This window comes from Halobacteriovorax sp. (assembly GCF_041587335.1).
Taxonomy (GTDB): domain Bacteria; phylum Bdellovibrionota; class Bacteriovoracia; order Bacteriovoracales; family Bacteriovoracaceae; genus Halobacteriovorax.
This window is the reverse complement of the sequence record NZ_JBFGYP010000011.1, coordinates 1-46,355: the sequence shown is the minus strand read 5'-3', so window position 1 is coordinate 46,355 and position 46,355 is coordinate 1. Positions and strand designations below refer to the sequence as shown.

At 35.1% G+C, this 46,355-nt stretch carries 42 protein-coding genes and 1 pseudogene; 37 read left to right on the top strand and 6 right to left on the bottom strand.

From position 1 onward, the window contains the following. From ABX784_RS03335 to ABX784_RS03320, 4 genes are all read left to right on the top strand, one after another. Window positions 1-1,374, top strand: a 1,374-nt coding sequence (locus ABX784_RS03335) for a hypothetical protein (protein WP_372652538.1), incomplete at its 5' end; no start/stop codon positions are given. Between the two features lie 31 nt (window positions 1,375-1,405). Beyond that, the gene (locus tag ABX784_RS03330) at window positions 1,406-1,969 is read left to right on the top strand and encodes a hypothetical protein (protein WP_372652536.1); all 564 of its coding nucleotides are present in this window, start codon (window positions 1,406-1,408) and stop codon (window positions 1,967-1,969) included. Between the two features lie 43 nt (window positions 1,970-2,012). Continuing rightward, window positions 2,013-3,581 (top strand): murein biosynthesis integral membrane protein MurJ, encoded by a 1,569-nt coding sequence (gene murJ / locus ABX784_RS03325; protein ID WP_372652534.1) that lies wholly within the window; start codon window positions 2,013-2,015, stop codon window positions 3,579-3,581. 84 nt (window positions 3,582-3,665) lie between these two features. Beyond that, window positions 3,666-4,109 carry a hypothetical protein gene (locus ABX784_RS03320; protein ID WP_372652532.1) on the top strand — a complete coding sequence of 148 codons (444 nt, stop codon included), beginning with the start codon at window positions 3,666-3,668 and terminating at the stop codon, window positions 4,107-4,109. 49 nt (window positions 4,110-4,158) lie between these two features. On the opposite strand, the gene ABX784_RS03315 is transcribed toward ABX784_RS03320, so the two are convergent. Then, window positions 4,159-4,758, bottom strand: coding sequence for a hypothetical protein (locus tag ABX784_RS03315; protein ID WP_372652529.1), 600 nt, complete (start codon window positions 4,756-4,758; stop codon window positions 4,159-4,161). 180 nt (window positions 4,759-4,938) lie between these two features. Between ABX784_RS03315 and ABX784_RS03310 the strand changes: the two genes are divergently transcribed. The 5 genes from ABX784_RS03310 (at window position 4,939) to ABX784_RS03290 (ending at window position 13,334) form a co-directional block, all read left to right on the top strand. Further along, entirely contained in the window at window positions 4,939-6,558 is a 1,620-nt protein-coding gene (locus ABX784_RS03310) for a hypothetical protein (protein ID WP_372652526.1), read from the top strand. A 90-nt stretch (window positions 6,559-6,648) separates the two neighbouring features. After that, window positions 6,649-7,392, top strand: coding sequence for a formyltransferase family protein (locus ABX784_RS03305; protein ID WP_372652524.1), 744 nt, complete (start codon window positions 6,649-6,651; stop codon window positions 7,390-7,392). Further along, on the top strand, window positions 7,389-9,734 hold the full coding sequence (locus ABX784_RS03300; RefSeq protein ID WP_372652522.1) for an AMP-binding protein: 2,346 nt from the start codon (window positions 7,389-7,391) through the stop codon (window positions 9,732-9,734). The genes ABX784_RS03305 and ABX784_RS03300 overlap by 4 nt, the downstream gene beginning before the upstream one ends. Further along, window positions 9,735-10,649, top strand: a complete 915-nt coding sequence (locus ABX784_RS03295; protein WP_372652520.1) for a hypothetical protein — start codon at window positions 9,735-9,737, stop codon at window positions 10,647-10,649. Between the two features lie 9 nt (window positions 10,650-10,658). After that, window positions 10,659-13,334, top strand: coding sequence for a phosphoenolpyruvate synthase (locus tag ABX784_RS03290; RefSeq protein ID WP_372652518.1), 2,676 nt, complete (start codon window positions 10,659-10,661; stop codon window positions 13,332-13,334). 27 nt (window positions 13,335-13,361) lie between these two features. Here ABX784_RS03290 and ABX784_RS03285 read toward each other — a convergent pair whose 3' ends face one another. Further along, window positions 13,362-13,781, bottom strand: a complete 420-nt coding sequence (locus tag ABX784_RS03285; protein WP_372652516.1) for a hypothetical protein — start codon at window positions 13,779-13,781, stop codon at window positions 13,362-13,364. A gap of 95 nt (window positions 13,782-13,876) precedes the next feature. Here ABX784_RS03285 and uvrC point away from each other — a divergent pair, with 95 nt between their 5' ends. Further along, window positions 13,877-15,739, top strand: a complete 1,863-nt coding sequence (gene uvrC / locus ABX784_RS03280; protein WP_372652514.1) for an excinuclease ABC subunit UvrC — start codon at window positions 13,877-13,879, stop codon at window positions 15,737-15,739. 6 nt (window positions 15,740-15,745) lie between these two features. On the opposite strand, the gene ABX784_RS03275 is transcribed toward uvrC, so the two are convergent. After that, a complete protein-coding gene (locus ABX784_RS03275) occupies window positions 15,746-15,958 on the bottom strand; it encodes a hypothetical protein (protein WP_014243245.1) in 213 nt (70 codons plus the stop codon). Between the two features lie 143 nt (window positions 15,959-16,101). Between ABX784_RS03275 and ABX784_RS03270 the strand changes: the two genes are divergently transcribed. After that, on the top strand, window positions 16,102-16,956 hold the full coding sequence (locus ABX784_RS03270) for a uracil-DNA glycosylase family protein (RefSeq protein ID WP_372652510.1): 855 nt from the start codon (window positions 16,102-16,104) through the stop codon (window positions 16,954-16,956). A gap of 66 nt (window positions 16,957-17,022) precedes the next feature. Beyond that, window positions 17,023-18,225, top strand: coding sequence for a SpoIID/LytB domain-containing protein (locus ABX784_RS03265; RefSeq protein WP_372652508.1), 1,203 nt, complete (start codon window positions 17,023-17,025; stop codon window positions 18,223-18,225). A 52-nt stretch (window positions 18,226-18,277) separates the two neighbouring features. On the opposite strand, the gene ABX784_RS03260 is transcribed toward ABX784_RS03265, so the two are convergent. Then, entirely contained in the window at window positions 18,278-18,898 is a 621-nt protein-coding gene (locus ABX784_RS03260; RefSeq protein ID WP_372652506.1) for a hypothetical protein, read from the bottom strand. A 164-nt stretch (window positions 18,899-19,062) separates the two neighbouring features. On the opposite strand from ABX784_RS03260, the gene ABX784_RS03255 reads away from it, so the two are divergent. The 18 genes and pseudogenes from ABX784_RS03255 (at window position 19,063) to ABX784_RS03170 (ending at window position 37,314) form a co-directional block, all read left to right on the top strand. Then, window positions 19,063-20,025 (top strand): hypothetical protein, encoded by a 963-nt coding sequence (locus ABX784_RS03255; protein WP_372652502.1) that lies wholly within the window; start codon window positions 19,063-19,065, stop codon window positions 20,023-20,025. 68 nt (window positions 20,026-20,093) lie between these two features. Then, window positions 20,094-20,885 (top strand): DsbA family protein, encoded by a 792-nt coding sequence (locus ABX784_RS03250; RefSeq protein WP_372652500.1) that lies wholly within the window; start codon window positions 20,094-20,096, stop codon window positions 20,883-20,885. Window positions 20,886-21,001: 116 nt separating this feature from the next. Further along, the gene (locus tag ABX784_RS03245; RefSeq protein ID WP_372652498.1) at window positions 21,002-21,442 is read left to right on the top strand and encodes a hypothetical protein; all 441 of its coding nucleotides are present in this window, start codon (window positions 21,002-21,004) and stop codon (window positions 21,440-21,442) included. A 251-nt stretch (window positions 21,443-21,693) separates the two neighbouring features. Then, the gene (fliL, locus tag ABX784_RS03240) at window positions 21,694-22,233 is read left to right on the top strand and encodes a flagellar basal body-associated protein FliL (RefSeq protein WP_372652495.1); all 540 of its coding nucleotides are present in this window, start codon (window positions 21,694-21,696) and stop codon (window positions 22,231-22,233) included. 63 nt (window positions 22,234-22,296) lie between these two features. After that, entirely contained in the window at window positions 22,297-23,328 is a 1,032-nt protein-coding gene (fliM, locus tag ABX784_RS03235; protein ID WP_372652493.1) for a flagellar motor switch protein FliM, read from the top strand. A 144-nt stretch (window positions 23,329-23,472) separates the two neighbouring features. Further along, window positions 23,473-23,727, top strand: a pseudogene (gene fliN / locus ABX784_RS03230) (flagellar motor switch protein FliN); the annotation flags it as partial. A 17-nt stretch (window positions 23,728-23,744) separates the two neighbouring features. Beyond that, on the top strand, window positions 23,745-24,854 hold the full coding sequence (locus tag ABX784_RS03225) for a flagellar biosynthetic protein FliO (protein ID WP_372652491.1): 1,110 nt from the start codon (window positions 23,745-23,747) through the stop codon (window positions 24,852-24,854). Between the two features lie 13 nt (window positions 24,855-24,867). Beyond that, complete coding sequence (gene fliP / locus ABX784_RS03220; protein WP_372652488.1) at window positions 24,868-25,626, top strand: flagellar type III secretion system pore protein FliP; 759 nt, start codon at window positions 24,868-24,870, stop codon at window positions 25,624-25,626. A gap of 13 nt (window positions 25,627-25,639) precedes the next feature. Further along, on the top strand, window positions 25,640-25,915 hold the full coding sequence (fliQ, locus tag ABX784_RS03215; RefSeq protein ID WP_372652486.1) for a flagellar biosynthesis protein FliQ: 276 nt from the start codon (window positions 25,640-25,642) through the stop codon (window positions 25,913-25,915). Next, complete coding sequence (locus tag ABX784_RS03210) at window positions 25,912-26,691, top strand: flagellar biosynthetic protein FliR (RefSeq protein ID WP_372652484.1); 780 nt, start codon at window positions 25,912-25,914, stop codon at window positions 26,689-26,691. Before fliQ ends, ABX784_RS03210 begins: the two co-directional genes overlap by 4 nt. A gap of 8 nt (window positions 26,692-26,699) precedes the next feature. After that, entirely contained in the window at window positions 26,700-27,782 is a 1,083-nt protein-coding gene (gene flhB, locus ABX784_RS03205) for a flagellar biosynthesis protein FlhB (protein ID WP_372652482.1), read from the top strand. Between the two features lie 12 nt (window positions 27,783-27,794). After that, entirely contained in the window at window positions 27,795-29,873 is a 2,079-nt protein-coding gene (gene flhA, locus ABX784_RS03200) for a flagellar biosynthesis protein FlhA (RefSeq protein WP_372652479.1), read from the top strand. Beyond that, window positions 29,874-31,373, top strand: a complete 1,500-nt coding sequence (locus ABX784_RS03195) for a hypothetical protein (protein ID WP_372652476.1) — start codon at window positions 29,874-29,876, stop codon at window positions 31,371-31,373. 53 nt (window positions 31,374-31,426) lie between these two features. Then, on the top strand, window positions 31,427-32,302 hold the full coding sequence (locus ABX784_RS03190) for an AAA family ATPase (protein WP_372652474.1): 876 nt from the start codon (window positions 31,427-31,429) through the stop codon (window positions 32,300-32,302). An 11-nt stretch (window positions 32,303-32,313) separates the two neighbouring features. After that, window positions 32,314-33,096, top strand: a complete 783-nt coding sequence (locus ABX784_RS03185) for a FliA/WhiG family RNA polymerase sigma factor (protein WP_372652472.1) — start codon at window positions 32,314-32,316, stop codon at window positions 33,094-33,096. Window positions 33,097-33,112: 16 nt separating this feature from the next. Continuing rightward, window positions 33,113-34,063, top strand: coding sequence for a hypothetical protein (locus tag ABX784_RS03180; RefSeq protein WP_372652470.1), 951 nt, complete (start codon window positions 33,113-33,115; stop codon window positions 34,061-34,063). A gap of 42 nt (window positions 34,064-34,105) precedes the next feature. Then, window positions 34,106-36,487, top strand: a complete 2,382-nt coding sequence (locus ABX784_RS03175) for a hypothetical protein (protein ID WP_372652468.1) — start codon at window positions 34,106-34,108, stop codon at window positions 36,485-36,487. Window positions 36,488-36,528: 41 nt separating this feature from the next. Then, on the top strand, window positions 36,529-37,314 hold the full coding sequence (locus ABX784_RS03170) for a hypothetical protein (RefSeq protein WP_372652464.1): 786 nt from the start codon (window positions 36,529-36,531) through the stop codon (window positions 37,312-37,314). Window positions 37,315-37,316: 2 nt separating this feature from the next. Here ABX784_RS03170 and coaE read toward each other — a convergent pair whose 3' ends face one another. Both coaE and mazG read right to left on the bottom strand, forming a co-directional pair. Continuing rightward, on the bottom strand, window positions 37,317-37,958 hold the full coding sequence (coaE, locus tag ABX784_RS03165) for a dephospho-CoA kinase (RefSeq protein ID WP_372652462.1): 642 nt from the start codon (window positions 37,956-37,958) through the stop codon (window positions 37,317-37,319). Next, on the bottom strand, window positions 37,955-38,755 hold the full coding sequence (mazG, locus tag ABX784_RS03160) for a nucleoside triphosphate pyrophosphohydrolase (RefSeq protein WP_372652460.1): 801 nt from the start codon (window positions 38,753-38,755) through the stop codon (window positions 37,955-37,957). The genes coaE and mazG overlap by 4 nt, the downstream gene beginning before the upstream one ends. Window positions 38,756-38,813: 58 nt before the next feature. Between mazG and ybeY the strand changes: the two genes are divergently transcribed. The 7 genes from ybeY to ABX784_RS03125 form a co-directional block, all read left to right on the top strand. After that, window positions 38,814-39,374 carry an rRNA maturation RNase YbeY gene (gene ybeY, locus ABX784_RS03155; RefSeq protein ID WP_372652457.1) on the top strand — a complete coding sequence of 187 codons (561 nt, stop codon included), beginning with the start codon at window positions 38,814-38,816 and terminating at the stop codon, window positions 39,372-39,374. Between the two features lie 53 nt (window positions 39,375-39,427). Further along, window positions 39,428-40,501 (top strand): peptide chain release factor 2, encoded by a 1,074-nt coding sequence (gene prfB / locus ABX784_RS03150; RefSeq protein ID WP_372652540.1) that lies wholly within the window; start codon window positions 39,428-39,430, stop codon window positions 40,499-40,501. Then, the gene (locus ABX784_RS03145; protein ID WP_372652455.1) at window positions 40,502-41,710 is read left to right on the top strand and encodes an ABC transporter permease; all 1,209 of its coding nucleotides are present in this window, start codon (window positions 40,502-40,504) and stop codon (window positions 41,708-41,710) included. After that, on the top strand, window positions 41,710-42,372 hold the full coding sequence (locus ABX784_RS03140; protein ID WP_372652453.1) for an ABC transporter ATP-binding protein: 663 nt from the start codon (window positions 41,710-41,712) through the stop codon (window positions 42,370-42,372). Before ABX784_RS03145 ends, ABX784_RS03140 begins: the two co-directional genes overlap by 1 nt. Window positions 42,373-42,491: 119 nt before the next feature. Further along, a complete protein-coding gene (bamA, locus tag ABX784_RS03135; protein WP_372652451.1) occupies window positions 42,492-44,816 on the top strand; it encodes an outer membrane protein assembly factor BamA in 2,325 nt (774 codons plus the stop codon). 27 nt (window positions 44,817-44,843) lie between these two features. After that, window positions 44,844-45,347 (top strand): OmpH family outer membrane protein, encoded by a 504-nt coding sequence (locus ABX784_RS03130; protein ID WP_372652448.1) that lies wholly within the window; start codon window positions 44,844-44,846, stop codon window positions 45,345-45,347. 81 nt (window positions 45,348-45,428) lie between these two features. Further along, window positions 45,429-46,355 (top strand): UDP-3-O-(3-hydroxymyristoyl)glucosamine N-acyltransferase (locus tag ABX784_RS03125; RefSeq protein WP_372652446.1); only part of this gene is annotated, 927 nt, incomplete at its 3' end.

The window sequence follows — 46,355 nt, the reverse complement described above, 5'->3', positions numbered from 1 at the left end:
GTCGCAGCTCTTTCTACTGCTATTCCTGCAGGGCAGCCTGCTTTAGGTTTAATTGGATCTAGTCTTGGGATTCTTTCTAGTCATATTGGAACTCATAGACCTCTAGGTGATATTATTAGCGATTCTTCAAGTATTTATAATAATTTTCAAAGCTTGAAGTTAGAGGAGTCAAGCCAGAACTGGAATGAGATTTGGTCTAAAGTTAAACTAAATAGAGTTGCTGAAATTAATAATAAAGATGAATTGAAAGAGTATTTAAATAATTTAACTGAGTTCTCTAAACCAATAATTGCAGCTGCTAAGGTTCAAGCTGATCATTGGAGGAAAAGAGAAATTTCTAGAACAGAGATTTCAGCAGAGATAGAAAAAATAAAAAATACACATAGTGTATTTAAAGACGTAACTAAAAGTTTAAAAAGATTTATGGATCAGAAGAATGTATTGGTTCGAGAAGTTAACACTATTCAGGCAGATATTCTTAAAACAATAAGCTCAATTTATAATAATTTCGATAAAGTCTCAGAGTTAAATTATCACAAAGGAGAGTTATTAAGTAATGGTGATACTAATATGGTCTCTCTTTTAGACTCTCTGGAAGCTGAAACGAAGAGTCGTATCTTGAAGTATAATTATGAAGTAGCAAGGGCGTATGAATATAGACTACTTAAACCCTATTTTAATAATATAAACATTAATAGCACGATAGAGAAAATGAAAGCTATTGTTGAAGTTGATACAGAGGCCTATTTATCCTCTAAAGACTTTGAAGCACTTGAGGGAATATATACAAGTGAATTGGCAGAGATTGTTGATCGAACTTTAACTGAGCTCAATAACGACGGACTTCCTCTTCAGAGAGAAAAAGTTCTACAGTTAAATAGAGCAGAGGTTAATGCTCTTAATAGTGGAAAAGATATTTACCTAGACTTAGTCACTGAAAAGATTTTTTCGGATGATATGCATGATGTTAGAATTAATAAAGTTCTCGTTGAAGACTTAGCGGTGGAGAATCTCGAGGAGTTAGGACGCAGTGCTGAGGTCTCTCTTGAAATTGCTTACTCTGGGGAGAGCTTTATCAAAAAAGGGGGGACTTTATATTTCTTTGAAAAAGATACCCATAAGCAAAAAACAAAGTGGGGTGCAAGTTTAGACTTAATCTCTGGAGTCCAGTCAGAAATTAAGAGTAGTCCTAGCTCTGACTCTCTCATTAACAGTTTAATTGGTAATCAAGCTAGTGATGATATCATGCTGCTCTCTAGACCTGGGGGATTAACCCAATTAAAGGTTAGATTTAGAAATAATTCAAATCCAAAGATCAAAATGAAGCTTCATAGATCAAGAATTAGAATAATTTATGATTATAATACATTTTAATTTGTGATATACAGGAGAGAAAGGAAGGTGTGTGAAACGACTTATTTTCTCTCTTATATTCATTTTTGCCTTAATATTAATAGTCTATTTTTATCGCAGTACAGGCTTTGAAGGTAAGGGCCTTACAAAGAGTGAGTCTCCTTCTTATTCAAATATAGATAGTCCCCAAAGTCCTGACAATGAACATACCAGTGCAAACTTACAACATAGTGCTGTAAGTGATGAGTGTCAGAATTATATAAAAAACTTATCTGATCCAAAGTTTGAAAATCTAGAAAATAGAAGATGGTCTAATTATCATATTAAGTATGTTGATGGAGAAATCTATAGAATTAGATACTTTTATGACGATGGACCAAATGGAGAATATAAGAAGACAGTACTCTATAAAGAAGATGAAACAGAGTTTCCTTTAATCGTTAAAACATTTCGTGGCTTTGAAAAAGAAGAACTTAAAGACTATTTCGATCGTGGTGAAGTGATATGGCAAGAGCAGGCCTATGAAACGATATTAAATGAAAAGTCGGTCTACTGGAGAAAAATCAATAATGAATTTGTCGATTTAAACGTTGATGAAGGACTCAGTTGTCTTTAGTATTAATGCTGTATCAAAAAATCTATGAATGTTATGGAGTGACATGGGGCAATCAAGTTCGACCAAGAGGGTTCTCTTATCATCAATAAAAATGGCGATAGCTACTTTTTCAAGTAGAATTCTAGGTCTTGTAAGAGAGCAGGCTATAGCTGCTGTGTTTGGAGCCTCTGGTGTAACGGATGCTTTTACTATTGCTTATAGAATTCCAAATATGCTTAGAGATTTATTTGCAGAAGGGGCCTTCTCGTCCGCATTTGTTCCTACCTTTACTGGTGTGAAGATTAAAAATGAAAAGCTTGCTAAGGGTCTACTTTGGTCAATGGCCGTATTGTTAACACTTATTACTGGCTCTCTTTCACTTGCAATCGTTATTTATGCTCAAGAAATAGTCATGGCCTTGACTAATGAAGTCTTTAATTCAGATGTTGAAAGATTAAATATGACTGTTGGCCTTGTTAGGATTATGGCACCATTTCTTGTCCTAATATCTTTAGCAGCTTTATTTATGGGGACTTTAAATACTTTAAAAGTATTCTTTGTTCCTTCATTTGCACCGGCCCTTTTCAATATTGCGATGATTGGATGTATTTTCATTCTACCTGATCATTTAAAGGTTTGGGGTCATCACCCTGTTTACTCTTTGGGAATAGGGGTTATGCTTGGTGGTTTCGTTCAAATGATTGTGCAGGTGCCACTACTTATTAAAAAAGGCTATGGGCCACAGGGACCTTTTAAACTCATTAGCACAGACTCAAAAACTGTTTTAAATAGAATTGGTATAGGAACTATTGGTATTGCGGCCACTCAAATCAATGTAATTGTGACTACCATTCTTGCGACAGGAACTGTTGTTGGTGCTGTGTCATGGTTAACATTTGCATTTAGACTCTTTCAATTTCCTGTGGGGATCTTGAGTGTGTCCATTGCTGGTTCAAACTTAGTACATTTTAGTGAAGCTTGGAAAAACACTGAAAAAGAAAAAGCAATTGGATACCTTAGCACTAGTTACTTTCTTTCATTCTTAACAATTGTACCGGCAATGGCCCTTTTATTTGCTCTAGCAAAAGAAAGTGTTCATCTCGTTTTCGAAAGAGGTGCATTTGATATGAATGATACTTCTATGACCTATACGGCGCTTAAGTATTATTTGATAGGACTACCATCTTATGGCCTTTATAAAATTTTTGCTCCGACTTTTTTCACTTTAGATAAACCAAAAATACCGGTGAAAATCTCTGTTTTTGCTATCCTTTGTAATATTGTCTTTTGTATGTATTTTACTCCTAAGTATGGTTTTTGGGTCCTTGCGTTAGGTACAAGTCTTTCAATGATTTTAAATTCTGGGATTCAGGCGGTGTGTCTAAAGAGACTATTGGAGATTCCTTGGAGTTTCTTTTTTAAGCTCAGAATTTTAAAGATTATAATTGCTGGCGTATTGACTTATGTTGCAACGCTGCAAGCCAGCGAGTATTTATTTAATTACTCAGACCCTTTTTATAGAAAAGCATTTATGTTTTGTCTCTCAGGAGCCCTTGGTGCTCTATGTTATAGCGTTGCTTTAATTATTTTAGGAGAGGGAAAAGAGCTAAAAAAAGTAATAAAAAGAAAATAAAGCTGTAAGAAATTCAATAAGTTTCTTGTTTTATGACTTTTAAATAGGTTAAACTTAGTAAGAATATTGACTCATGGAGTATTAATGAGAACTGATTTTGAAACACTCAAGACATTAGCGAGTTATTCAATTAATAACTTGAAAGAAAATAAAGTAATCGAATTCGAGATTGAAAATAGAGAAGCATTAATTGATGCAATGGCAACTGAATATGGGGTTAGCTTTGCAACTGATGAAGATGTTAGAGATCAAGCTATCGAAGAAGTTGAAGAAAAAATGGGAGACATGGTTCCAGAAGACATTACGGAATCTGAAATGTTTAACCATGCTAGAAAAGAAATCATCAAGTCTTTCAATGGAGAGAATATTGGTGGTCTTTACTTAGTTGAATCTCTTCACCAGATTGCGACAAGAATGGCCGCTTTCTTACTTAATTGTGATCTTATTGAAGATGTATTTGGTACAGATGAAGAAATTCACGCTTTCTTAGTTAAGAAAATCAGAACATTCTCACCAAAGAAAAACTAATAAAGATTAAAAATTTATTTTTATATGGCCACTAATAGAGTGGCCTTTTTTATTGGTGAAGAAACTCGAAAGTTCTAAGGACTTCTTCGAAGTAGGGCCCTTCAACAGCGCCATTTAAAATACTACTTCTACTTTTCGCAAATAGATAAGCATCATTGATATTATCTTTTATTAGATAGCAATCAAAGTAGACTCTTTCACTAACATCCTCTGTTGCCGTACCTTCTATATGGATAAGGTCTATTCTTCCCTCTAGGAAAGGGATGAAGTTTTGAAATGAACTTGGCACATCAATGACACTTTCTTCTGGATCAAAAATTAATTTTAAATTTTCGAGTTTATTTACGATAATTTCTTCTAATGACTTATCTTTTATTTCATCATTACTTTCAAACCACTCAAAGTCAGCTCTCCAGTCGTACCTCGTGTCAGTTCTTTCAAATACTGCTTGAGTAGATTGATCTCTATCATATGATTCTGTTGTATTAGTCCACCAACTAGGAAGAAAGAATAGGAAGTTCTTTAGCTCAAACTCTTTAGCATTATCCACATAGGCCTGCTTTTCCTCTTTAATCGCAATCATCGAATAGATTGCATAGAGAAGAATTGCACCAAAAATTAGCCACTCAATTAGTCTTGAAAAGTCCATAAGAGGAAAATACTTAAGCTTTTAGCCTCTGTAAATGTGATTTTAGTCTTATTTATTTCGTATTTTCAGTCATTTAAAGAGCTTATGACTAATCCGCTAAAGTTTTACTAATAATGTCCCGATATACTAGTGAGATATAATAAATGCAGGTGTAGTGACCTGTAATTTGGAGAAGTAGAGATGAATTACTCAAAATCAAAGACAACATGGAAGCACTATCTTATCGTAGCTGGCTTTTCTTTGACTCAATCCTTAGTAGCTTCTGCTGCTGATAGTGGTGTGTTCAATGATTGCCAATATGCTGGAGAGAGTAAGGAAATGTGTTACAAAATGGTCATGGCATCAGAGTATGGTGGCGAAATTGACTGTGTTGAGTGTCTCTTCTACGAACAACCAGAGCAAAATAAATTAGCCGAAACACTAGGTGTTGTTGCTGGGCCATTGGCCTTCTTAGGAGCATCATACTTCGGAGCAAAATATCAGTATAAAGGGCAACAAGCTTGGGCCGATGCTTACGAGTCAGGTCATACAGCTTGTACTACAAGGTTTAATTCATATTTAAATTACTCTACTGAGAGAGGAGCTACTCCTATCTCTGCTGGTGATGCCGAGTCTTTTGCCAGCTCTTGTGGAGCAGGTGGTTCGCTAGGTGTTGGTGGTGGATATGCTGGCTACGGTGGTTATTCTGGTAATGGTTACGGTGGTTTTGGAAATTCATTTCTTGGAGCAGGTTACACACCTGGTTTCATGGGTGGAATGATGGGGCCAAATTACAGTTCTGGTATATCTGGAGGCTTCGGCTATCCAGGAATGAGTGGTGGATCAATAGGATTTGGTGGAGGTCTAGGTTTAGGTCTCGGAATGGGTGCAATGAATGGACTATTTGGTGGAGGCTCAGGAATGGGCGGTGGACTAAGTGGTGGAATTAATATTGGCGTCGGTGGCGGTTTTGGAAATGGAATGGGTGGCGGAATGTACCCAGGTGGATTCGGTATGGGTGGTAATCCATACGGTGGTATCTACGGCGGAATGAATGGCGGATATGGTTACCCAGGAATGGGTGGTGGTACATACGGCACAGGATTAGGCGGTGGTATAAATATTGGTATCGGCGGAGGTCTAGGAAATGGCATGGGTTTAGGTTATCCAGGAATGGGTGGCGGACTCTACGGAGGCTCAGGTTTCCCAGGAATCGGTGGTGGAATTAGCATTGGCGGTGGTCTAGGAAATGGCATGGGTTTAGGTTATCCAGGAATGGGCGGCGGAATAAATAGCGGAGTAAATTTTGGTGCGAGGAACCCTTATACAAGTGGAATGTATAATGGAAGCCTAGGAGGCGGAGGAATCGCTGGATACCCAGGAATGATTGGAAATGGAATGTATAATAATGGTATGGGGGGAATTTATGGGTCAGGAACTATGCCTGGTTCCTTGGGACTTGGTTCTTGGGGGAATGGTGGAGCAAATGGTTCATACTGGAATAATTCTGGTGGATGGAACGGTGGTTTAAACACTAACGGTCAGTACCAACAACAGTACCAACAGCAGTATCAACAAGCAGCAGATGTTCAGGGACAAGTTCAAGCTGGATACGCAAGATCACAAGGAAATCAGATTACTGGTCAAGCTGCGCAGAGTGCTCTTCAACAGAATTACCAAAATGCAGCACAAGATCTCTACTCTAATTCATATTACGGTGGTGGTAATACAATTAACCCATATGCAAATGGGTCTATGTATGGCGCAGGAAACTTAGGATTTAACTTTGGTGTAAATGCTGGTGGATATGTTGGTTATTAAATAAAACTCAAATATAAAATCTATATAAATGTGCCTCCTCAGTGGAGGCATTTTCTTGTCTCTAGAGGAGATTAAGTTATTGGAGAAGAGTTGAAGGTAGTTCTTGTTACAAGTCAGCTTAACTACATGCCTAATAATTATTCAAAAACTATTGAAGACATTCTTGCATGCTCAAATGGAAGAATAACATCCCTTATAGAAATTGAAAACCTTGATTATAGCTATATTAAAAGTGGGCTTGGACTTATTTATTATGGCGCAAGAAACTTTGGATCACAGCTTATTAAAAATCTTATAACAGCAAAGCTCTCTTCAAAAGAAAGTCTTTGCCAAAAATATAATGTCGAACACCGTATGTATAAAAGTATTAATGATGCTGAAGCTATAGATTACTTAAACACTGAAGGGTTTGATTTATTAATCAATCTAAGAACAAGGTGTATCTATAAGAAGGCCGCCCTTAATGCGACTCGACTTGGTTGCTTGAATATTCATCACGGAATCCTTCCTAAGTATAGGGGAACGATGTGTGACCTCAATGCTCTTAGTGAGGGAAGGCCAGCAGGATTTTCTATACATGTAATGGATAAGAAAATTGATAATGGAGATATTATAAAGGTTGTGGAAGTTTCAGATAGTGAAAAAGATTACTTCAAATACCTTGAGCAGACTAGAGAATATGAAGTTAAAGCTATAGCAGAATTACTAGATTATGTATCAAGTCATAACTCTCTCCCTGTGGGGATTCTCAATAAGAGTGAAGAGAGTATCTATACGAAAACACCAGATATAAAAGCAGTTAAAGACTATATAAGAAAAGGAATTACTTTATGAGTTCATATGTCGTGTACCATGGTTCACCAGGGACTAGCGAAGACTTTAGTTTTCTTCGAGATCATTTTGAAGATGTCACTTCTGTTAAAAGAGGAGAGTCAAAAAATGCAGATATCTATATAGGATATTCATTTGGAAGCTACTTTGCTCTTAAGGACTTTGTAAATAATTCTAATGCCAAAAAGTTAATCTTAATTGCTCCATACTTTTTTGCAGAACCTCTAGGGTTTGTTAAAAAAGCATTAATTACTAATTCTTTCACTTCGAAGATTCTAATTTCGAAGATGAGTGAACAAATTATTGAAGAGCTTTTAATTAAATCAGCATCACCAAAAGTTGCTTCTGATGAATATCGTAGAATCGCTGAGAGGTATAAATCCGTTGACGTATTAAGAGAAGCGGCCCTAGAAAAAGAAATACCTGTCTCTGAAATATTGGAGCTATGTAAAAAAGCGTCAGAGAGAGAAGTTCATATAATCTGGGGAGATTGCGATGAGTCTCTAGATTTAGAACATATGACAAAAATTAAAAATAATTTATCCTCAAAAGAAGTCGTCATTAAAGATGCAGGTCATGCAATACCATGGACTCATCAAGAAGAATTAATTAAGCAGATTAGTATTGCCTCTGAGGAATCTCAAGAAGGAAAAACAGGATATTTTAAAGGTGAAGATAGTCGAAATAATGTGGCTACCTTTCTAAAAGAGCACGTTAAAACTCACCCTGAAAAGAGCGTTCTTACTTGGGTTGATCTACAGAAGATAGGCAGTTGGAGTGGTAATTTAAGTGATCCTCTGCCACACGAGTCTATTAGTGTAAAAGACTTAGATATACTTGTCTCAAGAATCTCTAGCGGTCTAATTAATTTAGGAATTAAAAAAGGAGATAGAGTTATTATCTTTATCCCTATGTCTCTTCAATTATATGCTGCAATGTTTGCTCTTCAAAAAATTGGTGGAGTTGCGGTCTTCTTAGACAGTTGGGCGAGAAGAGATCAGATGGGAGTGAGTGCTGAGACCGCTGATCCAAAAGCGATTATCTCATTAGAGAAAGCATTTATGTATCTAAAGGATGTTAAAGAGATTGGCGCCATTCCTTTAAAGGTCTCTGTAGGTCCTACTGAAGGTGAGTACGACGCCTCTTTAGAAGATCTCATGAAGTTTGAAGTAAATGAAGACGTTACAGCTGTAGAGCAAGAGCATACAGCCTTAATTACATTTACTACAGGGAGTTCTGGAAAGCCTAAAGGTGCAGATAGATCTCACAGATTTTTATCTGCTCAGCACTATGCTTTAAATCGACATATTCCATATGTTGAATCAGATGTGGATCTTCCAGTATTTCCTATTTTTTCTTTAAATAATTTAGCTGCAGGCGTAACGACTGTTATTCCTGCTATTGATGTTGGAGCACCTTCTGAGAAGGATCCACTCATTCTTATTGCTCAATTTTTAACAATGAAAGTAACCTGTACAACACTTTCTCCATCTTTATTAAATTCTGTAAGTTCATTCTGCTTAAAGAATAACTTGAAATTAAATGGACTAAAGAGAGTCGTAACAGGTGGAGCTCCCGTTTCAAGAGATGATGTTAAACGAATTAAGGAAGTTGCTCCAAATGCTGAGATCTTAGTTTTATACGGTTCTACGGAAGTTGAGCCTATGGCCCATATTGAAGCAAAAGATATGTTGGCAGAGAAAGAAAATGTTGACCCCGAAATTGTAGAGCCTGGTGTGAATGTTGGTAAGTTCGATTCTGGATTAGAAGTAAAGTACATAAAGATCTTTAATGAAGCACTAACAGTTTCAAAAGAAGATGATTGGAAGGAGCTAGAGGTTTCTAAAGGAAGTCCTGGTGAAATTATAGTGTCAGGTGAACATGTTTGCAGAAACTATTATAACAACAAAGATGCATTTCTAAAGACTAAGATTGTTGATGATAGAGGACGTGTTTGGCACAGAACTGGTGACCTCGGCTTTGAAGACAGTAGAGGAGACTTATGGCTTGTAGGTCGAGTTCATAATGCTATCAATAGAAATGGAGAGTATTGTTTTCCAGTAAGGGCCGAAATTATAATGAAGAGAATTCCTCTGGTTCTTCATGCTGCATACCTTGGAATTGAAGACTCTGAACTTGGAGAAAAGCCTATCGCTGTTTTCTCGGTTTCAGAGGATTCTAATATTGAAGATGCTAAAAAAGAGGTCGAGAGATTACTCACAAAAAATAAGATTATTTTTGATGACATCATTCATGTTGACAAGATTCCTATGGACCCGAGGCACCACTCAAAAGTGGAGTATCATGTCCTAAGAGCGACATTAAAGGATTTGAGGAAAGTTTAGGTGGAAAGATTTAACTCAAACCATTCAGATAAAAAGTATCTACAAGATAGGTATAAGTGGATTCAATTCTTTATTGAAAGGTTTGATCCTCTTAGTCACTTGATTATGATATCTCTCTTTATCGCTGGTCATATGTCACTAGTAGATAAGGGAGTTTCAAGTGATGCTCTTCTTTTATTTATTGGAACTACAGTATTTTTCTTTAAGTTAAGATGTTTTGATGAGGTTAAGGATTTAGATCTTGATATGAAGATTAATCCTTCTAGACCTCTACCAAGAGAGCTTCTTTCTGTCTTTGATATGAAAGATGCAATAATTCTTTGTTTTATTTTTGAAAATATAATCTTCTACACTATAGATCTTGATGCTGGTATTGCTATGAGTATTGCTTCTCTATATTCATTGATTATGTATAAAGAGTTTTTTTTAGGCTCTTGGTTTAGAGATAAACTCACAAGTTACGCTTCAGCACACACTCTCGTTACAATTCTTTTAAGTTTGAGTATCTTTTGCGCTATAGACGGTAGAGCATTGTATGCTCTAGATATATCTATGTATTTCTTTTCAGTTGTAAGTTGGCTTCTGTTTAATATATTTGAGCTAGGTCGAAAAACATTTCTTGAATCTGAGGAAAGAGATCAGGTTGAGTCATATTCTAAAGTGTGGGGTAAGGGAGGAGCAGTTGTTCTTGTTTTAGTACATGCTTGTATTGCTGAAGTCATACTAGCACTTGGGGTGGGTCTCTCTTCTTCTTTTGCTAAGATTTACTTTAATAGTTGCTTCGTTGTCTTTGTTCTTTCTGGAATCTATTTTCTGATTAAAAAGAGTGGGAGAAGTGGATCTTTTTTTAGAGGCTATTCTTCATTTTATATAATTTTAATATATTTAGGCGTCATCATTGAGAAATTACTCTAGGGAAAAAATATGCTTTTAATAAATAAGAAAACAACAAGAAACTTTGCTAAAAAGCAGGCCGGCGGAAAGGGATACAATCTTTACCTGCTAGCGACTAAAGGAATTAATGTTCCTGCTTTTTCAGTGATTCCTTCACATCTCTTTGAGGATTTTGTAGAACGAAATAAACTTGGTGAGGAAATAAAGAATGCCTTGAGTAATCTCTCCTTTAAAGATGCAGCTGCAAAAATTGAAAAAATAATACTAAGTGGAAACTTTATAGGACCTGAAGAAGAAGCTATATATAGCCTGATTAAGTCTTTTTCGGGGACTCATTTCTCCGTTCGATCGAGTGCTGGAGATGAAGATGGTGGAGAGCATTCTTATGCAGGACAGCTCTCATCATATTTATATGTCTCATCGCTTGAGAAATGTTTAGAGTCGATTAAAAAGTGTTGGGCATCAGCTTTTTCAGAAAGATGTCTTGTTTACAGAAAGGAGAACTCTATTGAATTAGAGAAAATTCTTGTATCTGTAGTTATCCAAGAAATGATTGACCCAGATGCTAGTGGTGTTGTTTTTACCTGTAACCCTGTTACAAATAATATTGATGAACTAATGGTTAATTCTGTTTATGGAGTTGGTGAAGGATTAGTCTCTGGTCTCCTTGAAGGTGATACCTATATTGTAAGTAAGCATGACCGCACTTTAGTCAGTAAGGAGATTGTAGAAAAGGAAAAGGCACTAAAAGGCGACTTTGAGAATGAAAAAATATATGAAGTAGAGATTAGTGAAGATAAAAGAAATATCGATTCACTAAGTGATGACCAGTTGGCCGAACTCTCTAGAATATCAATTCAAATTGAAGATCTTTATCAGTGTGCTCAAGACATTGAGTGGGCACTTAAAGATGGTGTGTTTTATATACTTCAGACAAGACCTGTGACGACACTGACTGCGACAACGAAAGGAATTTTAAACCTATGGGACAATTCAAATATTGTTGAAAGTTATGGAGGGATGACTAAGCCTCTGACTTATGGTTTTGCTAGATATGTCTATAATCAAGTCTATATACAGTTCTGTGAAGTTTTGATGGTTCCACAAAGCCATATTAAAGAAATGAATTTCTTTCTGAAAAATATGCTAGGTCTATTTTATGGGAGAGTATATTACAACCTCTTTAATTGGTATAAGTTAACAAGTATTCTTCCTGGCTATAAGTTCAATCGTCAATTTATGGAAACAATGATGGGAACTAGTGAGTCTTTAGGCGATGAGATCGCAGAGAGAATCAAGCCTCCAAAGTTTCATAATAGTTTTGGTTCAAGAGTGAGGAAGTTCTTTACTGGTTTTAAGTTCTTTTACTTTCATTTAAATATTCAAAATATAGTAGATAAATTTCTATCTGACTTTCATGCTATTTATGATGTTTACAGAAAGAAAGACTACTACGCGATGACTGCTGATCAAATTTACGATGAGTACATGGGATTAGAAAAAGATATTCTATGGAAGTGGCACGCTCCAATCATTAATGACTTTCTTTGCATGGTCCACTTTGGGGTCTATAAAAAGCTAACTGAGAAGTGGCTAGATCACTTAGGACAAAATTTTCATAATGATCTATTGGCCGGCAATGGAAATCTTGAATCTGCAGAACCAACAAAGCAGCTCATAAGTCTTTCTGGGGTCGTTGTTAAAACTGAAGGGCTAAAAGATTTTATTTTTTCAACTAAGAATGAATTCTTATTAGAGGCACTAAATCAATCAGAGTATCAAGAGTTCTATGCGCTAGTATCAACATACCTAGATAAGTATGGATTTAGATGCATGAGTGAGATGAAGCTTGAACAAAAAGATATGCACTTAGAGCCGAAGCTTTTCTTTGTTTTCTTGAAAAATATTATTAATTCGGGGCAGATAGATCTAGAAGAGTTTGAAAGGCGAGAACATGAGATTAGAGAGAATGCTGAAAAACTTCTAAAAGAGAATATCTCGGGTGTTAAAGGTTTGATTTATTCATGGTCATTGAAGCACGCTAGAAAAGCTGTCATGAATAGAGAGAATACTCGCTTCTGTAGAACTAGAATTTACGGTGTTGTTAGATCAATGTTCTATGCTATGGGTGAGAACTTTGCAAAGAATGGAATAATAGATAAAGATGAAGATATTTTCTTCTTAGATCTTGAAGAGTTGAAGGGGGCCTTTGAGGGGACAAACTCTGTTCAAGATTTCAAAATGATTATTGACGCAAGAAAGAAGGAATATGCTGGATATGAAGATAGTGAGCCTGAAAGTAGGTTTATGACTCGAGGACCAGTGTATTGGAAGAATAATCACTTCCCTGCGCCTGTAGTTATTGATTCAAATATAGAGCTAAAAGATAACGAAATGTTAGGTCTTGGATGTTGCCCAGGTATCGTCGAAGGTGTAGTTAAAGTGATTTTATCTCCGGATGATAATTTAGAGCTTAACGGAGAAATCCTTGTCACCCATAGGACTGATCCAGGCTGGATTCCTCTATATCCATCTGCTAGTGCCCTTCTTGTTGAAAGAGGTGGTTTATTATCTCACTCTGCTATTGTTGCTAGAGAAATGGGACTTCCTACTATTGTTTCAATCAAGGGTCTTACTAAGAGGCTTGAGACAGGTATGAAAATTAGAATTAATGGAGAATCTGGCTTAATTGAAATTTTAGATTAAAAAAAAGGCCCTTAAAGGGCCTATTTTTTATTTATTATGAATTAAAATTTTAATCTGGTGACGGAAGATAACTTCAATTTTATCACCATCTATTGTCTTATCAACAACACCTGGTCCAAATTTTGAGTGATCAATGATATCACCTTGAGCAAATTGTCCACGAATTGAGTATTCTTGAGACTTACTTGTCGCTGAATTGATTGCTTCCATCCAAAGATCAGCAACAGAAGTTGTTGTTTTAGACGTTTTTCTCGTTGTTTTCTTTCTTGTCGCTGCTTTCATTTTCACTGCAGATGGATCTTTATAAGCATGCGTATCTTTACACGTTCTACATTCTACTCTGTGAATTGTCTGTGCGTCTTTCATAGCAACGATCATATGTGCTAATGTTAGTTTACATTTTGAGCAATAGGAAAGAATCTCTTTTCCTACATTTAAATCAGACATTCTGATACCTTTGTTTTGGATTTGTTATAATGAATTGTTAGTAAGATAGAATATAAAGAACTTCGAACAAAGTAAAGACGGAACGCAACGCAAATATGCAGAATAAACTACTAATAAAGGCTAAAACTTTACCAAATAAAGCAGGCTGTTACCTAATGAAGAAGATTAGGTCAGGCGAAGAAACTGTATTATATGTAGGTAAAGCAAAAAACTTGAGAAATAGGGTCCTAAGCTATTTTAATAACTCTGCTAAGTCTCCAAAAACAGAAATTTTAGTCTCTCATATAAATGATTTTGATTTTATTATGACGGAATCTGATGCTGAGGCATTTGTTCTTGAAAATAACCTAATTAAGAAGTTCTCACCAAAATATAATATTCGATTAAAAGACGATAAATCTTACCCATATATCTGTGTAGATTTAAATGAAGACTTTCCAAGACTTATGTACGAAAGAAGGCCTAAAAAGAAAAAAGGTGTTGAGGTTTTTGGTCCATTTGTAGTTGGAAGTAATATTTCTGAAATTATACGAATTTTAACAAAATCTTTTACTTTAAGGGATTGTTCTTTGAAAGACTTCAATTCAAGAAAAGAGCCTTGCTTATTGTATCAAATGAAACAATGTACAGCTCCTTGTGTTGATCTAATATCTAAAGATGAATATAGAAGAGACCTTGATCTCGCATTGAGCTTTTTTCGTGGTAGTGGTGAAAAAGGTTTAAAAGAGCTAGAAAATAGAATGATGAACTTTGCAGAGGCCGAACTTTTTGAAAGTGCTGCTATGTTAAGGGACAATATTGAAACTCTTAATACATTCTTGAATTTCTCAAAACAAAAGAATGCAGAGATTTCCCATGGTGTTCGAAATGTCGATATATTAGCGTACCACGTTGGGGAAATTGAAGTCGACATCTCCCTTTATATGATGAGAGAAGGGCTCTTACTTGGACATAAGAACTTCCATTTCCCATCTGTGGATTGTAGTGACGATTTTGATGATGAGGTTGCTCAGTATATCTTTCAATATTATTCATCTACATTTGATAAATTGCCCGACAGGTTAATTACAAGTTTTCCTAAGGACTTAAATGATACTCTTCATCTTGCTTTTAAGAAGGTTCATGACCTAAATATTAAGTGTTCAACTCCAGGTCAAAAATTCAAATCATTGATGAAGTTAACACAAGACCATGCATTTGAGCATCAAAGAGTTAGAATTTTAAATGAAGATAGTACTTATGTAGGGCTTAATAAGCTTAAGGATTTACTTTCTTTAAGAGAGAGACCTGTCGTTCTTGAATGTTATGATATCGCAATTTTTCAGGGAAAATCGCCAACTGCCTCGCAAATTGTTTTCAATGATGGAAGAGCAGATAAGAAATCATATAGACACTATCACTTAGAGGAAAGGCCTGAGGGCAATAATGACTTTGCTATGATGAGTGAAGTTATCAATAGAAGGATTAAAAAAGGAAAGCTGCCTGATGTGTTTGTAGTTGATGGTGGATTAGGGCAAGTGAATATATTTCTAGAGGCGCTTAAAGACCATAATGTTTCAGTACCTGTGGTCGGAATTGCAAAATCTAAAGTAGATAAGAAGTCTAATTTTAAATCAAAAGAAGTCGTCAGAAGTGAAGAGAGACTTATTATTCCAGGGAGATCTAACCCTTATCAATTAATGAAGTGTAAATCACTCTTTAGAATTGTCACTCAAATGAGAGATGAGGCGCATAGGTTCTCTAGAAGGCTTCACCATAAAGAAGAGAAGAAAAAGCTAATTACGAGCTGGGTTGATCACGTTGAGGGTGTAGGTCCAGTTGCTAAAAAGAAAATTCTCGAAAAGTTGGACCTATCGATTAAGGAACTAAAACTTTTAAATGAAATTGAGCTACAAGAGCATTTTGGTGTTTCAAAGAAGTTAGCTAAGGCCATAGCAAAAACTCTGGCCTCATACTAGTATGATCTAATTTATAATATGAATCATTTTTTTGTTGCCTTGACCGCACTCTGGACATCTTGCTGTCTCTTGTACAATAAGGTTTTTAAAGTCTGATAAATGGGTTTGTACTAACTTTGCATTACATATATTGCAGTTATCCATATGTTTTTTTACTTGGTCTATATCTCCATAATATTCTTCAAATTTTTCAAAGCGGAAGTCTAGTTCTTGTGACATTAAGTCATCTCCTTGCAGGTATTCATGTACTAGTATATTTTTCGGGATATTTTGGAGTTGGGTTAATTTATGATATGTTTATTTCAAATTAGGGCCCTATTTACCTAGTAAGCCTTTAAAATTAGATGAGATTAATTGAGACCATGAATAAATATCAGAAACTCCGTAGTGATATCAGTGATATAGCCAATAATGAAGGAATAGCTAAATTCTATTCTGGAGCTATCTTTGGTCATACAAGCTGGTACACTTCATCACACTTTGAGAAACCTGAGGCCATTAGGACCTCTGTTGAAGTTCCTGAGCAAAAGGTCGAGACAATCATTGAGCGTCCAAGTGCAGAGGAGTCTCCCTCTAGGAATGAAGTTCTAAAGTCTCTGGCCAAGAAGGTTGAAGAGAGTGGTCCAATTCAATCTAAATTTGGAAATATTGTAAAAGACTCTAAATCAACATCACTTGGAAGTAACCTCAAGTTGAGTGCAGACTTAGAGAACTATAAAGAGATGGTCGAGAAGTTTAACCCAAGTTTTAGATTTGAAGACTTTCAAGGTGTATCGACCTTAATTGTTGGAGAGTCTCGAATTGATGAGTTAAATGATGAGACCTCTCACATAAAAACAAAGCACGATAATTCTGAACTTCTTGGTAAAATGATCATTCCTATGAAACTTGAGGAAGGGGAGTTTGTTAGAAGTTCACTCATTGGAAAGACTGATGACGAAGTATTACAAAATATCTTAAGTGAGATTTATCTCCTTAGACCTAAGGTTGTCATTTCTCTTGGTGCTGTTGCTACAAACTTCTTATACGGAAAGAAGGAAAAACTTTCAAAGATTCATGGAAATGAGATTGAAAGAGTTATCGAAAATGAAAAAGAGCTAGTAAACTTCACTCTCTTTCCTATCTTTCATCCTGATTTACTCGAAATAAACCCATCAATGAAGCGAACAGCATGGATGGATCTTCAGAAAGTGATGAAATTCCTCGGAAAATTATAATATTATATTGAGACCTTTTTAAATTAAGCATACAATAATGTAGTTATAACTCAGGATGGAGTTTACTTGCATAGGATATGCTTTCTTTTAATTCTACTTAAAATTTCAACTCTAAATGCTTTTGGAGAGATTACTCCGTATTTGGTTACCGGGACACCTGAGCCTAAGATACGCGTTCGAGTAAGTAAGTCATTAAAGAATGTTATAATTTCTGGTACAGATCTAAATAGAACCTTTCATATTGGAAACCAGAAAAAGACTTTCTCCGGTAGAAAGAAGATCAAATTCAATTGTAGCCTATTTGGTGAGAATAAAAGATTTAAAAAGCGTGGTCCAACACTTCTTGCTTCTCTAAACTCTATGACAGGACTTGTAACTGTTGGTGACAAAAAGTACATGGGGACTGTTGATATTGTAAGCTCGGTTGGAAATGATAGCTGTGATGTTATTCAGGAGACTAGGCTTGAGGATTATATTAGCGGTCTTCTAGCAAAAGAAATGAATAGCGCATGGCCTTTGGAGGCCCTAAAAGCCCAGGCGGTAGCTGCTAGATCATACGCCCTTCATAAAATGGAAACAGATCACGTCTCTAAAACTTTAGGTAGAGTCGCTCACTATGACTTAGAGAGCTCTGAAAAACATCAGGTCTCGGGTAGTTTTTTCGACATCACGAGAAATACTGACCTTGCAACTACAGAGACAATGGGAGAAGTGTTAGTAACACCAAGAGGGAAGCTAACTCCGATATTCTTTCATGCCAAATGTGGAGGAAAGCTTCTTCGTCCTGATCAAGTGTGGAGCAATGCTGTAAGTGGGTATAATTCTACCCCAGAAGGAAACTACTGTCATGGGCATGGAACTAAGGACTGGGATAATAAAGTGACGTATAAGCGATTTGTATCGTTTATAAAGTGGCTTCAAAAAAAGAAACTCATCTCTGTATCTAAGAAGATAACTGGCAAAAAGAAAATTAAAATCCTCAAAGACACTAAAGATAAAAACAATATGAGACTCTATTGGGGAGATCTTCATATTGTCATAAAAAAGCCTTTGTTTAGAAGATATTTTGGAAGGTTTACATTTCCTTCAAATAACTTTGAAATGAACTGGGATAGTAAGCATAACTCATTTGTAGTCAGTGGTAGTGGTCTTGGTCATGGAGTAGGTATGTGTCAATTGGGAGCTTTAGACATGGCCAAAAAGGGGTGGGGGTATCGCAAGATATTGGCTCACTACTTCCCCGGACATAAACTAGAAAAAGCATATTAAAAAAGGCTTCTTTCGAAGCCTTTCTCTTTTATAAATTAAGTAATTATTTATATTAGTATGAAACACATCCAACTTTCGTAAACCAAGTCTCTACTTGAAATACTGGTAGGTAAGAGTAGTTCGGGTCCATTTGAGATTGCATAGATGTTTGAGATGAATCAACCATTCCATGTCCACAACTTACTTCGTCATCTAGAACAATCTTTCCAGAGAAATTTGTTAATTGTCTAGTATCACTAATATATGGAGCTCCATTACTTGAGCTCATTGAGCACATTGATAATAGAACGTTGTAACCAATAACTTGAGAGCTACTTGTTACTTTTTGTACAATCATGACATCACCGTAATAACCAACTCCAACGTACTCTCTCGCAACTGATGTACCACCAATTCCTCCTGAGTTAAATGTTCCTGAAATTGTAGTTTGAGAACTTCCTGAAAAGCTGCTCGAACTAAAAGTGTAGATATTTGAAAGTCTCTGACCGGTTCTACATTGAATCTGATTTAAAAGAGCAGAGTAGTTTGAGGCACTAAGTTGCGCTGTTGTAGATGTAGGAAGAGTAATTCCTGTTGAACTAACAGTATTTTTCTTTTCACTATCACCACAGGACCAGAACAAGGTTGCTGCCAAAGTAAAAATAATTATCTTTTTTAAAGAATGCGACTTCATTAACTACTCCTCAAAGGTTCTAAGACCCAAGCGATTAGACTTTTCTCTATACATGTCGGGTAATGGAGCAATTTACTTTAGGAAAAATAGACCTATTTCAATTTTTCTTAATGATTATTCAATAATTTGATAAGCTTAGAGGATATAAATAAAGGAAGATTAATTTGAACTTTTCAAGTGTTTTAAAGAATGCATTCAATTATAAGCTGTTGAAAACGGACGAAGAAGTCCGATTTAGGCTCATTAATGGACTTAAGATTGCGTCTATTCCTGTGCTTACTTGTTTTGTTTTAATCATATTTTTATGGGTTCTTCTCTCTATGGACCTAGTTTTCTTTAAGTCTAATGGTTACGATAATTTTGAACAATTTAATGAAGTTTTCTATGACTTTATAGTGTCGAAGCTATTGGAGTTCTCTCTTCTTTTTATTGCTCATTTTGCAATGACTTTAATTTTTGGAATATATATATCAGAGTTATTACTTAGACCTTTTAGAGTAATAGGTGACTACTGTGAGAAGTACCTAGAAGATAAGTCAACTTCTTATGATCCTGACTTCTTCAGTGATTTAAAACTTTTGACAAGATTTAGTGAGTGGTTCTTTAATACTATTTATATATCTGAACAGAATGGGTCCCTAAAGCCGATTAATCTTCCAACAAAGTTTACTCGAATTCATAAGCCTGTTTTTGAAACTGGATTCTTTCTTCAATTCTTATTCTTGATTTTAGCAACATCTATAGTGTCTGCAATTTTCTTTTTTGAGGTTATTACAGGAGTGCATGACCAAATTGTTAGGATGGCCTTTGATATTCTTCCTAATAAGTATGAGATTCAATACTTCCTACTATACCAATCTTCAGTTCTGAGTAATATTATTGCTGGTACGATTACAGTGCAAGTTTTTGCCTATATTATGCTGTCAATTAGTCTTTATAAGAAGGTTTCAACTCCAGCGTTTGGAATTTTTGCAACAATGAGGTCTTTCATAAAAGGGCGCTATGACTCACGAGTTCACCTTATTGGATACTCATATCTTAGGCCACAATGTCGTAAATTAAACAAATATTTATCTGAAATGCAAAAGTCTTTACATAAAGCTGACAAAAATAGCATTCAGGACTAGTATAATAATGTCGAGGAAGAATTACTAAGCGAATAAGGAATTCGAATATAAATAACAAAGGAAAAAGAATGTTTAAAAAATTAATTAAAACTAGTTTACTGCTACTGACGGTTGCCGGTCTTTCAAGCTGTGTATCTGATAAGCAGGTTGTAGAGGCCCTTAAGAAAAATCCAAAAGCACTATTTGAAATAATTGAAGAAAATCCTGCTGACTTTATGGAAGCTGTTCAAAAAGCTGCCAAAGCTGCTCAGTCAGAAATGGGTAAGAGAAGAGAGCAAGAAGAGAACAAGAAGTTTGAAGAAGCATTTGATAAGCCACTTCAAGCTGAAATTAGAAGTGATGAGACTTTTAGAGGAGCTAAAGATGCTCCACTTACACTTGTTGAGTATTCAGATTTTCAGTGCCCATTCTGTGTAAGAGGATTTAACACTGTTAAAGAGTTAATGAAGAAGTACGATGGTAAGATCAGACTTGTTTATAAGCATTTACCACTAAGTTTTCACAAAGAAGCACTTCCTGCTGCTCATTACTATGAAGCAATCAGACTTCAGAGTGAAGATAAAGCATTTAAGTTTCACGATGCTATTTTTGACAACCAAAGAAAGCTTTCTCTTGGAGATTCTTTCTTAAAGAAAACTGCAAAAAGTGTTGGAGCAGACATGAAGAAACTAGCTAAAGATGTTAAGTCTAAAGCTGTTATCGAAAGAGTAGAGGCCGACATTAAAGAAGCTGCTAAGTTTGGTTTCCAAGGTACTCCTGGTTTCCTATTAAATGGTATCCCTGTTAGAGGAGCATATCCAATTGATCACTTTGAGAAAATTATTGCGAAGCTTAAAGAGAAAGGAAAAGTAGAACTATAATTAGTTTTGAAATTACTTTATATCTAAGGCCCCTCTTGAGGGGCTTTTTTATTTCTAAATATAATCTTAAGCTTGTCTAATTTGTCTATTTTTATAAATTGAATTAAACTAAGGTTATGGAAGAGAATACTTACAGTAAATTTAATCGTCCAAAGTTTTATAAATCGAATATAGATTCTCTTGATTTTGAAAATGTTAAGAGTATTGATTTACTTGTGGAAGATGTTGAGAAAGGGGAGATCCTTGAATCAACAGAATTTTTTCGATCGTATATCTATGAACTAAAAAATATTTTAGATGAAGACTCACCTAAGAGTGCTCTAGAAAGCTTCTTTAAGTTAGAGCATAACTTGGATAAATTCTATTCTCATCTTGCACTAGATGAAAACTTTCCTGATTTATTAACTTTCCATAGAAACTTTTCACCAACAGTTCTGCGCATTTTTTGGGAAGCCATTTCTTTAAATGATAATGATTCTTTAATGGAGAGGGTTCTCGAAGCATTTAGAATTGCCCTTGAAGAAGAGTTGTATCTCTGGCACGAAAATCTTCATTAACTCAAGAAAAATCTTAAAATTTTAGAAAAAAGGTATTCTCCGAGTAAAAAAGTATGTCTAATTGTGACAATATTTTGACACCACTTCTTCGAGTGATCAGCTAGTTATAAAAAAAAGCGGTAAGAATTTCCTATAAATGTAATGCAGCCTTGATGCTTAGACATTAAAAATGTATAATTTTTGACAGAGCGGTAAGTATTTCTTCTACTCAAGAAAAATACACCGATTTATAAAACCAGGAAGGTAATAAAATGGCAGACGGAGATGCTAATTTCAGCAAACCCGCCGACTCAGGCAGTGGAAAAAATCCTCTTCTAACAATTGTAATGATTCTTCAATTAATTTTGATGGGTGGAATTGCATACTTTCAATATATGGCACATCAGAAGTTAGCGGCTACAGAGTCAGTAATGGACGTTGTTAAGAGTGATATGAAGGCCGGAGCTATTGATGAATCTAGTGAAACTGGTGAAGCTCGTGAAGAAGAAGGTATCTTATTTCCTTTAGATAACTTTACTGCAAACTTGGCCCAAGGTGATGGTCCTAGAAGATTTGTAAGACTTAACGCTGTTTTAAAATTTAATAGAGATTCAAGCGAAGAAGAGTTTAAAGCAAGAAAGCCACAGATTAGAGATACGATTATTAGTATTTTAAACTCTAAGAGAGCTGAAGATCTTCTTAAAGTAGAAGGGAAGAATTATTTAAAAGAAGAAATTAAAGCCGCTATTAATAGTTTTTTAGTAGACGGAAAAGTAATAGACGTATTTTACGTTAGTTTTCAAATTAACTAACTAGTTTTTAGGCAAAATGATTTTGCCATTTAACAACTTGTAAAATGATCCCAGGAGGGGAGAATGGCCCAGGTCCTAAGTCAAGACGAAGTCGACGCGTTATTAAATGCTGTAAATGATGGTGATTCAGATGATTTATCCTTTGGTGGAGACTCTGATGATTTTGATGGTGCAGATGAAACCGACGATAATATACAGGCCTATGATTTAACCAATCAAGACCGTGTTATTCGTGGGCGAATGCCTATTCTTGAAATTATCTATGAAAGATTTATTAGATCATTTAGAGTGAGTCTTTCAAATTCTCTTCGTAAGATTTCAACTATCTCGATGATCTCAACTGACCTTTTAAAGTTTGGTGAATTCGTTAATACGCTCCCTATACCAAGTTGTATGTGTATTATGAGATTCAATGAACTAAGAGGTCCAGCACTACTAGTTTTTGAATCAAAACTTGCTTACGCAATAATTGATTCTTACTTCGGTGGAACTGATAGACCATTCACTAAAATTGAAGGTAAAGAATTTACAATGATTGAACTTTCTTTCATGAAGAAAGTTATGGATATGGCAATCAATGATCTTGAAGAAGCATGGGCTCCTGTTCATAGAATTGATGCTCAATACTTAAGAACAGAGATTAACCCACAGTTCGTAGGGGTTGTTCCTCCATCAGATGTAATTATTGCAACAACACTAGAAGTTGAATTTGAATCAGCTTCTGGAACAATTATGATTGTAGTTCCTTATTCTACAATCGAGCCAATTAAGCAAAAGCTAAGTTCAAGTTTCCAAACAGATAACGATATGGCCGATAGTATTTGGACTCAGGCCATGAATGAGCATATTAAACAAGCTCACGCTACGATGGTTGTTAAACTAGGCGAAACTTCAATCACTGTTGGTGATCTTGTCACTCTTGAGAAGGGGGATATCGTTCCTCTTAATCAAGAGGCTTCTGGTGAGGTTACTGTAGAAGTTGAAGGTGTTGATAAAATGAGATGCCTCATAGGAACTCATAAAGGCAACAGAGCAGTACAAATTACACAAGTTGATAAAACAATAAAAAGAGAAATGTCCACTACGGAGGAATAAATTATGTCTGATGAGATTAACCAAGATATGAATAATCAATCTAATCCAATGGCCAATGTTGAAGACATTAATACGGCTAGAGTAAGCCAATTGTCTGATGAAGTTAAGGCCGGTGATGATGCTTTAAATAAATTAAAGGTACAGAACTTAGACTTTATTCTTGATATTCCTCTAAAGGTTACAGTTGAGTTAGGAAGAACTGAAGTTATGATTAAAGACCTTTTACAACTAGGTCAAGGTTCTGTTTTAGAACTAGATAAGCTTGCAGGTGAGCCGCTTGAAATTCTTGTGAATGGAAAGCTTGTTGCTAAAGGTGAAGTTGTAGTTGTGAACGAAAAATTTGGTATTAGATTAACAGATATTATCAGTCCGATTGAAAGAATCGAAACACTTAAGTAATGGTAATGGAGCTAGGTATGAAGAAGATCTTAACAATTTTAACTATACTGTTTTCTGTAGGCTCACTACAGGCGGCAGAGAAAATTAAAGTAAAGAGCTTAAAGTACTCTACCAAGAATAACTCTACGGGTGAAATTTCAATTAGATTTGAAGGTAATCTAGAGTCGGCTCCAGAGCTAACACTTAAAGATAGCATGATCCAAATAGCATTAAATAATGCGGTTGTTTGGCCAAAGATTGAAAAGAAAATCTCTGTTGATAAGAACCTAGACTCAACAGTTATGGCCTATCAATTTAATAAAGAAGTTGCCAGAGTAAGAGCAATGCTTCCTTATTCAATCAAAGGTCTAGAAGATAGAGTAAGTATTACAATTCACGGAAGTAATATAAATCTTCAGTTTCCAAGAGTTATCAGCGCTTCTCCAGTTAAGAGAAAAGCGGTTGTAAAGGCCAAGAAACAAAACCTTGAGCAATATGATGAGAGCTACCTCGATAAGCTAATTAAAGAGAAAGAGCAGAGTAAAGCACCAATAAAAAAACTTGCGCAGGCGGCAAAAGCGGCTCCAGTTGTAGCTACAGACAAGGTCAATGTGGCACTATCTGGTATCGAAAAAGATACACTTAATGAAGGTAAGTCTTCGTTTTCATTAACAGGCTACATTGGCAAATTTGTTGCTTTTCTAGGAGTAGTACTTCTTCTCTTCTACGGGGTTGTTGCATTAATGAAAAAAGGTGTTCTAAAGAAAGGTAAGTTAGGTTTTTTAAATAGCACTAAGGTCATTGAAGTCATTAACACAACTTATGTAGGTCCAAAGAGAAGCTTAATGTTAATTAAGGCCCACAAGCAAGTCTTCTTAGTTGCTAACACTGAAAAAGGGATGGAGTTTTTGTCAGAAGTAGATGATATCTCAGGATTAATTAAAGAAGGGGAGAAGTCTCTTTCTGGAAATAATTTTGATTCTGATTTAGGGTCTGCAAACTTAGAAGAAAAATCATTTAATTTAAAAGACGATATCGAAAAATCAGCTGAACAGAATGTTGAGCTTAATACTGATGTAGTGAAGGATAGTGTTAAATTATCTCAAAAGATTAAAGAAAAAGTAAAAACACTTAAACCATTACAATAAGGTTGGTCAGAGCATGGAAGCTCTTTTGAATAAAAAGAATTTTATAAAATTTATCTTCGGATTAATGCTTCTTCAAACAGAAGCATTTGCACAATCTTCAGGTGTAAATCTTCCTGGTATGGCCATCAACTTTGGTAATGGTACTAATTTAGTTGATACAATCCAAGTACTAGTTCTATTCACTGTACTTACTATGGCACCTGCAATACTTATTCTTTGTACTTGTTTTACAAGAATCATAGTTGTTCTAAGTTTTATGAGACAAGCAATTGGTACTCAGAGTATGCCGCCAAATCAAGTTCTAATTGGGTTTGCATTATTCTTATCAATATTTGTTATGCAACCTACTGGAGAGCAAATATATAAAAATGCAATTACTCCTTATGTTGAAAAGCAAATTACTACGACAGTAGCACTTGATAGAATAGAATATTCTTTACGTGGTTTTATGACAAAGCAGGTTCGTAAAGCAGATATTGGCCTTTTCTATGATGTTACAGGAAGAAAAGCTCCCAATACGATTGCTGATGTTCCTATTCATTTTTTAATTCCAGCGTTTATTATCTCCGAGTTAAAGACGGCCTTTCAAATAGGCTTCTTATTATATATTCCATTTCTAATTCTAGATATGGTTGTCGCGTCAGTTCTAATGGCAATGGGGATGATGATGTTACCACCAGTGGTAGTTTCACTTCCATTTAAATTATTACTATTTGTTTTAGTCGATGGTTGGCAGTTAGTTACGGGATCAATACTGAGATCGTTTCATTAAGAAGAGGTAGAAAATGGGTTTTGACGGAATATCAGATATTACAAATCAGGCAATTAAGATTGCACTACTAATCTCCTCTCCAATGCTCGTAGGAGCACTTGTTATGGGTATCTTAGTTTCAATCTTTCAAGCAGTAACACAAATCAACGAGCAGACACTTTCTTTTATTCCAAAGATTTTAGTGATTGTTGGAGCTCTTGTAATTTTTGCTCCTTGGATGTCTGATACTTTAACAACATTTACTAAGGAATTAATTATTAGTATTCCTCAGGTGGTTGCAGGTAGATGATAAATATTCAGGTTGTTGATCAATATTCAGTGATTGCTTTTTGGTTATGTTTTACCAGATTCATTGCTGTAAGTTTTCAACTTCCAATATTTGATAATGGTGCAGTTCCTAATCTTGTAAAGATACTAGCGACTCTTGTTATCACTTATGCATTTTTTCCATTCCTAGAGCAACAGATATTAGTAGATGTTGTTCACTATGGAGTAGATGGTTTTTGGTATTTAACAATATTTAATACTATCGTTGGTTTATTAGTTGGGTTCTTTGTGAAGATTATCATGAGTATCTATACAGCAGCAGGGTCTGTTATTACTCAACAGGTTGGGTTTGGTGCAGTTAGTTATTTTGACCCAACAAGTTCTCAACAAATTGGTCCATTTGAGCAGTTAATTAAATGGACAGTACTTATAATTATTTTATCTTCTGGTGCATTACTTCCAATGTTTAAAGGAATGTACTCATCTTTTTTCTCTATTACTGCTTTAGACATGGGGAAATTTGCTGCGAGTCCAGAGTTTTACTTGAGGCTGTTTAAGAATATGTTTCTTTCGGCCCTGATGCTTTCTTCGCCAATGATTTTTACGAATATGTTGATTATGACAATTCTTGGAATCGTGGCAAGAACAGTTCCGCAAATGAATGTTATTATGGTGAGTTTCGCCGTAAATATAGGACTAGGATTATTAGTCTTTATTGCAACCTCTCAAGAGTTTTTTCGTGTAGCAATTAAAATGTATACGGATAACTTAGGTGATTGGTTTCAATTTATAATCTAGGATAGCCAATGGCAGATGGTGGTGACAGCGACGCAGAAAAGACGGAAGACCCTTCCGCGCATAGAATCGAAGAGTTTCGAAAGCGTGGAGAGGTCGCATCGTCTAAAGAACTAACGAGTGTGTTAGTTCTTGCAGCATCATTGATGACGCTTGGGCTTTCTATGGTTTATATGTATGAGGTTCTTTCTGAATTTGTACAGTGGTTATATACACTAGATACTGCAAGTGCTTATACAGAAAAATCGATGAATACAATTGTGCATAAGCTAATTACTGTTTCTCTTAAAAGTGTAGCACCAATGTTTTTAGTTACTTTAGCTATAGGTGTTTCAGCTAATGTGGCCCAAGTGGGATTACTCTTTTCACCAGAAGTACTAGAGTGGAAACCAGAGAGAATTAATCCATTGCAAGGAGTGAAGAAGCTCTTTTCAATGAAGTCATTAGTGGAGGCCGTAAAAGGTGTTTTCAAGTTTATTTTTATCCTTGGGATTGTTTACTACTTTTTAAAAGATGAAATGCATACTTTTGGAGGTTTTTTTCATTTAGATTTCTTCCAGTCATTTCTGTATGGGAAGACCTTCTTGATTAAACTTGGGTTTGCAATTGTTTTAGGTCTTGTTGTGATTGCTATTGGAGACTTTGCTTATCAGAAATTTTCTTACAAAAAGAAACTGATGATGACTAAAGAAGAAGCAAAGCAAGAACATAAGCAACAAGATGGTAACCCTGAGATTAAGCAAAGAATTAGAGCTGTTCAAAGAGAGATGTCTCAAAGAAGAGTAATGAGCGAAGTACCAAAGGCGGATGTTATTGTTACTAACCCGACTCATATTTCAATTGCTTTAAAGTATGACCCTGAAACAATGGTCTCACCTGAAGTGATAGCAAAGGGAGCAGATGTATTAGCTCTTAAGATAAGAGAAATTGCAAAGGGACATGATATACCAATTGTAGAGAATGTTCCTTTGGCACGAGGATTGTATAAGACAGTTAAAGAGGGGCAAGGAGTGCCACGAAATCTTTATAAAGCTGTCGCTGAAGTTTTAGCATTTACATATAAATTAAAGAAACAAAAAAAGGCTTTAAGCTAATAGGAAAAATCCATGGAAGGAAATTTCGCTGAAAAATTCAAAGCACTAAGTAAGAACTCAGATCTTATGGTTGCAGTAGGTTTATTACTCATTCTAAGTGTAATGATTATCCCTGTACCTCCGTTCTTATTAGACTTACTTTTTGCTCTTACTTTATCTGGATCAGTTATAATTTTACTTATAGCTGTTTACTCAAAAAAAGCATTAGATTTTTCAACTTTCCCTTCTGTTTTACTAGTTTCAACACTATTTAGACTTTCCTTAAACGTAGCATCTACAAAGAATATTCTTATCCGTGGTGGATCAGAAGGTGTTAGTGCTGCAGGTGAAATTATTAGAGCTTTTGGAGAGTTTGTTGTTGGTGGTAATTACGTAGTTGGTATTATCGTCTTTATTATCCTAGTCATAATCAACTTTATGGTTATTACAAAAGGTGCTGGTAGAGTTGCTGAAGTTGGTGCAAGGTTCACTTTAGATGCAATGCCTGGTAAGCAGATGGCAATTGATGCAGATTTAAATGCTGGTCTAATAGACGATGCGATGGCCAAGAAAAGAAGACAAGAAGTTGCAGAAGAAGCTGACTTTTACGGTTCTATGGATGGTGCGTCGAAATTCGTAAGAGGAGATGCCATTGCTGGTATCTTGATTACTTTTATTAACGTTCTAGCAGGTATTGCAATTGGAGTTATGCAATATGATCTAAGTGCTGGCGACGCTGCAGAAGTCTTTACTCTCTTAACAGTTGGTGATGGACTTATTTCTCAGATACCTGCTCTTGTTATCTCAACTGCTGCCGGTATTATTATTACAAGAAATACATCTGAAGACTCTCTAGGGTCTCAGATTACAAACCAATTCAAGGTACATCCAAAAGCTATATATATTGCAAGTGGAACACTCTTTGTTTTTGCAGTAATTCCAGGCCTTCCAAAAGCACCATTTATGATGATAGGAAGTCTCTTGGCATTTGTAGGATGGAGAATGGAAAAAGGCGCTGCAGAAGATAAAATTGCAGCAGCTCAGGAAAATACTGAAGAAAAGAAAGCAACTCCAGATAGTTTAGAAGATTTACTAAACTTAGAGCTAGTTGAACTAGAAGTAGGTTATGGGCTAGTAAACCTTGTTGATGCTGAGCAGAATGGTGATTTACTTGAAAGAATTACACATATTCGAAAACAATTCGCTTTAGACTGGGGTGTTATCATTCCTTCTGTTAGAATTAAAGATAACTTAGAGTTGAAACCAGGAGGGTACAGCATCAAAGTTAAAGGTATTGAAGTGGCCAGTGGAGACTTAATGTCTGATCACTTTTTGGCCATGGATCCAGGTTCAGTTATTGAGAAGATTGATGGTGTAGAAACTGTTGAACCAGTTTTTGGACTACCTGCTGTTTGGATATCTGAAGACCAGAAAGATGATGCTCAGTACAATGGTTACACAGTAGTAGATCTATCTACTGTTATGGCAACTCATATCACAGAAGTTCTTAAGACAAACTTACATGAACTATTTGGAAGACAAGAGCTTGTTAGAGTTGTGGATAACTTTAAAGAGCAATACCCAAAGATTGTATCTGATCTTATTCCAGAAATATTACCACTAGGAACAGTTTTAAAAGTAATGCAAAACTTACTTAGAGAAGGTGTTTCAATTAGAGACCTAAGAACAATCTTAGAGACTCTTGCTGAGTACGGAACTTCAGTTAAGGATACAGATTCTTTAACTGAGTTCTCAAGACAATCTCTATATAGAACTATTACTGAGTCCATTAGAGGAGATCAGGGAGATGTTCCACTCTTTACTCTAGATAGAAATATCGAAGAGAATATTGCAAATAATATAATTCAAACTGAACAAGGTCAGCAATTGAGCCTAGACCCTAAAATCACTCAACATATACTTGCAAGTCTTAATGAAAAGATTGAAGAAGCAACTAATATGGGTGAGAAAATGGTCGTTCTTTGTAGCCCAGTTATCAGAAATCACTTTAAAAAATTAACAGAAAAATTTATTCCGAATCTTGTTGTGATTAGTCATAATGAATTGAGCTCGGAAGCTAATATTAGATCACTTGGTACGGTGAGGTTGTAGATGTATGTAAGAAAATTTGAAGCTGATTCTTTAGATGAGGCCCTTAAAAACATTAAATTAGAGTTAGGCCCTGATGCTATAATTCTAAAGACTATTACTAATAAAGGGCTCAAAGGTGCTTTCAAGAAGAAAAGAATTGAAATCACTGCCGCCATTAGTGAAAAGAATTATTCAAAAAAAGCGAAAGTAGACCATATCTTAGATGATAGTCAAAAGGGTCAGTTTTATTCGAATAACTCTAGTTATGTTTCTAATATGATTGATGATTATGAAACACATACAAATGAAAACTCAAGAGCAACTGTTGCAGGTCCAAGTGGTGCTGCAGGATATGGGAAGTTAGGTTTGAATAAGTCAGTAAATACAAATGAAAATCAAGCAGTAAAAAATAATGATCTAGATGACTTCTTGTCAGATGCAGTTCATAAAGTAAAAGCTGTAACTAATAATATTGTTCACTCAACTAAAGCAAATGTTGATAACTTCTTTGGAGATCACGAAGAAGAAGTTGAAGAAAGCTTTGAGAGCCAAATTCAAAGTGCCTCTGTTGAAGAATACGAAGTACCACGTAGAGAACAAAGAGCAGAAAGACCAGAAAGAGTAGAGACTAGATCAGAAGTTAAATATGATGACAGTGTTGTTCTTGAACAAAGAAAGAAAATAGACGATTTAGAAAAGAAATTATTTGAATTAAGTAAGAATGTTGAAAGATTAGATAAGAAAGAGCCAAATGGTATTTATGAGCTTAGAGCGACTCTTAGAAGTTTGGATATTTCTGAAAAATATATTCATAACCTTATTAGAAAAGCAATCTTTGAAATGAGCAGAGACGAGCTAGAGGATTCAGAGATTGTTTTTGAATTTGCCTTAAGAGAGATGATTGAGTGTGTAAATACAGCAATGCCTCTTTTCTCTTCTTCTGATTCTGAGGAGGGTGTGGTTACAGTAATCCTTTCTGAGACTTCTACAGGACAAACTTCAATGTCTTATAAGATAGGAGCCCTAAAGCCTGATTCAACTATTGTTAAGAGCAGTTTAAATGGTGCTCATAGCGAAGGAAAAGAGTTTAGTCGTAAGTTATTTGGACTAAACGTATCTGAAACTACAAATGTCGCAGAGACAGTTTCAATGTGTCGAAAAACAATTGAAGAAGGTAAGTGTGCGTTTATAGATTATAAAAATAATTCAGATGATATTAATGAAACGAAAAAATTTATAGATGGATTAAGAAGATCATTTGGCAAGGTGGAAGTATTGATCTCTCTTTCCGCAATTCATTCTGAAATCTATAATAGAAAAGTCGTTTCTAGATACAAAGGTCTAGCAAATGGGATCGTGATTTCAAATTTAGATCTATGTTTAAACTTTGGAGCATTATTTAATATTACTGAAGAAAATAATAACCTTCCACTTAAGTTCTACGGAACAGGTGAAGTTGTTCCTGACGATTTAGAGGCAGCAACTGCAGAAAGATTATTAGCTGGAATTTTTCAGTTCTAAGAAGTAACTAACTTCGACATAGGATTTGTCAAAGTTAAAATATAGGAGACAGGATGTCGACAAAGAGCGCCGCTCAATGGCTTGTAGGCCATAATCGTTTTGAACAAAAGAAAGCATCAAGTTTAGAAAAAAAGAACTTTGGAAACGCAAAGACTATTTCTATTACCTCAGGCAAAGGGGGAGTAGGAAAGACATCAATCTCATTAAAACTCGCTAAAATTCTATCAGAAAAAGGCTATAAGACTCTCGTAATAGATTGTGATTATAACCTTTCAAATACGGCCGTAAAACTAGGTCTTCCTTTGTCGGATAACTTTTACTCTCTGTTATCTGCAAAAAAGTCATTTGATGACTGTCTCGTTAAGCATGATGGCTACTATCTACTCTCTGGTTGTAACGGAAGTATCGAATTATTAAATGAATCAGTTGGTATTGAGAAATTTATAATTGATATTCTTGTTAGTCACGAAAGTGAATTTGATTATATTATTCTTGATAGTCCAGCAGGTATAGGTAGAGAGAACCTTACTTTAAATGCATATAGTGATCATAGGTTTGTTGTAGTGACTCCTGATAGGTCTTCGCTTACGGACTCGTACTCTTTGATGAAAATCTTGAGTAATAAGTATGGAGTGAGTGAAAATCACCTAATTGTGAATAAAATTTCCAGTGATAAGCAGTATAAAAGAATTATTAAAACGCTCGGAGATACTGTCGATAAATTTCTAGGCACTAGGCTAAAAGTTCTTGGTGGCGTTGAAAGAAAGAATATCTCTGTAGATCAGTTTGATCGTATCTTGTTTGGTGAGGAAGAATTTTCCCTTCACCAGAATTTCATTAACATAGTTGAAATGTTCTCCGAAGAGAATGTTGGTACCTTGCTACCAATCTCTGAACATGGACAAGATGTCCATCTAAACGTTTGCTAAGGAGTGCATGAATGTCTTCAATCTCTAAGAAGTTAAAAAATTTAAAAGACTATAGATCAACAGTAGATCCAAAAGTTAAAGATGAAATTATCATCGAATATGCACCATTAATTAAATATATTGCTCAAAGAATTGCTTCAAGACTTCCATCAAACGTTGAATTAGATGACCTTATCTCTTGTGGTGTAATTGGACTGATGGATGCAATTGAGAAGTTTGATCCGAGTAGAGATAATAAATTCAAAACATATGCAGAATTTAGAATTAGAGGTTCTATTCTTGATGAGTTAAGAGCGCAGGATTGGGTTCCAAGATCTGTTAGAGAAAAAGCAAAGCTTGTTGAAAGAGCATATGCAAAAATTGAAGCAGCTGAGGGAAGACCGGCAACAGACGAAGAGATGTGTGCTGAGCTTGGAGTTAACCAAGATGAATTCTACGACCTTCTTAATAAAGCCAAGTCTGTATCAGTTTTAAATATTGATGATTCTGCTTCTTTTAATAAAGGTGATAAGAAACTTATTGCAGGCTTAGAAGATGATAGAAATAGTAATCCTTTTTATGCCGTAGCAAATAAAGGTTCAAGAGATAAGATTAAAGAGGGAATAGGACAACTTCCTGAAAAACAAAGATTAGTACTTTCTCTATACTACTATGAAGATTTAAATCTTAAAGAAATAGGACAGGTTTTAAATGTAACTGAGTCGAGAGTTTCTCAACTTCATACTCAGGCCATTATGAAACTTAAAGTTAAACTAAAAACAACTTTCGATTCTCCTGAAGATATTGCAAGTTAGATAAACACCGGTAAATATGGCGAAAAATCTAAATAGAGATTTTCAACAGGGGATGCAAACACTTGAAGATATTCAAGCCCTGGGAGAGTATAACCTCTCGCCATTAATTGACCAAGCGGCCTTTCACTTTTCTGAAGTTCATAGGAAGGCCGAATTTTCATTTGAAAACCTTAATTCTTATTCAAAAGTTCAAAGCTTCCTTGAGAAAACAATTGATAATCTAATCACGGCCTATACTCTTAGAGACGAAGTGACTCATCAGGTTCTTATTCAAAAAAAATATGAGAATATGTCTCTTGAAAGTTGGAATAGATTGTTAGAAGTATTACCTACAAGTTTACATATTTTAAATATCTTTAAATTTGTTGGTACTCAGAATATGCAAATCTCTAGAAAGGGAATAAAGGTTAGGGGCTTAATTAAGACAGATGAAACGATCATAAAATTTAGAGAAATTGTATATCGCTCATCTCGAAAGTTACTTGAGCAAAATAGTATCTTAACCTACTCTATTGAAGAGTTAGATGATGAGAGGCTATGTTGGCTTGAAATTAATGTCGATATGGAGCATGATGAAAACTTGAGCTATAATGTCGACTTCTCTGAAACGTTAGGAATGAAGCTAGGTTTCTCAAATATTTTTGAAAAATATAAATTGAGTAATGAAGAAGCTAGTAAATTACCTAGACATCTTATTATTGAAATATCCCCAGATTTAAATATATCGAAATACTACCGAATACCTGATCACTATACTACAGATTCAAATTCAAAAGAAATGTTACACTTTTCCTTTTTATTTCGTCCTGTTTCGATCATAATACCTAAGAGTGGTCTTCTGGAAAAGAGACCTTTCAAAGCAAATTGTGAAGACACAGGAAGTGGCTTAGAACAACAGGAAGTTAAAAATCAGATAAGTTCTAATTATAGATATATCGATTTCTTCTCCCTGATTAATCAATCTTAGCTGCTCAATAGAATGTAACTTTTATTCTTTTGAGGTGAGTAAATGAATGTCAAATTCGGCAGATCCCTACAAACGTACTATGCAGTATCTTTTATCGCTCTTATAACCATTGTTGGTTATGGAATATTCTATTTTTGGAATTATGGGCCGGTGAACATTAATAATGTTTCTACTGTTTTTGAAGCAACACTTCAATTAGATGAATTTAAGAAAAGAGATGATATCAAATCTATTTGGTCACAAGTTGATAACGATAGAGTTAGAGATGCCATTACTTCAATGGATGAAGTTCAAAACTATTCTAAAAAGCTGAACTTAATTTCAAGTATTGATAGTTATGATGCACTAGAAGAGTCAATGCAGAAGTCTAAGAAGTCTTTAAATGCACTTATTTCTTATCCTGAAGTTTCTACAATAGTTAATGTACTTCACAATAAAGTTACAAAGTTTGAAAATTTCGTATCTTCAAATAGCTGGAGAACTCTTACTAGGGTATCTAAGAGAATAAACGCAAAAATTAAACCTAGTCGAACAAGAGGTCCTGGTTATTATACTTACTCAAAACTCAATAGACTGTGGTCAAGTGTTAGAGATGATGTTGTCTTAATGGAGAGAGTTACTGAAGGTTCAGTACTTTCAAATGAAGATAAAAATCTAATCTTAACAAAAACAAAAACACTGAAAACTGAAATTACAATGCTCGCTAGCTACCTTTCGGATTTTAAAGTTTTTAGAATTGATTTTTTAGATACGGAGAAAAATTTCAAAGTATGGTTAAAAAACATTGAGCCAGAAATAAGTTTAAAGAAAATACAATTTGAAAGAAATTCTCAGAATATGCTTTTCTCTTTAATTGGTTTACTTGCGGCCATGCTGACTATTGGAATTGCAGGATTCTTCTTATACAGAAGAAGTGAAGCAAAGAATAAGGACGAAGTAGAAAAAGTTGTTATTCACGCTATAAAAGAGGGTGTAATTCCTACTGAAACTTCTTTTGATCAATCTCTTTCTATTAAGACAAGAGAAGAGTTTGATAAGTATAGAGAGTACATACATAAGAGAATGAGTTTTGGATCAATCTTTCAGGATGCCATGCCTTTCTCATCACTTCTTTTAGATTCAAATTTAAATTTAGTATGGGCAAATGGACTTTTTTACGAACACTGGGGACTGTCTGATTATAAGAAAAATGAAGAGAGTGTAACTTGGGATTTTCTACAAAGATTTACGAACTTAGGTGAAAATGATCCTGTTATTAGTGCCGTAAAAGATGATGTTGCTGGAATATATAATATTCAAGTTAAGACGAAGAAAGATGAAGAGTCACTTCCATTTGAAATGTATGTATCACCAGTAGAGTATGCAAATCAAAGAAGGATTATGATTTCTTTTTATCCTCTTAGATCTATTGAGGAAACTCTCTCTAATCAATCTAAATCACTAGTTGGTCCAGTAGCAAGAACACTTGAAGCACTTACTTCTGGGTCTTTCAATCAGGAATTTAAAGAAAAGACTGAGAAAGATTTTGATATTGCTGGGATTACTGAAGTTTGGAGTAAATTTCAAAAATATCATGAGTTTGTTACAGGACAGAAAAATGGTCTTCTGCAAGAAATAGAACGACTCGAAAATGACTTATTTGATCAGTACAAACTTGTTAATGATATACAGACAACTTTAAATGAAAATACAGAAGTACAAAAAGTTGCGATATCAAAATTTAAAGATACTAAGAGTAGTATTGTAGATATTGTTGAACTTAGAAATGAGATGGAGTCTCTCTATCAAAATACAGTGACTACATCGAAAGGACTCTTTCAAGATGAAGTTACTCTTCTTTCTCAGTCTCAAAAAATAGCAGAAACTCTTGTAGATCAAAATAAAGCTTTAGAAAATGTTGATAAGGTTAGAAAAGAATACAAGACTTTAAAAGGAAATGTTGATCAATTTAGAGGTCGTATGATGCAGCTTCTAGATCAGTCACTTATCTTTCAAAAAACAGATAGTACTAATTACAAAGTCGAGCAGAGTCTTTCTAAGATAAAAAATGAAGTGAAAGCATTTGAAAAAGTGCTAACAGATTTCTCGAAGATATCAACAGCTCTAGATGTTAACCTATCAAAAGTTCAGCTGATAATGCAGCAGTCAGAAATACCTAACTTTTCTGAACTTCAGTACAGAATGGAAGAAGCTAGAGACTTGATAGAATCTGATATGTTTAATGTTAGTAGACTCTCTAGAACTGGACAGACTAAAGATGATGAAATGATCTCATCTCTAAAAGGGTTGTATCAAGCATTTAAAGAGGGATATATTAAGCTTTCAGAAGCAATAGAATTATCTACTTCAAATGCAAGTTTAGAAATAGAGCTGGAACTTGAAGAAGATCCAGTTGAAGAATATACACCTGAAGCAACAGCATAACTTTAAGGTCACTAATGTGGCCTCTTTTTATTTGGAATATTATGAATAAGATTTACTATATTTTCTCACTTCTACTTTTATGTTCTTGTGCAACTGATATTGACTTTCATGTTCCACTAAATCGTTTTGAAGCACCTGAGGTAAACGGAAAATTCTTGAAAGGGAATATAGATATAGGTTTTGGTTCATCCCATAAAGTAACTACAGCAGAAGTGGTTGAGAGTATTTTTCCATCAACTTTTGATCCTACTGTTACTGAAGGTGGAGGTATTGAGAGAAGTTCTCATTTAAGTTCTAGTTTTTCACTAGGTTTACTGAAGAGATTAGACTTTGTTTTTAAGTCTCACGGTGATGGGGCAGAAGTATGGGGAGCTAAGTATCAATTTCTTGGAAGTGTCGCCAGTGAATCAAGTAACGGTTGGAAGGGCTCTCTTCAATTAACAAAAGGAAGTATGAGCGAAGATGAGGGAACATTAAATGTATCTCTACGTTCTGGTGGAACAAGAACCTACAATGGTTATATTGAAGTAGAGACTTATGATGCCTCTCTTAACTTCGGTTATAGATTTAATAAGTATTTTATCACATACTTGAATTCAGTTTATAGTTACTATGATTCTGAATCGACAATGTCATCTAATTCTTTTGCAACAATAAATGTAAATGGAATAGTAAGAACTTATGGTGGTCTCTTAGGAGTTCGCTTTGGTCAGTACGATCAAAATCTATCAGTAATAATAGAAAGTGGTCTGATGTACTCGACGTGGGAAGGGGATATTAGTGAGACGAGTGTACCAATTGGTGCAAGCTTTAGTTATAACTGGTAAAACTAGTCTTCCATTAGAAGACTAGTTATTGCTTCAAATTCGTACTCTAGTTTCTCTATTGTATTATTGTTGTTAATACAGAAGTCACTTAGCTCTTTTTTCTTATCAATAGGGAATTGCTGATCTAAAATCTTTTCCGCAAGATCCTTGCTGGAATTATCTCTCTTTATAATTCTCTCTATTTGAACTTCTCTCTTCGCATATACACAAATTGTAAGATCAAAAAGGTGTTCCATACTCTTTTCAAATAAGAGGGGGACATCATAGATGATGAGTTCTGGGGTTTTAATTTTTGCTAGCTCTGTCTTATAGGCTGCTGGAAGCCTCTTATAGATAAAGTTCTCAAGCTTTTCTTTATTTTGAACTTCTTTAAAGGCAATCTCTCTTAATGCTTTAAAATTAATTAGATTATTTTCAACTGCATCAGGAAATTCTTCTTGTATAAAGTTTAATGTTTCTTCCATGCTATAAATGGTTTTAACTAACTTATCAGCACAAATGACATGGACACCTGTTTTAGTGAATAAGTTCGAGACGGTACTCTTTCCCGTTGCGATACCCCCAGTTAGTCCAATGACAGGACAAGGAGTTTTATAGAGTCTTTCTTCACTTGTTTTCGTTACAAATATTTCTTTTAACTTCATAGTAGACCCTTTTCAATTTTCTTGGCCTTGTTCCAGTAAACATCCATTTCCATTTGATTCATATCACTTACTTGTTTTGAATCTTCGATAATTAACTCTTCCATACTATTAAAGCGATTAATAAATTTTTTATTTGCTTCTCTTAAGGCATTTTCAGGATCAATTTCAAGATGTCTTGCTAATTGGGCCGCAGAAAAGAGAAAGTCTCCCAACTCTTCTTTAACTCTATCTTTATTTATTTTACTGGCAGCCAACTCTTCTTTGAGCTCTTGCCACTCTTCTTCTACTTTATAGGTAACTTGTCCGGCGTTCTCCCAGTCAAAGTTAATTTTCTTTGTCTTTTGGCCGATTTTATTCGCACTGAAAAGAGCAGGAAAGTGGAGGTAGCTCTCATCAAAGTATTTCTTATTTTTACCAGATGACTCTTCTTTTTTTATTTTTTCCCAATTAGCTTTAACTTCATCATCATTTTTTGCTAGCTCGGGGTTTTCAAAGACATGAGGGTGTCTTCTAATCATTTTCTCCGCTAGGACTTTTGAGACGGACTCAATATCGAACTTTCCATTCTGCTTTGCTATGACGCAGTGGAGAACTACTTGAAGAAGAACGTCCCCAATCTCTTCTTCCATGGCGCTATAGTCTTCTACTTCTGTGGCATGAATGAACTCATAAGACTCTTCTGTTAGAAATTTGAGTAGTGATTTATGGGTTTGTTTTAAATCCCACGGGCACCCACCATCAGGATCTCTAAGTTTTGAAATTACTTCGACCATTTTTTCGAAATTTGGGTAACTCATGATGACTCCATGGGATAAATTGGCTAGTATAGGTTACCACTTTAATAATGAATTTATAATGAAAAATAAAACCATTGAAGCTGAAAACTTCGCCATCTACATCTCCGACTCAACCGAATCCAAGGATTTGGAAAACCCTTTGTTGGAGAAGTACTTAAATGAGACTGTTTCTACAATATTGAAATTTATTCAAGGCACTCATTTAGATGAAAGAGTACAGAAGTGTGAAAGCTTTGAGGTCGACATAACTCTTTGTGATGAAGAGGAAATACAATCTCTAAACTTAGAGCATCGCGAGAAGGACAAAGTCACAGATGTTCTTTCTTTCCCAGGATATGATAACTTGAGAAAGGGTGCTGAGGATCTCTTTTTATTTGAAGAGAATATCCACTTTGGAGACATTGTTATTTGCCGTGAAGTTTGTGAGAGGCAAGCGAAGGAATTTAACATTTCTTACGAGCAAGAACTGATACACCTCTTCGTTCATGGATTTCTTCATTTATGTGGTTATGATCACGAGATTTCAGACGAAGAAGATAAGATTCACTTCTCACTTGAAGAAGAATTAGTAAAAGAAATATATGAGAACATGGGATTAGATAATGGAAGAGTCTATTAAGATTAGTTTAAATGAAAAAGTTTCAGCTCTTAAAGGCTATGACGTTAGATTAGATAACCTACGGAGGTCACTTTGAGATAGAGAAGAAAAACTCTCGTCTCGGTGAAATTTCTGATATGGAGGCCATGCCTGGCTTTTGGGATGACTCTGATAATGCAGCAGTGATTCAAAAAGAAAAGTCTGTTCTCGCTGATATTGTTGATACATATAATACATTAAAAGAGCTCTATGATGAGTTTGAAGTCTTAGTTGAGTTTGCTACAGGTGAAGAAGATGAAGAGTCGGCTAAAGAAGCAATAGAGTGCTACTCTAAATTCTTAAAGCAATTTAATGCTGCTGAATTAAAAGTGCTCCTCTCTGGGGAAGTAGATCCAAATAATGCTATTGTCTCTATTAATGCTGGCGCTGGTGGTACTGAATCATGTGACTGGGCAAGTATGCTCTTTAGAATGATTAATCGCTGGTCAGAATCTAAAGGATTTAAAGTTCAAGTCTTAGATGTTCAAGATGGTGATAGTGCAGGAATAAAGTCTGCCACTATGACGATTTCTGGAAATTACGCTTATGGATACTTGAAGTCAGAAATTGGAGTACACAGACTTGTTCGTCTCTCTCCATTTGATTCAGCTAATAGAAGACATACTTCTTTCTCATCTATTTTTGTATCACCAGAGATTGATGACAATATAGAAATTGAAATCTTAGACAAAGATCTAAAGATCGATGTGTACAGATCTGGTGGAGCAGGTGGACAGTCTGTAAATACGACTGACTCTGCTGTTAGGATGACTCACTTACCAACTAATACTGTTGTTACATGTCAAAATGAAAGAAGCCAACTTCAGAATAAGCTACAAGCAATGAAAGTCCTCAGATCAAGACTCTATGAATTAGAGATGGAAAAGAGGAGAGCTGCAGATGCTGAGACTGAGGCCGGTAAACAAGAGATAGGTTGGGGGGCACAGATTAGATCTTATGTCTTACATCCTTATAAGTTAGTTAAAGACGCTAGAACTAGTTTTGAATCAGGAAATGCTGATAAAGTATTAGACGGAGACCTTGATGGGTTTATGGATGCTTTCCTTAGATGGTCTGTAAGTAATAAAATAGAATCGGAGAATTCATAATTGTTTGAATCAACATTATTAAAGCTATTTCTAAGTGACAAGGGAACGAGAAGATTTGCCATCGGTGTAATCTTTGGTTTTGCTTTTTCTATTGCTGTTATTCTTGGAAATATCGGAATTATGGATGGGTTTGAAAGCTCTCTTCGCATTGGATTGAAGAAATCAAATGGAGATTTAACAATTCATTCTCGATATGGCTTTTTTGATTTTGAAAGCTATCTCAAGCATGAGTTAGAGATTGCTAATATCAATACCTTCTCAAGCATTGTACAGACTGAAGGCTTTATCATTAAAAATGAGATCTCAAAAGGTGTCATGATTAAAGGTATAGAAGAAGAGTCTTTTAAGAAAGTTACTGGGTTAGATTTAAAACTTAGAAATAGTGACGTTATCCTTGGAAGTGAATTAGCTAAATTTTTAAAGGTTGGCGTAGGCGACCCTATTGTTTTGGCCTTTGCTAATGGTAACTCTCAAGTCTCAGGACTACCTTCTCTAAAGCGATATCATGTTTCAGGAGTAGTTGAGCACGGTATTTATCAAAGAGACTTACGAACTTTATATATTCAAAGAAAGGTTCTCCAGAGTGACCTAGGTGTGGATAATAGAGTAAACCTTATTTCACTAAATATTAGTGATGATGAAGATGAGTTCTTAAGTGATCCCGTAGATTACTCTTTAAAGATTGATAAGGTGATTGATGGCTTTAAAGGATCAATCGGTAGATCTTATGTTGTAAAGCCATATTGGAGAGAGTTCTCTACACTTATTACAGCAGTTAAAGAAGAGAAGTTCTTCATAAGTATAATTCTTCAAATTATAGTTATCATTTCAATCTTCAATGTTTTAGCATTCGTCGTTTTCCTAAATGAAAAAAGATCGAGAGAGTTGTTCTTGTTTAAGGCCCTAGGTATGAGTCAGAAAAAAATAAGGCAAGGATGGATGTATTTGATGTCTATTATATGGGTAGCTTCTTGCGCTTTAGCATTACTCTTTGTTCAGGGGTTTAACTGGGGACTTGTTAATCTTCCGTACTTTAAACTTCCGGGTGATGTTTATACGCTAGGAAATCTATCTATTAATTTAGATTTATTTGATTATTCAATAGTATTTTTAATATCATATTTTTGGTTATTTTTGATTTCTTGGATTGCTCTTGTAGTGATGAGTAAGAAGTCGGTCCTTACTGGACTTAGAAAGGAGTTCGCCTAATGTCTTTTGTTGTAGTTAAGGACGTCAAAAAAACTTTTGCTAAGGCCCACGCCTTGAATGGGGTAACGGTAGAGTTTGAAGCAGGGGAGCAGTATGTTATTAAAGGAGCTTCTGGTTCAGGGAAATCAACTCTTTTATATCTAATTGGGGGACTTGATAGAGCTAGCTCTGGAGAGATCTCGGTAGGTGGGAAAAATTTATTTAAATTAGGTGATGAGTCTCTTGCTCTATATAGAAATAACTTTGTAGGGTTTATATTTCAATTTCACTTCTTACTTCCGTCGATGAACTGCTTAGATAATATTCTTTTACCTGCAAAGATTGGTGGAAAAGATATAGCTGAGGCCAAAAGTTTAGGTCTGAAGTTAGCTGAGCATCTTGGTGTTACTCATTGCTTGGCAAAATTTCCGTACGAATTGTCTGGCGGGGAGCAGCAAAGAATAAATATTATTAGAGCACTCTCGTTGAGACCAAAGTTACTTTTATGTGATGAGCCAACAGGAAATCTAGATTCCGAAAATTCAAAAATTGTAACTAAACTCCTAAAGTCGTTAGCAGTGGAGTTTAACGCAACGCTAATCGTTGTAACGCATGATGAAAGTGTGGCCGAGCATTTCCATCAAAAGCTTGTAATGAGTGATGGTTGCATAGTGTCCAAATAAAAGTCCCTTTGATTAATGTGTTGCATTGTAAATGTGACTAAATTCTTTTTGTAAGATCGTGAGAATATTGATAATTTTCTATACTAGAGTTTTTTAATCCAGTTGTATTTGGAGAATGGATGTCTCATATTTTTAATGACACGGAGAAGCTGATTCCTCGTCAAACACTTTTCAGCCTTCTGGTCGTATGTATTTTATTCGTTAATGCGAGTATCTTTGCGATAGATGATATCGGTCCTAAGCAAGATCTTTTCAAAATAAGTGATATTCAAATTGAAGGAATCAAGAAGGTTGAAAAAGAAGCAATCCTTGAAAGAATTCATTCTAGAAAAGGAATGATGCTTGATAACTATCTACTAAGAAAAGATATCCAAAGAATTTATAGCTTAAAGTATTTTGAATGGGTTGAGTCTCATCATAAAACTGTAAAGGGAAAGGACGTCCTTGTCTTTAAGGTTAAAGAAAAGCCAATTGTTACAAAGATAATCTTTGAAGGAAACGATGAGATTGATGAAGATGATTTAACTTCGCAGTTAAAGACAAAAGAATTCTCAATCTTAGACGTGAATACAATTAAGTTAGACCTGTCAGCTCTTCAAAAGTTTTATGAGGAAAAAGGTTTCTACCTAGCTTCAGTAGACTATGAGTTAAGAAATAGAAATGAAGAGAACTTAGATCTTGTATTTAAGGTTCGTGAGTATGAGAAAGTTCTTGTTAAGAAAATCTCTTTCTTTGGAAATAAGGCCTTCTCTGATGATGAAATTAAAGGAATCATGGAGACTAGAGAGGAGAGTTTATTCTCTTTTATGTCTGGCTCAGGTAACTTTAAAGAATTTAACTTCAATATCGATATTGAGAGAATTAAAGACTTCTATAAAACTAAGGGATATTTACTGGTAAATGTTGGTACTCCTGATATTACAGTATCTGAAGATAGAAAATGGGTCTTTATATCAGTAAAGGTTAATGAAGGACCACTCTTTACAGTTAGAGATGTTACTTTCCAAGGGGAAGTTCTCTTTACTGATGAGGAACTTAAAGAAAAGCTAAGTTTAAAAACTGATGAAACATACTCTGAGGCATTATTAAGACAAGACGTTCAGATGCTGACTGAGATGTATCAAGATAAGGGTTATGCGTTTGCCAACGTTTTAAGAACTCTTCATCCAGTGCCAGGTGAAAATAAGGTTGATGTTGAATTCTCTTTTGAGAAAGGTAAGATCGCTTATTTTGGTAAAATCGTTGTTAAGGGAAATACAAAGACTAGAGATAAAGTAATTCGTCGTGAGCTTAAGATTCATGAAGGGACAATGTTCTCAGGTACTAGTCTTAGAGAGTCAAAAGAAAATGTAAATAGACTAGGGTTCTTTGAGCCAGGTAGTGTTGTATTTAACACAGTCTCTCCTCAAGGAAGAGATGATGTTCTCGATGTTGAAGTTCAAGTAAAAGAAAGAAATACTGGTCAGATCTCTCTTGGTGCTGGTTACTCGACAGCTACTGGTGCTTTTTTACAGGCATCGATTGCTCAGAATAACTTCAGAGGACTTGGACAAAACTTATCATTCTCATTAAATATTGCTGATAGTAATAAGACATTTAATATTGGTTTCACTGAGCCGTACCTATTTGATACTAAATGGACAGCTGGTGGAGATATATTCGTAACAAGTAACTCTCAATCAACTTCTTATGATTATGAGAGAAAAGGTTTTGATGTAAGAGTTGGATACCCAATCTTTGAGTACACAAGACTATTTGTAACTTATAAGTTTGAGGATACTCAGCTTGAAAATGTTGTAGACCCTACGGTTGATCCAACTACTGAAAATGGTATTGCATCTTCAGTTAAGACGACCATCCTTAGAGATAAGAGAGATAACAGAATGGAGCCTACAAAGGGTTACTACTTATCTCTATCTGCTGAGTATGCTGGAGTTGGCGGCGACAAGAAGTGGTTTAGAAATGAAGTTGATGGAAGGTTATTCCATAGAGTTGTTGGAGACTTAATCTTTAGATCTAGAGTGTTTGCTGGAAAAATTGAAAGAGATGGTAGAGCAATTCCAAGAACTGAGAAGTATACTCTTGGTGGTTCAAGAAACCTTAGAGGTTACTCTTACGAAGATGTTGGTCCTAAGAAAACAGTTAATGCTACAATCGATGGTATAAATAGAGATTATACTTTCAATTCTGGAGCATTATTCTCGGCTTTTACTCAGATTGAACTTGAGCATCCACTTGCAAGAGAAGCTGGCCTAAAATGGGTTCTATTCTTTGATGCCGGTGACTCTTCGACAGTAGGTGAATTTGACTTAAAAATGGATTATGGTTTTGGATTTAGATGGTTCTCACCAATTGGTGTGCTAAGATTTGAATTCGGATACCCTCTTGGAGATAAAGAACAAGCTGGTAGCCAATTCCATTTTGATATAGGACAATTATTTTAATTACATATAACTTCTAAGGAGTTTTCAATGAAGAAAATATTAGTTTTAGTAGCAGCAATGATGATGTCTGCCCAAACAATGGCAATTGTTGTTGGAAAGGTTGATGTACAAAAAGTAATTCTTTCAGTTAATGAAGGAAAAAAAATCAAAGACAAGTTAAAGAAAACTTTCGAAGAGAAGCAAAAAATTCTTAAGAAAGAAGAAGATAAAATTAGAAAAATGCAAGAAGACTTTAAGAAGCAAAGTCTTGTAATGAATGAAAAAGCAAAAGAAACTAAGCAAAGAGAAATTCAAGAAGACATTATCAAGCTTCAACAAAAAACAGCTGGATACCAAAGAGAAATTCAAGAGCTTGAGCAAAAGCACAAGAAACCACTTTTTGAAAAAATTAAAGCCGTAATCAACACTGTATCTAAAGCTGCTGGTGTTGATATTACAATTGAATCTGCAACAGCTCCTATCATTTACGCTAAGTCTGAGAAAGAATTAACTGATGATGTAATTGCAGCTTACAATAAGAAACATAAGTAGTTTAAAGCTTAATTAATAAAAATAATTTAAGGGAACAAAGTCATTTAGGCATTGTTCCCTTTCTTAGTATAAGGGGGGACAGTGTTTTCTCTAAAAGAATTAAAATCATTCGACTCATCACTTGAAATTGTAAGTGGAGATCTAGATCAAAAGTTTAAAAGTATTACAGATAGTCGTGAACTTAGTGAAGACTGCCTACTATTTTTAAAAAATAAAAAACACCTAAGAATATTGAGTGAGGCCATTGTATCTAAAAAAGATCTTGGGCTTCTAATTGTTGAATCTAAGCTCTTTGAAAGCTTGGATGCAGAAGAGTTAGCGCCTTTAAGAGATACTTTTAAAGTTGTCGCAACTTGTGCTGACGCCTCTGTTTCAATGTCTTATCTTTCTAAACCATTTTGGGAAAAGAAGTTTTCTTCTCTAAACGAAGTTGTTGATGGAAGACAGATGGGATCAGAAGCAATTCACCCAACGGCTTGGATTGCCCAAGGTGCATTCATTGCTGAAGGTGTAAAAATTGGTGAAGGTGTAAAAATTCACTCAGGTGTAAGAATTCTCTCTGGTTGCGAAATTGGGGACCATTGTGAAATATTTCCAAACGTAGTTCTATATCCATTTACGACTCTTGGTAAGAATTGTCGTATTCATGGAGGCACAGTTATTGGTGCTGACGGTTTTGGATATAATTATCATCAGGGACAACATCTAAAAGTATGGCACATCGGAGATGTTCATATTGGTGATGATGTTGAAATCGGAGCTAATAGTTGTGTTGATAGAGGAACTTTCTCTGCAACTAATATTGGTAATGGAACAAAAATAGATAACCATGTTCAGGTTGGGCATAATGTTCAGCTTGGTATGGGAGTAATAATCTGTGGTCACGTGGCCATAGGTGGTAGCGCAGTATTAGGGGACTTCTGCGTAATGGGCGGTAAGGCAGCTATGGGAGATAACTTTACATTAGGTAAAGGAGTACAAGTTGCTGGAGGCGGTATGGTGAATTGC

Coding starts and splice junctions, on each gene's coding strand:
- ABX784_RS03250 (WP_372652500.1), top strand. CDS start 20,094: ATGTTTAAAAAATTAATTAAAACTAGTTTACTGCTACTGACGGTTGCC.
- fliM (WP_372652493.1), top strand. CDS start 22,297: ATGGCCCAGGTCCTAAGTCAAGACGAAGTCGACGCGTTATTAAATGCT.
- ybeY (WP_372652457.1), top strand. CDS start 38,814: ATGAAAAATAAAACCATTGAAGCTGAAAACTTCGCCATCTACATCTCC.
- ABX784_RS03290 (WP_372652518.1), top strand. CDS start 10,659: ATGCTTTTAATAAATAAGAAAACAACAAGAAACTTTGCTAAAAAGCAG.
- ABX784_RS03195 (WP_372652476.1), top strand. CDS start 29,874: ATGTATGTAAGAAAATTTGAAGCTGATTCTTTAGATGAGGCCCTTAAA.
- uvrC (WP_372652514.1), top strand. CDS start 13,877: ATGCAGAATAAACTACTAATAAAGGCTAAAACTTTACCAAATAAAGCA.
- murJ (WP_372652534.1), top strand. CDS start 2,013: ATGGGGCAATCAAGTTCGACCAAGAGGGTTCTCTTATCATCAATAAAA.
- ABX784_RS03130 (WP_372652448.1), top strand. CDS start 44,844: ATGAAGAAAATATTAGTTTTAGTAGCAGCAATGATGATGTCTGCCCAA.
- ABX784_RS03285 (WP_372652516.1), bottom strand. CDS start 13,781: ATGTCTGATTTAAATGTAGGAAAAGAGATTCTTTCCTATTGCTCAAAA.
- ABX784_RS03185 (WP_372652472.1), top strand. CDS start 32,314: ATGTCTTCAATCTCTAAGAAGTTAAAAAATTTAAAAGACTATAGATCA.
- ABX784_RS03300 (WP_372652522.1), top strand. CDS start 7,389: ATGAGTTCATATGTCGTGTACCATGGTTCACCAGGGACTAGCGAAGAC.
- mazG (WP_372652460.1), bottom strand. CDS start 38,755: ATGAGTTACCCAAATTTCGAAAAAATGGTCGAAGTAATTTCAAAACTT.
- ABX784_RS03175 (WP_372652468.1), top strand. CDS start 34,106: ATGAATGTCAAATTCGGCAGATCCCTACAAACGTACTATGCAGTATCT.
- ABX784_RS03270 (WP_372652510.1), top strand. CDS start 16,102: ATGAATAAATATCAGAAACTCCGTAGTGATATCAGTGATATAGCCAAT.
- ABX784_RS03140 (WP_372652453.1), top strand. CDS start 41,710: ATGTCTTTTGTTGTAGTTAAGGACGTCAAAAAAACTTTTGCTAAGGCC.
- bamA (WP_372652451.1), top strand. CDS start 42,492: ATGTCTCATATTTTTAATGACACGGAGAAGCTGATTCCTCGTCAAACA.
- coaE (WP_372652462.1), bottom strand. CDS start 37,958: ATGAAGTTAAAAGAAATATTTGTAACGAAAACAAGTGAAGAAAGACTC.
- ABX784_RS03170 (WP_372652464.1), top strand. CDS start 36,529: ATGAATAAGATTTACTATATTTTCTCACTTCTACTTTTATGTTCTTGT.
- ABX784_RS03180 (WP_372652470.1), top strand. CDS start 33,113: ATGGCGAAAAATCTAAATAGAGATTTTCAACAGGGGATGCAAACACTT.
- fliP (WP_372652488.1), top strand. CDS start 24,868: ATGGAAGCTCTTTTGAATAAAAAGAATTTTATAAAATTTATCTTCGGA.
- ABX784_RS03310 (WP_372652526.1), top strand. CDS start 4,939: ATGAATTACTCAAAATCAAAGACAACATGGAAGCACTATCTTATCGTA.
- fliQ (WP_372652486.1), top strand. CDS start 25,640: ATGGGTTTTGACGGAATATCAGATATTACAAATCAGGCAATTAAGATT.
- ABX784_RS03275 (WP_014243245.1), bottom strand. CDS start 15,958: ATGTCACAAGAACTAGACTTCCGCTTTGAAAAATTTGAAGAATATTAT.
- flhA (WP_372652479.1), top strand. CDS start 27,795: ATGGAAGGAAATTTCGCTGAAAAATTCAAAGCACTAAGTAAGAACTCA.
- ABX784_RS03315 (WP_372652529.1), bottom strand. CDS start 4,758: ATGGACTTTTCAAGACTAATTGAGTGGCTAATTTTTGGTGCAATTCTT.
- fliL (WP_372652495.1), top strand. CDS start 21,694: ATGGCAGACGGAGATGCTAATTTCAGCAAACCCGCCGACTCAGGCAGT.
- ABX784_RS03260 (WP_372652506.1), bottom strand. CDS start 18,898: ATGAAGTCGCATTCTTTAAAAAAGATAATTATTTTTACTTTGGCAGCA.
- flhB (WP_372652482.1), top strand. CDS start 26,700: ATGGCAGATGGTGGTGACAGCGACGCAGAAAAGACGGAAGACCCTTCC.
- ABX784_RS03210 (WP_372652484.1), top strand. CDS start 25,912: ATGATAAATATTCAGGTTGTTGATCAATATTCAGTGATTGCTTTTTGG.
- ABX784_RS03320 (WP_372652532.1), top strand. CDS start 3,666: ATGAGAACTGATTTTGAAACACTCAAGACATTAGCGAGTTATTCAATT.
- ABX784_RS03190 (WP_372652474.1), top strand. CDS start 31,427: ATGTCGACAAAGAGCGCCGCTCAATGGCTTGTAGGCCATAATCGTTTT.
- ABX784_RS03245 (WP_372652498.1), top strand. CDS start 21,002: ATGGAAGAGAATACTTACAGTAAATTTAATCGTCCAAAGTTTTATAAA.
- ABX784_RS03225 (WP_372652491.1), top strand. CDS start 23,745: ATGAAGAAGATCTTAACAATTTTAACTATACTGTTTTCTGTAGGCTCA.